At 69.5% G+C, this 57,671-nt stretch carries 24 protein-coding genes, 1 tRNA gene and 1 pseudogene (1 of these 26 running past the window's edge); 10 read left to right on the top strand and 16 right to left on the bottom strand.

The window, feature by feature from the left end:
* A protein-coding gene (locus tag ACFVU7_RS42835; RefSeq protein WP_388051852.1) for a DUF6349 family protein crosses the window boundary here: on the top strand, positions 1–36,177 show its 3' portion. It extends 216 nt beyond the left edge of the window; 36,177 of the gene's 36,393 nt are visible here — the last part of the coding sequence; its start codon lies off the left edge, out of view; the stop codon is at positions 36,175–36,177.
* 138 nt (positions 36,178–36,315) lie between these two features.
* Here ACFVU7_RS42835 and tnpA read toward each other — a convergent pair whose 3' ends face one another.
* Positions 36,316–36,744, bottom strand: a complete 429-nt coding sequence (gene tnpA / locus ACFVU7_RS42830) for an IS200/IS605 family transposase (RefSeq protein WP_388051849.1) — start codon at positions 36,742–36,744, stop codon at positions 36,316–36,318.
* 47 nt (positions 36,745–36,791) lie between these two features.
* Here tnpA and ACFVU7_RS42825 point away from each other — a divergent pair, with 47 nt between their 5' ends.
* Positions 36,792–38,006, top strand: coding sequence for an RNA-guided endonuclease InsQ/TnpB family protein (locus ACFVU7_RS42825; protein ID WP_388051879.1), 1,215 nt, complete (start codon positions 36,792–36,794; stop codon positions 38,004–38,006).
* A gap of 1,027 nt (positions 38,007–39,033) precedes the next feature.
* Here ACFVU7_RS42825 and ACFVU7_RS42820 read toward each other — a convergent pair.
* From ACFVU7_RS42820 to ACFVU7_RS42785, 8 genes are all read right to left on the bottom strand, one after another.
* Positions 39,034–39,624 carry a hypothetical protein gene (locus ACFVU7_RS42820; protein WP_388051846.1) on the bottom strand — a complete coding sequence of 197 codons (591 nt, stop codon included), beginning with the start codon at positions 39,622–39,624 and terminating at the stop codon, positions 39,034–39,036.
* Positions 39,617–41,416 carry a type IV secretory system conjugative DNA transfer family protein gene (locus tag ACFVU7_RS42815; protein ID WP_388051844.1) on the bottom strand — a complete coding sequence of 600 codons (1,800 nt, stop codon included), beginning with the start codon at positions 41,414–41,416 and terminating at the stop codon, positions 39,617–39,619. The genes ACFVU7_RS42820 and ACFVU7_RS42815 overlap by 8 nt, the downstream gene beginning before the upstream one ends.
* Complete coding sequence (locus ACFVU7_RS42810) at positions 41,407–42,657, bottom strand: ATP/GTP-binding protein (protein ID WP_388051841.1); 1,251 nt, start codon at positions 42,655–42,657, stop codon at positions 41,407–41,409. The genes ACFVU7_RS42815 and ACFVU7_RS42810 overlap by 10 nt, the downstream gene beginning before the upstream one ends.
* Positions 42,658–42,786: 129 nt before the next feature.
* Entirely contained in the window at positions 42,787–44,274 is a 1,488-nt protein-coding gene (locus ACFVU7_RS42805) for an SCO6880 family protein (protein WP_388051838.1), read from the bottom strand.
* Between the two features lie 53 nt (positions 44,275–44,327).
* Positions 44,328–45,716 carry a hypothetical protein gene (locus tag ACFVU7_RS42800; protein ID WP_388051835.1) on the bottom strand — a complete coding sequence of 463 codons (1,389 nt, stop codon included), beginning with the start codon at positions 45,714–45,716 and terminating at the stop codon, positions 44,328–44,330.
* Complete coding sequence (locus ACFVU7_RS42795) at positions 45,716–45,991, bottom strand: hypothetical protein (RefSeq protein ID WP_388051832.1); 276 nt, start codon at positions 45,989–45,991, stop codon at positions 45,716–45,718. Before ACFVU7_RS42795 ends, ACFVU7_RS42800 begins: the two co-directional genes overlap by 1 nt.
* A complete protein-coding gene (locus ACFVU7_RS42790; protein ID WP_388051829.1) occupies positions 45,981–46,694 on the bottom strand; it encodes a hypothetical protein in 714 nt (237 codons plus the stop codon). The genes ACFVU7_RS42795 and ACFVU7_RS42790 overlap by 11 nt, the downstream gene beginning before the upstream one ends.
* 89 nt (positions 46,695–46,783) lie before the next feature.
* Complete coding sequence (locus ACFVU7_RS42785) at positions 46,784–47,089, bottom strand: hypothetical protein (protein ID WP_388051826.1); 306 nt, start codon at positions 47,087–47,089, stop codon at positions 46,784–46,786.
* A 376-nt stretch (positions 47,090–47,465) separates the two neighbouring features.
* On the opposite strand from ACFVU7_RS42785, the gene ACFVU7_RS42780 reads away from it, so the two are divergent.
* From ACFVU7_RS42780 to ACFVU7_RS42765, 4 genes and pseudogenes are all read left to right on the top strand, one after another.
* The gene (locus ACFVU7_RS42780; RefSeq protein ID WP_388051824.1) at positions 47,466–48,620 is read left to right on the top strand and encodes a hypothetical protein; all 1,155 of its coding nucleotides are present in this window, start codon (positions 47,466–47,468) and stop codon (positions 48,618–48,620) included.
* The gene (locus ACFVU7_RS42775) at positions 48,617–49,333 is read left to right on the top strand and encodes a hypothetical protein (RefSeq protein ID WP_388051821.1); all 717 of its coding nucleotides are present in this window, start codon (positions 48,617–48,619) and stop codon (positions 49,331–49,333) included. Before ACFVU7_RS42780 ends, ACFVU7_RS42775 begins: the two co-directional genes overlap by 4 nt.
* A 42-nt stretch (positions 49,334–49,375) precedes the next feature.
* The gene (locus ACFVU7_RS42770; RefSeq protein WP_388051818.1) at positions 49,376–49,582 is read left to right on the top strand and encodes a hypothetical protein; all 207 of its coding nucleotides are present in this window, start codon (positions 49,376–49,378) and stop codon (positions 49,580–49,582) included.
* Positions 49,583–49,612: 30 nt separating this feature from the next.
* A pseudogene (locus tag ACFVU7_RS42765) lies at positions 49,613–49,831 on the top strand (hypothetical protein); the annotation flags it as partial.
* 277 nt (positions 49,832–50,108) lie between these two features.
* On the opposite strand, the gene ACFVU7_RS42760 reads toward ACFVU7_RS42765, so the two are convergent.
* The 4 genes from ACFVU7_RS42760 to ACFVU7_RS42745 form a co-directional block, all read right to left on the bottom strand.
* Entirely contained in the window at positions 50,109–50,495 is a 387-nt protein-coding gene (locus tag ACFVU7_RS42760) for a hypothetical protein (RefSeq protein ID WP_388051816.1), read from the bottom strand.
* Positions 50,492–50,731 carry a hypothetical protein gene (locus ACFVU7_RS42755; RefSeq protein WP_388051813.1) on the bottom strand — a complete coding sequence of 80 codons (240 nt, stop codon included), beginning with the start codon at positions 50,729–50,731 and terminating at the stop codon, positions 50,492–50,494. The genes ACFVU7_RS42760 and ACFVU7_RS42755 overlap by 4 nt, the downstream gene beginning before the upstream one ends.
* Before the next feature lie 184 nt (positions 50,732–50,915).
* Positions 50,916–51,290, bottom strand: a complete 375-nt coding sequence (locus ACFVU7_RS42750) for a hypothetical protein (RefSeq protein WP_388051811.1) — start codon at positions 51,288–51,290, stop codon at positions 50,916–50,918.
* 257 nt (positions 51,291–51,547) lie between these two features.
* Positions 51,548–52,084, bottom strand: a complete 537-nt coding sequence (locus tag ACFVU7_RS42745; protein ID WP_388051876.1) for a GNAT family N-acetyltransferase — start codon at positions 52,082–52,084, stop codon at positions 51,548–51,550.
* A gap of 154 nt (positions 52,085–52,238) precedes the next feature.
* On the opposite strand from ACFVU7_RS42745, the gene ACFVU7_RS42740 reads away from it, so the two are divergent.
* Both ACFVU7_RS42740 and ACFVU7_RS42735 read left to right on the top strand, forming a co-directional pair.
* On the top strand, positions 52,239–52,547 hold the full coding sequence (locus tag ACFVU7_RS42740; protein ID WP_388051808.1) for a hypothetical protein: 309 nt from the start codon (positions 52,239–52,241) through the stop codon (positions 52,545–52,547).
* Entirely contained in the window at positions 52,544–52,732 is a 189-nt protein-coding gene (locus tag ACFVU7_RS42735; RefSeq protein WP_388051805.1) for a hypothetical protein, read from the top strand. The genes ACFVU7_RS42740 and ACFVU7_RS42735 overlap by 4 nt, the downstream gene beginning before the upstream one ends.
* Before the next feature lie 267 nt (positions 52,733–52,999).
* Here the strand turns inward: ACFVU7_RS42735 and ACFVU7_RS42730 are convergent, their stop codons facing one another.
* Genes ACFVU7_RS42730 through rfbB form a run of 3 tightly spaced genes read right to left on the bottom strand, consistent with a single transcriptional unit; the run spans position 53,000 to position 56,325 of the window.
* Positions 53,000–54,097 carry a DegT/DnrJ/EryC1/StrS family aminotransferase gene (locus tag ACFVU7_RS42730; RefSeq protein WP_388051802.1) on the bottom strand — a complete coding sequence of 366 codons (1,098 nt, stop codon included), beginning with the start codon at positions 54,095–54,097 and terminating at the stop codon, positions 53,000–53,002.
* Positions 54,098–54,116: 19 nt separating this feature from the next.
* Positions 54,117–55,283 (bottom strand): NAD(P)/FAD-dependent oxidoreductase, encoded by a 1,167-nt coding sequence (locus ACFVU7_RS42725; RefSeq protein WP_388051799.1) that lies wholly within the window; start codon positions 55,281–55,283, stop codon positions 54,117–54,119.
* Positions 55,284–55,326: 43 nt separating this feature from the next.
* Positions 55,327–56,325 carry a dTDP-glucose 4,6-dehydratase gene (rfbB, locus tag ACFVU7_RS42720; protein ID WP_388051797.1) on the bottom strand — a complete coding sequence of 333 codons (999 nt, stop codon included), beginning with the start codon at positions 56,323–56,325 and terminating at the stop codon, positions 55,327–55,329.
* A 340-nt stretch (positions 56,326–56,665) separates the two neighbouring features.
* Here rfbB and ACFVU7_RS42715 point away from each other — a divergent pair, with 340 nt between their 5' ends.
* Entirely contained in the window at positions 56,666–57,442 is a 777-nt protein-coding gene (locus tag ACFVU7_RS42715; RefSeq protein WP_388051794.1) for a GntR family transcriptional regulator, read from the top strand.
* Between the two features lie 114 nt (positions 57,443–57,556).
* Positions 57,557–57,633 (top strand) — tRNA-Met (locus tag ACFVU7_RS42710).
* Positions 57,634–57,671: the final 38 nt, after the last annotated feature.

Below are 57,671 nucleotides of genomic sequence, written 5' to 3'. Positions count from 1 at the left end.
CGGCAGCTGGCACACACCGAGTGGGCCGAGGACCTGTTCGACCGGCTCGCGGAAGCCCAGAAGTTCGAGGGACTTCCACATGCCGCCATGACCGACGGCGGCGGCACGGAACCCCTGCTGCTGGCCGTGGAGCGCAGGCTGACCGCGGCTTCGCTGTCGGCCTCGCCACCCACGCCGGTCTCCGAACGTGAACCGTACGATCCGATGCCTGCCCCCGCCTCGACCAGGCCCCCGGAGGACATTGCCGTCGACCTCGAAGACCTGCGCGCCGGTGACCTGATCGAGCACTTGGACGACCTGCCCGAATACCTGCCCGGCAGCGACAGCACGATCCCCGCGATCGTCGTCTCCGTCACCGGCCACGACCTCATGGTGCAGGACATCGACGGAGACGACGAACCGTACGACATAGACCTGACCCAGGTAGTGTCAGCCACACGTCCCGCCCCGACAGATCCGGTCGATGCGCCGCGCTTCCAGCCTCAAGGGCAGGCCGACCTGGCCCCGTCCGGGCCACTCGCCCGGATCCGCGCGAACATCGCCGCGATCCGCGTACTGCACCAGTTGCGCGAGGACGACCGGCCGGCCACTGAAGCCGAACAGACGGTGCTGGCCCGCTGGAGCTCCTGGGGCGCGGTCCCGGCCATCTTCGACCCCCGCCAGAAGGACTTCGTCGGCCTCCGAGCCGAACTGCGCAGCCTGCTCACCGAGAAGGAGTGGAACGCCGCCGAGGCGACCACCCGCAACGCCCACTTCACCGACGCCGCCCTGGTCCAACCGATTTGGAACGCACTCAAGGCCCTAGGCGTACCGACGGTCCTAGGCGACAGGAAGCTCCGCTTCGCCGAACCCGGCTGCGGCAGTGGCAACTTCATCGCATTCGCACCCGATAGCGTCCACATGACCGGAATCGAGCTCGACCCGGTCACCGCCGACATCGCCGCCGCCCTCTATCCGGACGCCGAGATCCGCCCCGAGTCCTTCGTCGACACCCGCATGCCCGACGGCTACTACGACGGCGCCGTCGGCAACGTCCCCTTCGACGAGATCGCGCTCCACGACCCCAACCACAACCCGCTGCGCCTGGCCACCCACAACCACTTCATCGTCAAATCGCTCGACCTGGTGCGGCCGGGCGGGCTGGTCGCGGTGCTCACCAGCCGCTACACCCTCGACAGCACCGGCAAGACCGCACGCCTGGAAATCTCCAACCGAGCCGACCTGGTGGGAGCGGTCCGCCTGCCAGCCGGCGCCCACCGCAAGGCCGCCGGTACCGAGGCGGTCACCGACCTGTTGATCCTGCGTCGCCGCAACGAGCCACCCGAGGTCCCCCCGGACTGGATCAACGTCACCCACGTCCCCATCGACGCCGACACCGGGGTCCTTGTCAACAGCTACTTCGCCAGGCACCCCGAGATGGTCCTCGGCCAGCATGCCCTGACCAGCGGCCGGTTCTCCGCCCAGGAGGTCACCGTCCGGCCCCGCCCTGGCGCCGACACAGCCAACGCGCTGGCCAAGGCCCTGGCCACGATCACCGCACAGGCCCGCGAGAACGGCCTGACCATGAGTGCGAGCCCCGACGCCCGCCAGCGCGCCGCGGTCGAGGAACAAGCCCAACGGATGCAGCGCGCGCACGAGATGTTCGGCGATGACATCCAACGATTCCAGGGCACCCTGATCGACCAAGGCGACGGAACGTTCCTTCAGCTCATCGGCCACGAGATCACCGAACGCCCCGTCCACAAGAACGCCGCCGAGGAACTGCGCTCCCTGCTGCGCCTGCGCGATACCTACGTCGAACTCCTCAGCTCCGAGTCCACGGGCGACACCGAGCAGGCCGCGACCCTGCGCGCCCAGCTGAACTACCGCTACGACACCCATACCGCGGCCTATGGACCGATCAACAAGCGCGATGCCCGTCGAGACCGTCGTACCGCACAGGGATCCTTCCGCACCGACCCGTACGCCGCCGGCGTATACGCCCTGGAGATCTACGATCCGGACACGGAGACCGCGAGCAAGGACGCGATCTTCACGCGCGCGGTCACCCAGCCCGAGATCGAGCGGACCACGGCCGACACACCCCAGGATGCCCTGGCCATCAGCCTCAACACCTTCGGTGAGGTCCGCCTCGGCGAGATCGCCCGCCTGCTGTCCCTGGACTCCCTCGAACAGGCCCGCGACGCCCTCGGCGACCTCGTCTACAACGAGCCCGGCACCCAGCGCCTGATCCACGCCCCCACCTACCTCAGCGGCAACGTCCGCGAGAAGCTCGACGCCGCGCAGAACGTCCTGCACATGGTCTCCGAGGACCTGCGCGACCACCATCCCCTGCAGGCCAACGTCACAGCCCTGCGCACGGTGCTGCCTCCGGACAGGCAGCCCGGCGACATCGACGACATCCGCATCGGCGCCACCTGGATCGACCCGAGGTTCTACCAGGACTTCCTCCAGCAGCTCCTGCAGACCAAGAGCCTCACCGTCACCCGTGAATCCGGCGCCGACTGGGACGTCGACGCACCCAAGGGCGTACGCGAGTCCAGGGCCGCCACGAAGGTCTACGGCACCGAGAAGCGCGACGCCGTCGAGCTGTTCAAACGGATGCTGCGCCGCTCCTCCCTCGTCGTCCACCCGCCCAAGCCAAAGGAGGACACCAGCCCGGAGGAGATCAGGAACGGCAAGATCTGGGCAGCCAACCAGACCGAGCAGGTCGTGGCGAAGGCCGATGAGCTCGACCGGCTGTTCGGGGACTGGCTGTGGCAGGACCCCGACCGGACCCGCGAGGTCCTCGCCAACTACAACCGGCTCTACAACTCCCATGTGCCGTACCAGGGCGACGGCAGTCACCTGACCTTCCCCGGCATCTCGGACGCGATGCCGCCGCGCCCGCACCAGCGCGCAGGCGTCGCCCGCGCCCTGGTGGAGACCGGCGGGGCCTTCTTCGACTACGAGGTCGGCTTCGGCAAGACCCTCACCATCGCCATGACCCTCATGGAAATGCGCCGCCTCGGCATGGTTCGCAAGCCGTGCATCGTGGTGAAGAACGCGACCGTCAACGGATTTCGCAACGACTTCCTCAAGGCCTACCCCAAGGCCCGGGTCCTGGCGATCGACAGCGCCGACTTCGACAAGGACACCGCCGCCACCTACATCGCCCAGATCGCGAACGGAGACTGGGACGCGGTCATCCTGCCGCAGAGCCTGTTCAAACGGATCCCCCTGTCGGGTCTCGGCCAACAGCAGTACATCGCCGACCAGACCGCCGAGTACCGGGCCCGGATCCACAAGGCGATCACCGGCAGCGACGCGGCCCTGGCCCCCGCGCTCAACCCGGGCGGGGACCCGCTCACCGCCGACGCCCTCGACACGGTGGCCGCCCATGCCACCGAAGGCACCCGCCCCGACGCGCATGTCCGCGACACAGTCAAGAAGCTCCAGGGCGACCTCAAGCGGCACACCCAGCGAGCCCAGCGCGTCCTCACCAAGACCAGCACCACCGGCATCAGCTTCGAGCAGACCGGCCTCGACTTCATCGCCGTCGACGAGGTCCAGGACTACGCGAACGGAGACGTCGGCGCCAACAACAGCGAACTGGCCCTGACCGTCTCCGGGCAGGCCCGCGACCTCAAGGCCAAGCTGCGGGCCCTGGCCCGGGCCCACGGCCCGAAGGTCGGCCTCGGTTCCACCGGCACACCTTTCCCCAACGCCATGTCCCAGGCGTTCGTCATGATCGACCTCTTCCGCCCGGACCTGCTCGCGCAGGCCGAGCTGGGAGCGTTCTCCTCCTTTCAGGCGCAGTACCTGCGCGAGACCATGGCCCCAGAGGTCTCGCCCGAAGGCACGCCCCGCATCAAGGAACGCATCGGGGCGTTCATGAACGCCATGCAGTTCCATCAGCTGTGGAAGCTCGTCGCGGACGTCAAGACGGCGCGGGACGTCAATCTCCCACGGCCGGACAGCACCAACGAGACGATCGTCGTACCCGCCACCGACGCCGACCGCGATTTCATGGAGGAGATCGCCATTCGGGCGGAGGATGTACGCGCCGGCGACGTCGCCCCTTCCGAGGACAACCTCCTCAAGATCTCCAACGACGGCCGGATGGCCGCCATGGACTTGCGCCTGGTCGAGCGCGAACCGGACGGCCCCGGCAAGCTGGATGCCGCGGCCGACCGCATCGCCGCGATCCACCACGGGTACAAGGACCGCCGCTACACCAACCGGCAGGGCGACCCCAGCCCCCTGCCGGGCGCCCTGCAGCTCGTCTTCGCCGACCGCGGCACCGCCTCCGATGACAACCGCAAGCTCGGCAAGTTCATCGCCTACGACTACCTGCGCGACGAGCTCATCCGCCGCGGGGTTCCCGCGGAGCGCATCCGCTACGTCCAGGAGGCCAAGACCGCGGACGAGAAGGAGCAACTGTTCGCGGACGCCCGCAACGGCAAGGTCTCCGTGCTCATCGGCAGCACCGAGACGATGGGCGTCGGCGTCAACGTGCAGGACCGCGCCATCGCCCTCCACCACATCGACTGCCCCTGGCGGCCCAGCGACGTCACCCAGCGCGAGGGGCGCATCGTCCGCCAGTTCAACCAGCACTTCAAGCTCGGCATCCCCGTCCGCATCTTCCGGTGGGTCAAGGAGGGATCCTTCGACTCCTTCATGTGGCAAACCGTCGAACGCAAGGCCCGCTTCACCGATCAGATCCGCACCGGCCGCGAACTCGAGGAACAGGACCAGGCACCCCTCGACGGAGACCTCGGCAAGGACTACCTCGAGTTCGGCGAAATCAAGGCCATCGCCACCGGCAACCCTCTCCTGCTCAAGAAAATGCAGGTCGACGAGGAACTGCGCCAGCTCGAATCCGCCTACAGCAGTTGGAAGCGCACCAACAATCACCTGCGCAACGTCGTCGACACCGCCGACGCCACCGTCAACGCAGCCCAGAAGCGCGCCGAACTCGTCGCACGTGCCGCCGCGGCCCGCACCGACACCAGCGGCACGGCGTTCAGTCTTCAGACGCCCGACGGCACCGTCCACACCAAGCGCACCGACGCAGCCAGAGCGCTGCACATCCAGCTCGCCCTCATCCAGCGCCACTCGCGCGGCGCACGCAACAGCCGATTCGAGCGCATCGCGACCATCGGCGGCCAGGACATCCAGGCACGCATCGACAACGTCCACGACCACATCCAGTTCACGATCGAAGGCCTCAGCCACATCGCCCAAGCCACCTTCGTGATCGACGACGCCAACGCCTTCCTCAGTGAACCCAAGCCGCCGCTTGGCCTGATCGCCCGGCTCGAGAACCACATTGAGAAGCTCGACGGTCTCCACTCGGTCCACGTCGCGGTCGTCGACGAGCTCAAACTCGAGATCGACCGCGCCATCAAACTCGTGGACCAGCCCTTCGGCAAACACGACAAGCTGCTGCGCGCCCGCGCCGACCAGGCGCAGATCGACGCGGAGATTTCCGGCCAAGTGGGCTACGAGGACGACCAGCCCCGCACCCCGGCCCGGGCGCAGCCGGCGGCCGGCACCGACTCGGTCCGGGACAGCGCCCGGGAAGTGCGTGACGCGTACTTCGAGTGGTACCGCGCCAACGGCTACCGCATTCGCGACCTCGAACGCCGCGAACGGCCCGCTGAAGCCACCGACCCTGAGGACGCTGCGTTCCGCCTGCTTCTCCGTGTGGGCGACGAATGGGCGGCCGAGAACAAGCAGCACCGGGAGGAGGCCCGCGCCGGAGGACATCCCGACTTCCGCGCAGCAGCGCATACCCAGGCCCTCGTCGACGCGGTGACGGCTTACCTCGACATCCTCCAGAGCTTTCCCGACGTTCTGGTAAGAGACCCGAACGATCATGCTCGCAAGCTGGTCTACGCGGCACGCAATCACCTTGCCGCGGCACCGACCCCGGTTACCGGAGCTGCCGGGGCGCCCCAGCCTGCCCCGCCCGGCCCCAGGGCGTCCCGCTTCCCCCGCAGCAAGCCGCTCCCGGGTCAGGAGGCTGTCCAGCCGTATGCCGACCGGGCCGAGTACTGGGACGCCGAGCAGGCCATGCTGGACGCCTACCGATCATGGGCCGACCAGTACGGGACCCATCTCGCCGACGGCAGCCCGCAGGAACAGGCACTGGCGGAGGCTGGGCAACGGACCATCGACGAGAGCGCCCGCGCCCGGCGCGCTCGCCTGCTGCACCTTCCCGGCCGGCTCGACGCGCAGCTCATCCGGGACCTGACCGACACGGCCCGCCGCGTCGGCGAGCAGTGGGACCGCGAAGCCCGAGCAACCCGAACCGTCTCCGCCACGTGGGACGTCGTCAAGACCGTGCGCACGCACGCCGATCGCTACCTCGCGACCATCGACAACCCCCAGGCAGAAGCCGTCCGGGCTTGGCAGGACACCCCCGAGCCGATCAGCGCCCCGGCCAATGAAACGCAGGCTGCCCCGGACCTGTCGGGCTACACCCACTACACGGTCACCGGCGGCGACGGCATCCGCGGCGTGCCAGCCGACGGCACGAACCTGCACGAAGCTCTCCAGCAGCTGATCGCCGACGGCGCCACCCTGGCCCAGAGCCCGCACGGGCTTACCCTCACCTGGTCCGACGGCACCCGCTACGACATCGCGCCGGCACCACACGCCCCCGTTCCGGCCACCCTCGGCCGCGCGCCCGCCGCCCCGTCGGCGAACAGCGACCCCGAGGCCTCACAGCTGGCCATGGAGGAAACGGCCGGATCCGCGCTGCCGCAGGTCAGGAACCTCGCCGCCCTCCTCGGCCACTACGGCGACGCCGGCGACGCCGTGGCAGGCCGTGAGCTGGTCCGCGCGACCGCGGACGAACTCCGCACCGCTATCGCCCACGTTTCGACCGACGGCCTTTCGCCCGCAGCCGCCGAGACGCTCGCCGCCACGACCGCGGCGATCGAGGCAGCCGCCACCGGCGACCAGTACGTTCCCGAAGACGTCTTCGCCACCTACGACACTCTCGCCCAGACCGCAGAGCGCCTCGCCGAGAGCGACATCCCGGCGACCACCGCCCCGGCGCAGCAGCTGGCCGAGCGCACCCGCCGCCACCTCGCCCGCCTGCATGCTACCCGCGACCCCTACGACCTGCTCCTCGACGCCGCGAACCTCGACCCCGACTCCTGGGCTGTCCAGGCACGCACCGACCCACTGAAGGAGAGGCCGATCCCCTACGGCGACAGCGGCCACCACTACTACGCCCGCTCCATCGTCTTCGAGACCTACGACCGCTGGCCCGACAGCCACACCCCGGGTGGCAGCCCCGCCATCCAGCGGCTGCGTACCGCGATGTGGGACCTGCGGCAGACCCCCGACACCCTCCTCGGCCGGGCGATCACCGAGTGGCTCGAGGTGGCGGGTCTCGCCCTAGAAGCCGCCGCCGACACCGACCAGGCGACCGGCCGCGAAGTCCTGCGTAGCGTCGCCCGACACGCCTACGAGCATCAGCGCAGCCTCGCCGCTCACCAGATCGCCGCAGCGAATGCTGAACCCTTCGGTCCGGACCAGCCCTTCGAGCAGGGGACACGCGACCTGACGGCCGCACTGGAAGCGTGGACGGACACTGCGACCGCCAAGCGCCTCGCCTCCGGCAGCGATGATCCGGCCGTCGGCGGGCCCACCGCCGCCAAGGCCCACGAAGGCCTGCGCGAAGCCGCCCACCGGGCGCTCTGGGCGACCGCGGCCGACGGCACACTCGACGACCTGGTACGCCAGAGCGCGAACCTGGCCCACGCCACCTACGCCATGGCTCTGAGCCTGCCGGAGGCCGCCTACCGGGACCGCGACGACCGCAAGGTCCTCACGCACCTGATCCGTGCCGCCCACGGCTACGCGTCCAGCGCCCGCATCTCCAGGCAAGACCCCGCCGCGGCAAGGGAGATCCTGGTAGCCCTCACCGCCCGCGACGGTGCCTCTGCTCCGGCTCCCGCCGCCACCGCTGGCACAGCGCCGCAGACGGCCGACACCCCGAAACCGGCTGCAACCGTCATAGAAATCGAGCACCACTACCTCACGAGCACGGTTCGAGGCGTCAGCGACAACGAGGCCGACACCGCGGTCCGCACCGCACTGGAGCGCCAGGGCTTCAAGCCCACAACCACACCCGGCACCTGGGCACTGCCCTCCCGCACGAACTTCAACAACCGGGACAACCGGGTCCGCAACATCACCTTCGCGCTTCAGAACCTCCAGCGCCCCGTCCGCACCATCACCGACCCGCCCGAGCTGCCCCGGGACAGCGACATCACCATCCCCGACGGGCAGCCCTACACCGCCAAACAGGAAGCCGCCGACGACTTCGACGGCATGTTCGGCGGCTTGTGGCGACTGAAGGAGACACCCGCCGGCAGGAAGCTGCTCACCAGCGGCCTGGGGGCCAGGCCCGACGGCGAAGCCGTATGGAAGGCCGTCGAAGACCTGCGGCAAGGGCCGGTCGGCAGCAACATGGACCCCTTCGTCCACCCCGCAGAGGATGTCGTCGAGCGCTGCCGACGCCTCGCCACTGCGGCAATCCAGCTGTCCCGCAACCTCGAACGCGAGCACTACCGGGCGCCCGTCGCGCTGCCCCACCTGCGCACCTTGACGCAGTACGCCACGCTCCTGGCCTCCCGGATCAGCGCGACCGCCGCGCATCAGGGCGTCTGGGATCGTGCCTTCACGCACCGCGCACCGGACGCAGATCAGGAACAAGCAGCCACCGAACCGGCCGAGGCGGACGCGGCGGCAGAGTCCGCCCGTTCCACCAGTCTTGCCGCCATCACAACGGACCCACTCGTGGCCGGGGCCTACACCGGCGAAGGCCTGGCGCAAGCCGCAGCCCGACTGGCGGAACTTCACCAGCATCTCGGCGACACCCTCCCCAGCCAGACCCGCGCACGACTCGAGCGCGACGGCGCCCTTGCCGAGTTCCAGACCAGCTGGGAACACGCGAGCCAGGAAGCGAACGCCGACGGTCGGGACCTTCCCGCCATCACTGACGCCTACCAACGCGCACTCGGGGCCACTACCCGGCTCGCCCAGCAGCTCGCGACAGCGTCGGCGGACGGAGCAGGGAGCGCGCTCGCCCAGCAGCTCCTGAGCGAAACCGAGAGCCACATGGTCAGGCTCGCACTCACTCTCCGCCAGGCGCAGGACGACCAGCAGCTCCGCGAGGACCGCCGCGACCGCGACCGCCTCGCCGCCCGGCACGATGACGCCACGGCCGAGCCCACAGACCGCCCGGTGCCGACTCCCGCCGACGGCAGCGAAGGACAGAGCACGGCGACGACCGCAGCGGCCCGCGGATCCCGGCAACGCGGAGTCGCCGACCTCACACGCACAAGCATGGTCACAGCCCTGCGAGCTGCCGAGGTCAAGGTCGAGACCGTTCACCGCCCGGACGACAACACCATCGCCTACCTAGTCGACGGTGAAGAGATGTCCCTGGCACAGGCCGGCGCCGTCTTCCTGAACACCGCCGAACCCGTCCCCGGCCGGCCCGGCTTCGTCACGGCGCCCTACACCGGCGACCGCCACTCTGTGCGGGACGTCCTCACCCTGCCCGACTACACCCCGGTCGCACGATTGGTGCACAGCTCCCTTCTCCGGCCGGGCTGGCAGGTCGAGATCGATGGCGAGCAGATCGGCGAGGTCCACGCCGACATCGACCAAGCTGCGCAGGAGGCCGTCGGTTGTGTGGAGCAGCAGCGCACGGCTGACCCAGCCGGCTCCGACCTGCAAGGGGCCGCATTCCTGCCGGACCGGTGGTACACCTACACCAGCGCCAACGGCACCGTGAACGACGAGCGGGGCCGCGTACTCAGCGAGCTCACCGCCACAATCCCCGACATCCAGGTCACGCGGACTCCAGAGGGAAACGTGCTCACCTCGGGGCCTGCCGGCGAAGTGATGAGCACTCTCCTGCCCGATGCCCTACCGCCAGCCCTCGCCGGCCTTGAGGACGAGGCCAAAGCGCTGCTCCGGGACGCACTTCAGCACTTCAGGACAGCGGTCGGCGATCTCGACCTTCCCGGCCGACTGGACGCCTGGCTCACCGAACGCGCCGGTACCGGCCCTCTTGCCGCCGCCCTGACCTCGCCGGAGGACCTGCAGGCGTTCCGCCTGGCGATGCGCCACTACTTCCACGACGCCATCGCAACGATCACCGCCTCCACCGCACAGTCCGGACCGGCGCAGTCGGTCACCACAGTAGCCCCGGCCGACCCCCCGACCCGGGCGACTACTCCCGCAGCATCCGGATCGAGTTCCGAGGCCGATGCCGGTACCACCACACCACCTGCCGGGGCAGACGACCGGTCGCCGCAACCTGGTCAGGACCAGCCGCTTGACGATCCGGCACCAGGCAGAGCCGGGGAACTCATCGCCACTGCTCGCGCCAACGGCTGGGCCGCTGAGGGCCGCTGGAACCGCAAGCGGTACTCCGACAGCTACGACGTCGCCCTGGAGGCACACACAGCCGCAGGATGGCGTCGCTACAGCCTCACCTGGGAGCTACGGAAGGGCTACTACACCTACAACTCCGAACGCTCCATCGCCTTCCATCTCAGCGGGAAGTCGGCCAAGGGGGGCTTCCGCCCCAAGCTCGGAACGGTGGAACTTGACGTCCGCAGACCCGCTGTTCCCCCACCTACCGACCAGATCCCACCGGATGCCCCGGACAGCCAGCAGCCCGCTATCGTGCCCGTTGAGGTTGCGCCGGAGATCCGGCCCACCACGCCGTTGGACGATGCCGTCCCGGCACCAGCCGAGGCCTCGGCCGCCGCATCCGTGGCCGGCGTCCCCGGAACACCTTCGGAGGCCCGTGACGCCGTACCGGCGTCGTCGGACCAGCAACCGTCCAACCCGGCTGGCGCGGCTCCCGCAGTGCCGGAGGGCGTCACCGCAGTTCCCGGCAACCCTGGGTACTGGTGGCGCCAGGACCCTGAACAGGCCTCCGACCCCTATGCCGACTACCAGTCCGTCCGCCGCCCTTCGATCACCATCGGGCTCGGAGAGCGCGTCATCGGCACCGCGACCGCGCCCGACAGCAGCGGAACCCTGTGGATGGGATCGGTCACAGGCTCCCGCAACACTGTGCGCGGCGAGCGCACCCCTGCCGCGACCGCCGCCAAGATCGCCCAGCGCCACCGGACCATGTCCGCCGACATCGACTTCGACCGGCCCCGCCCCGCCGAGGCGGTCTGGATCGACCACACCGGCCCCACCGCCGAACTCCACGGTGTACCCAAGCAGGGCGACGACGAAGCCCAGGCCGCCCGCGAGGAAACCCAGTTCACCTGGGCGAACAGCCGCCAAGCCCATGTCCAAACCAGCAACACCTCCCGCTCCACCAGCCTGTACAAGACCGGCCTGTTCGTGACGGCAATGCTGGCGCGCGGCCGCACCATCGCCGTCCGCCAGAACCCCGACACCCCGCCCGGCCCGGCCGACACAACCCTCCCCGAACTGTGGCCCGACCAGCGTCAGGACCTTCACGGCACCGACATGGCGCAGCGCAAGACCCGCTGGTCACCCATCGACCTGTTAGTCGGCGACGAGATCCTCGCGGGCTCGACCCCCTGGTGGCGCCGGGTCACCGCCGTCAACGGCGACGACATCCGCACCTTCGGCAACGAACCGGACGCCTACGAGAACCTGTGGGCGGTGCGCCGCGGTGAGCAGATCCTCACCATCGCCGACGCGCCCAGCATCGACCAGGGCACTGCCCGACCACTCACGGGCGCCATTGCCGACCTGACGGATGAGCAGATCCACGACGAGCTCGCGCGGCTCGACCTGCCGCTGGCAGAGCCCGGCCACGCCGAGTACGTGGCCGCTCGCCGGGCCGCGCTTGCCGCCAGTGTGGAACGCCGCCACGCCGTCCGGCGGGAGAAGGAACGCCAGCGGAGCGAGCGCTCCAGCTACCAGCGCACACCGGCCGGCCGCAAGAACCTCGTACTGGACGAGGACGCAGCGCCGCTTGGCGCCACGGCCAAGGACGGCAAGGTCTTCCTGTCCCTCGACCGCGACGGCCACCCCCGCAGCGAGCACAAGACGCGCCAGGGAGCACGGAACGCGGCCTACGAACGCGCCGACCTCGCGGCCGACCGGGCACCGGCCGGTTGGCGGCCCACCGCGTTCGACGACCTCGAGTCCGGCACGGTCCTGCGCCTCCCACTGCGCCCGCCGTCCCAAGAAGCCGACCGTGCGATCCGCTGGTCCCAGCCGCTGACCCTGGTCTCGGTCACCCGCAGCGATACAGGCGAGATCACCGTCGAGGGAAGGCGCGGCGACACTGCGGTCACTGAGACGGTCCCGGGGATTCTGCGCCGTCACGGGGCTATGCGGCCGGCGGAAGGCGAGAACGCTTACACAACTGACCAGCTGGCGCGCCGTGCTGCCCGCGCCTACCTCCGCGGACAGCAGGGCCCGCGTGCCAGCCACATCATTTCCACCCGCATGACCACGTTGGTGACCACTGCGGCCACCGCCGTTCAGGCGGCACTGGAGCGGCCGCTCGGCAGCGGGCAACTGGCCGAGCGCCTCGACGCGGTGGCTGTCGCGGCGACCGCTGTAGCTGCTGCCGGGGAATCCACCGGTGACAACGACCTGCATGCCGCGTACACCGACCTGGCCACGGGCGCCGCCAGCTGGGCCGGTCGTGTCCGCGACCCCCGCACCATGCCCGTCCTCCACACGGGCGCGGCCGCGCCGCAGACCCCCGGCGAGGCCGTTGCGGCACCCCTCGAATCCGCACCGCCCACACCGACCAGTACCGCTCCCGCCCCGTCCGGAGGCCGATTCGCTTCCACCGGTCAGCTCATCACCCACTTCAAGGCCGCTCCCATGCAGTGGCTTGCGCGCGCGCCGCACGCGCTGGAGGATCTGCGGCGCCTCGCCGACCTCGACACGTTCTCCCTTACCCCAAACGGCCAGTTCGCCCTGTTTCAGGAGCCGGACGGGACATGGGCGCTGCTGGCGGCCGGCAGCGGCGTCGAGGTGGGCCGCGTGGATGAGTACGCCTACCTGAGCGGATCGGGCCTCGATCGGGCCATCGACGTTATGCGCGGACTCCCGACCCGGGAGGATGCCCTCGCCCTGTCCGAGCGCCTGGCCGCCCTGCGGGACCACCTCGGCGAGCCCGTGGGCTGGGACGACCCCGCGCTGCCCGGCTCCCTCGGTGCCTACCGGCACGAACTGGACCGCCTCGTCCTGGGCCAGCGCGCCAGCCTCGACCTGGCGGCTGGCCGCGAGGCCACGTCCACCGCGAGCCTGGTCTGGGGCCTCATCCGGTTCGACGCCGTCGAGGCCGGCGGGCCCGATGGCCGACCGCAGCTCAAGGACGGGGAGGCTTACCCCGACACCCTCCAGCCTGGTGATCGCGTCTGGTTCGATGCCGATGACGCCCACCTGCCGCATGAGGTGCTCGCCGTCCGCGACCGCGGCCCGGCCGGACTCATCACCCTGACCATCGCCCCCTTGGCCATCAGCGGCAAGGACGGCACCTTCGCCCCGGACAACCACGAGGCCAGCGACTGGGACCTGCCAGCCAACCTGCCGCTGGCCCGGGTCACCGATCAGGAACTCCAAGTCGAAGCCGCACATCAGTACAACCTGCCGACAGTCCGGGCAGGGGAGCCCGCGGCCGAGCAGAACATCGACGAGACACCCACCGGGGTAGGTACCACCGCGACGACGGATGAGGACCAACGCGGCGTAGCACTGAGCGCGTCGCCCGAATCGCTGCGGGATCTGATCGATGGCTTCGGCGATCGGGTCGTGATCGGCCACATCGGGCCGGCGCGCACCGAGCGGCACGATGCCCCACCTGCGGACCAAGGCCTCCTGACCCCGGTCGAAGGGCTGCCCGGCTTCAGCATCCGCCCCCTCTCCAGCAGCGGGGGTGACCAGCATGAGCTGGTCACCCCCGACGGCGAGACCGTGGCAACGCTCCGGCGCACACTCACCAGCAACAGCTGGCAGGCCACCGTCGGGCAGGACGTCACCGACACCACCGCGACCCTCCAAGGCGCCGCCAGCGGCGCAGCGCGCCTGTGGGCGTTCAACAACGACATCCACCTCGGACCCGACCTTGACCAGCCTTACACCACCTCCGAGGACTTGGTGGAGGGCCGCCAGCGCCTCGGCACTCAGCGTCAGGCCCTTGTCGATGCCGGCAGCCGGGCCTTCGGGCTCGACTACGCCCGTCAGCCTGAACTCTTGGCCCTCGAAGCCGCCTTCGCTGCTTGGGACGGAGCCGTCGGCCACACGGTCGGGGGCATGCGTGCCGAGGCAGACACGCTGAGTGCCTTCCTGGGCCCGGCCGCCGCGCTGCGTGACCGGATCACGGGTGAGGCCCGGGAGATGCTCGCCTTCCCGACCGCCCGCATTCTGCAGGAGGCCAGGGCGCACCAGGCACGACTGCGGGCCACCGCGGACTTCCTGGAACGCAGGGAGCAGGAGTGGGCCGCAGCCGATGCCGCACGGTTCACCGAACCCGGCTACGTCGACTTCGTGAGGTCTCAGGTCACCTTCGGTGCCCGTGATGCGGACGGGTGGATACCCGTCAGGCAGGGCGTCCTCGCCTTCGGTGCCGTGCGGCGCGCTCGGGAGGGGGAGTGGCTGGGCCTGCTCTCCGACGGCACTCTCCTGGCAGGGCCCTCCTTCCGGCGGCGGTCCGGTGCGGCGGCGGCCGTGTATGCCATGGCGATCGAGCCGACCGCCATCCGCCCCGGCCCGGTCGAGGGCGGGCAGCCGCAGGGCGCAGTACAAGGCACCCACCGTCCGGAACCGGCGACGGCCGAAGCCGGCGACGAAACGGTGCCCCAGACGACAGGATCAGCTGCTGACCGCGCCCCCGAGCCCGACCCGGATGCCTGGATCAACCGCATCCAGATCGTCACGGCGGGACGCGCAACTTACATCACGGGCACCGGGCAGTCCGGCTACTTCGAAGCGGAAGCCGACCTCCGGAAGCTGTTGAAGAAGAACAGGAACTTCGGCTTCATCGAGAGCGAGAGCCGATGGAGGTTCAAGGGGCGCCGAAACGACCTCCCCCGCGTCCTGAACGAGATCCGCGCCCACCTCGCGGACATGGACGAACGCGAAGTAGCTGCCTCCGCTGCCGCTGACAGGCACGAAGCCACCGAGGCAGCCAAGGAATACCCGCCCACCCCTCAGCAGCAGAAGATCATCGACGCGTGCCTCGCCGGTCAGGACGTCGCCGTCCAGGCCCTGGCCGGCACCGGCAAGACGTCGACGCTCCTGATGGTCACCCGCCGCCTGCCCGACAAGCGCATCGCCTACATTGCCTTCAACCGGTCGATCGCCGACGAGGCGCAGCGCAAGATGCCGCGCAACGTCACCGCCGACACCAGCCACGCCTTCGCCCGATCCGGCCTGAAGGGCACGCCGATCGAGCGCAAGGTCGCCATCGCGCGCAGCCACCCGGGAGCTCGCCGGGACAAGGACGTCGCCGAGGCTCTGGGCATCAGGCGGCCGCTCGTGTTCGACGGGGGAGAGGTGGACCCCGAGGATGCCGCGAAGATCGCCATGCAGGCGGTCCGCCGGTACCGCGAGAGCGCGGACGACGCACTCGGCCCGCAACACCTCGGCCAATGGGGCCGCACGCTCGCTATGCCCGGCCTACTGGACGCCGCCCGCCGGGCCTGGGCGGACATCACCGACCCCGACAGTGACAAGATCGTCTTCAAGAGCGACGACTACATCAAGATCTGGGCGCTGACCAGGCCCCGGCTGCCCTACGACATGATCCTTTTCGACGAGGCACAGGACATCAACCCCGTCCTGAAGCGGGTCATCCAGGAGCAGCCGACGCAGACCATCGTCGTCGGTGACAGCCAGCAGTCGATCTACAGCTTCCGCGGGGCGATCGACGCCCTCAAGGACTGGCCCGCCGACATTGTGCTCCCCCTCACCCAGAGCTGGCGCTTCGGCCCCGAGGTCGCCACCGTCGGCAACGGCTACCTGACGCTCCTTCAATCCGACCTGGAACTGCAGGGCAATCCGGCCCTGGACACGACGATCGGCCTGGTGGACGAGCCGGACGCCATTCTGACAAGGACCAACATCGGTGCGATCGGGGCCGTCTTCGAAGGGCTGGACGCCGGCAAGCGAGTCGCCATGGTCGGCGGCGGCAGCGACATCAACCTGATTGCCAAGGCGGCGAAGGACCTCCAGGCTGGCCGCCGAACCAAGCACGCGGAACTGAGCGGGTTCGAGGACTGGGACGAGGTCCGCGAGTACGCCGAGTCCAACGACGATGCCAAGGCCCTGCAGACCTTCGTACGCCTCCTCGACCGCTACAGCCCCGATGACATCATCGCCATGGTCCGACAGTTGGTCCCCGAGGACGCCAAGGACCCCGAGCAGCGCCCCCAGCTGACCGTCTCCACTGCCCACAAGGCCAAGGGTCGAGAATGGGACAACGTTCGCATCGGACCCGACTTCCCCCAGCCCAAGGAGGACACCGAGACCGGCGAGCTCATCCTGCCGGGCGGCGAGGACCTGCGCTTGGCGTACGTCACCGTCACCCGCGCCAAGCAGCGTCTCGAGCTCGGCTCACTCGACTACGTCCTGCGCGTGGCCGGCGCGGTAAGCCACCAGCCTGCCGACGGCACAAGCATCACCGCAGTACAGGAAGCCACCGAGCAGCCCCACCAGGGCGCCATCAGCCCCGTACCGACGCACCCGCAGGCCGGCCCGACGGCCCAGTCCCTTGCCGCAGCAGTCCCGGCGCCCCACCCAGCTCCGGCACGCCAGCTCGTCGCCGGGCCGCAGACCACGATCACCCTCTCCGCCCCAGCGGCCGATTGGCTCTCCGTCACCCTCACGCCGGAAAGCGCCGGACCGGCCACCCGGCCGGTCACCGGGATCCAAGCCGACGACCTGCCCGGGACAGCACTGCCAGCGACGGTGGTGGTGCCTGCCCTGGTCCGGACCGAGCACCGGACCGGGCACCTGGTGGAGCGCGACGAGGTGACCACCTGGCTCGACGCGGTCCTCGCCGACAGCCCGCTCGCGCCCGTATGGGGCAGTGAGTCCCTGCGCGCAGCGCTCGCGACCGCGGTCGGAGATGCGGTGAACGACACCCTCGCGCCGTCCGCCGACGACCTGGTGGCGTGGGTCGTCGACCATGTCGCGCAGGACACCGGCCTCCGGCAGCACGTCGAAGCGGGTCATCCGGAGGAGTTCGCCCAGGGGCTTGCCGAGGCAGTCGACGAAGCCCTCATGGACGGCGCGACTGAACATTACCTCTGGGGCTACCTCCGTGACGGTGTGCGCGAGGAGGTCCTCGCCCGCGCCACTCCCCAGGCGTACGAAAAGCTCCGCACAGTTGCTCTGCAACCCGCCGACATGGTGCCCGGCGCCGCCGAACCGTCCACCAGCAGCCCCGCCGCAGCCCCGCACACAGCCGCCGAAGTCTCGCTGACGCCCGAGGCCACGACGCCGCAGCCAGGAACACAGCTTCCCTCTTCTCCCAACGCCGAGTCGGACAGCACCCTGCGTGGCACGCCGGCGCCGACGGACGCCGTAGGCATCCTGACGACGCGGCGCCTCGACGACTCACCACCGGCGTCCGGGCACGTTGCCCCGCCCCGCGGTGTGGTGTCCTCGCACTGGAACCCCACCGAACGGGGTCAGGTTCCGAACGTCGCGGCCCAGCGTGTGCTCGCCGCGGGTGGAGACCGTACCCGCACCGCTGAGTACCTGAGGATGCTGCAGATCACCGAGCGGCTCGAGCCCCTCGCCCAGTTCGACGCCAACCGACAGCACGCGCGAGAGGAGTACCTTGGCCAGGTCAAGTCCCCGTGGGTGTGGGCCCGGCAGGCCACGGCCCTACGCAGTGACGTCGAACGGGTCGGCCAGCTCGCCCTGGTCGACTACCTCACGCGGATCAACCACGCAGGCTTCGACCCACAAGCGCTGAAGGACGTCTTCTTCGGCAACCCGCAGGGACCGGAGGCACGCCAGGCAGGCGTCGCGGGCGAGACCCGTCACCACGCCAGGCTGCGCCAGGTGTTCGCCGAGCGCCTGACGACCGCGCGGGCCGAGGCCCAGAAGGAGGGCGCCGACCCGGACGCAGTCGTGGACTTCCTGCGCCGCACGGCCGGCATGGACCCCGATCAGGACGGCGGTGACCCGTACTCGCTGGTGCCTGTACTGGACGCGGCACGCGAGGAGGCTTACCTGGCCTACGCGCGGGCGCATCTGAGCGAGGACGCACCGGCGTTCGCGGACCACCTTTGCCGTGAGGAGGAGCTGAGCGCCCGCATCCATGCCGCACCGCCGATCCCGCTTCCCGACAAGGCGCGATGGGTCGCCGGCGACGATGTGGAACCCGGCACGGTCATCCGCAGACACCGCGACGGCCAGTGGGACGATCCGCAGCTGGTCGGGGCCAACCACAGTCACAGTGTCGACCTCATACAGGTACGGCGGGAGGGCGAGTCGTACAGAGGTGGTTGGGGCCGACACTCGCACGTCGCGGTCATCGACGCCGGCCCGGACGTCACGGCCGCCAAGCGCAAGATCCGTACGCACAAGCATCTTCGTGAGAAGCTCGAGCGCAACCGGGCCGCGTGGCACGAGCACCGCCAGGACCGACCGGCCGCCGACGTCTCGCCTGTCACCTACGGGGAGGGGCTTCTCAGCGAGAAGCACCGCCGGATCGCCACCCGCGCCGTCCTGGCGCTCGCTGCCCAGCACCCCGGGCCGGGGCTGGCCGGGACCGGTGAGGCTTGGGCGCCGATGCGGTGCACCCCCGCCGATCTCGTGAAGGGCAACTGGCTCCTCAGCGGCGGCGACGACGCCCGGGTGTATCAGGTCGACGCGAGCGGCCTCAGCCGGAATCTGCGCCAGGTCATCGACCCGACGGTCGGGCCGGACATCTACCTGAGCCCGGCCCAGGAGATCACCGCACTGGTGCCGGCGCAGGATCTTGTCCTTCCCGGCGAGGACCTCCCCGGGACCGAAGACCCGGTCGAACGTAGTGCCCGACGGTTGGCTGCCGCGTCGAGCACCGAGGGACTGCTGCTCAATGATCACGGGCACCGGCTGGTCGACCTGGACCGGGACGGCGGCACGGGGCGCGTCATCGACGCGAACGGCCACACCCAGGGCTGGATCCGCGCTCGCAGCCACCGTGGCGTGCGCCAGTGGTGGGCACAGGACGGACGCGGTGGATGTCCTGCGGCCGACAGGTGGAGCGACCCGGTCGGCGCCGCTGTCTGGACCGCATGGCACACCACCAGGCCGCTGGTCGAGACGACAACGGGCCACGCCACCCCCGCACTGACTGTCGAGCAGCTGCAGCAGGTCGCTCCGCTGGTCGTCGCCTGGCGCACCAGCGAAGACCCCCGTCTCGCCGAGGCCGCCACCGCGTGGTCGCGCAACGCCGCCGCAGGCCGCCCGCTGTCCCACGGAGGACTGCCGGTCACCAGCGCACACCTGCACACGCTCGCGGACGCCACACACGAGGCGGCGGACGCGGCCGAGCCGGGCACCGGCCCGATCGAACTGTTGACGCAGGTGTTCCAGGCCCTGCGTGCCGAAGCGCAGTTCCTCGACGCGGTCTTCGCGACCCTGCCGCCCCTTCAGGAACCCGATCCGCTGACAGAGGTTCCCGCCGCAGCGAACCTCCACGGTGCCGGCAGCACCGACGGTCGGCCGAAGGAGGCCCTCGCACACCAGCTGGTGATCGGCGACCTCGTGCGCGCGCCCTACCTCACGGCCGGCGAGACGGAATGGGCTCAAGGGCGGCTCACTGGGTACTCGACAGCGACGGTCCACTCGCACGAGGGAACCGTCACCGGGCATCGCCTCTGGATCAAGGACCCCGACGGTCTGGACATTCCGTTTGTGCCCTTCGGCACCCGGGTGCAGGTGCTCACCGAGGGGCAGCTCGCCCAGGGCGTCGGCGCTCCCGCCCGATGGGAGGCGTCCCTCCTGCAAGAGAGTCCCACCGACCCGACCCCGACGGGTTGGCAGGCCGTCGAGGTGCCGAAGCGCCTGTTCGCCGGTGACATGGTCCGCATCCGCCGGGGCGAGGGCGAGGACACCCGGTACGAGAACGTCACTGTCCAGGACGGCCCCGACTACAACGACTGGTACGACACCGTGGGACCGCACCTGCGCTTCTCGATCACACGGGTCGTGGCGGTGCCGGAAGCGGACACCTGGACGCCGCCGCCTACTGAACAGGTCCTGCCCGGACTCGAACTAGCCCCCACGAACCCGCTCGACAGGACGACAACCACCGCGCCTGCGGTCGGGACAGCCCGGTTGGCGGCAGCCCAGGCGCCACCGCTCGGCGAGGTGCTGCCCAGTTCCGAAGTCGAGGACGGCAACGGGGCCGAAGGAGTATCCCTCCAGCCCGAGCTCGACGGAACCCGCTCAATCCAGCACGGGGGTCCCGTGCCAGCCCCGCCGACGGAGAAGGACTTCAAGACCGGCACCGCGCCCTACCGTGCCTGGGCCGCAGGTGACCCGGCCTACTTCCGCACCACGGACGGGTCGCTGGCCCGCGGGGAGTTCCAGGAGGTCCGGTGGCCGTACTACGTCCTGACCGACAGCGACGGCACTCCGCGCCAGGTCGGCGTACGCGATACCTGGTACCGCGACGACGAACCTGTTGTTCCGCCTGTCTGGGCAGAGGCCATGCCGGAAGGCTACGGACTGGCCCGGGCCTCCGATCTCGCCATCGGCGACGTGGTACTCACCATCGAACAGCGCAAGGAATCAACCGAGTTCGGTGTGCCCCGCATCGTCACCGGAATCCACCTGGGTCCTGACGGACTGTACGACATCGTCCTCTCCCACCTCGGGGCCAACACCAACGGCCGCTCTCTCAGCCTCGTCCCCCGCGAGATCGTCCCGCTGGCCCAGGACACCGGCATCGTCGCCCGGGCCGCGGCCCGCATGAAGCGGCCCGACATGCGGGAGCACCTGGCTATCGGAAAGCGCGGCGCGGCCCGCAACGCCGACATGGTCGCGAAGGCAGCAGCAGACGCTGCTGCCGGACGGCTCCCGGGATTCATCACCCCATTCCCGGCCCAGGACGGCTGGGCACCCGGCGACACCGTCGAGATCTATACCCGGGACGGTGTCCACGTCCCGTACGGCCACGTCACCATGGCCGAGCACGCACGGGCCTGGTGGGTCCGCGACCCCGAAGGACACGATCACCTCGTGACCGAAGGGCGGATCCGCGCCACCATCGCCCAGGCGCCGATGCCCAGGCCGGACTGGGCATCGGATCTGCCTGCCACCAGCCGGATCCTGCGCGCCGACGAACTGCTGCCAGGCCAGATCGCCCGGGAGATCCGCCCCCAGTACTTCGGGAACAAGCTGTTCGGCCGACCCTTCCTTGTAGCAGGCACCGGACCCGAACGGCTCGGCTCGACGAATCTGCGCATCTACACCTGGCTCCCCGACGAAGACCAGGCGTACTCAACCGCCGGCCGGCACCTGGAGGGCGTTCACCCCCTCACCGAATACGTCGTTGACGCGGGTCCTGACGAGCAGGACCTAGCCGCACGCCTGCTTGCCGATGTCCGGGTACAGGCACACCAGCAGGCGGCGGCGGAGCGCGCGGAGCTGATCCGGGTCAGCGCCATCGGCGCGATCGCCCCGACAGAGCATGACGCCAGCGATGACCCCACCCCCGAGGGATGGCAGGCGGTCACCGGCGGCCACCTCAGCCTCCAAGGCGGTGAGACGGTCCGTGTTCGAGGCCGCGGCAGCAGCCATCTCTCCACGAGGATCGGCCCGCTCACCGGCCGCGAGCACTACGAGAGCATGGACCCCGGCTTCCCCTTCGTCTTCCCCGCCTCGGAGATCGTCGCGATGCCGGCCGGCATGCCCGTCCCGTACCGCCCGGACACCACGTCGGCGAAGCGGCAGCAGCGCCAGACCAAGGCCCAGCCGCCCGGACAGGAACAGCTCGACTTCGACAGCCCAGCACAGACGGCGACACCGGCACCCGAACAAGCCGATCCGCAGCCGCCCACCCCTACCGCACCTCCAGGCCCGGCCGCAATCACTGCCGACAGGGTCGAGGCCTCCCAGAGCGCGCCAACCGCGGACACACGTGACGCTGCCCCACTCCCGCCCTTGGTCCGCATACAGCGCCACCACGACAGCGCGGCCGCGATCTCTGTCGACGGCCTGCGATTCTCCGCGCGCTTCGAACGGGATGACAACGGAGCCAGGCAGTGGAAGCTGTACTTCGGGGACACACTGCCCCTCGCGACGGCAAAGGACGCCGAGGGCCTGGCACCGGCGGCAGTGCGCCGAGCCGCGGAACTGTTCGAACTCCCGACCGACACCACGCTGTGGCCCAAGGCGCCTACCACCGACGATGAACAGCAGGAGGGCCTTCCCAACGCCCAGTTACAGTTCACCACCGGGGGCCGGACCTTCGTCATCAGCGACGACGAGATCCTGCACATGGCAGACACCGACGATCACCACCTGGAGGCGGACAGCAGGGAAGAACTGCTGCACGTCCTGCGCCGCTACAGCGCTGCTCAGGGCCGTAGCATCGACAGGCCCCCGTCTGCGGACGAACCCGAAAGCACTGGGCCCCGCCCCGACTGGGTGTACGTCTCCGTCGACCCGAGTACCGGCGGCACCGAGTACAAGATCCGGCAATCGGACGGAGGGTGGCTCGTCCCGTCCTCAAGCGACCGGGCCCGCCGGGCGACGCCAAAGGCAGTACCGGACATCGCCACGGTGCGCACCGACCGAGCCGAGGCTCTCGTCCTGCGCAACGGGTACCGCATGGTGGGAACCTGGGAGATCGTCAACGCGACGACCAAGCGCGCCCTGCTTGAGCTTGCGCCCCGCAGGGAACCGACGCAGTCGCCCCAGCCTGTCGTCGAGCAGGGCGTGGAGCAGAGCACCTCGGCTCCTGCCCGAGCTGCCGTGCAGGTCGAGGCACAGCTCTGGATCGAGCACAACGGATCTGTCACACGCCTGCACGGCGTCGATGCCAAAGACAAGGAGTTCGACCAGGTCCGCAAGGATGTCGGCGGGTTCCGGCGTGCTACCGCCGAACGCGGAGTGCACGACTGGGAACTGCCGACAACCTGGAAGCAGCGTGTCAAGCGCGATACCCGTGTGAACTGGCTGGTCGAGCGCTTGGCCGACCTTGGGCGCGAGATCCCCGTCTACCTCGATGCCGCGGACCGTGCGGCCGCCCTCGAGCCCGGCGGCCGCCACGACGAACCGCTCGAGCAGCTTGCCTCCGACGAACGCCGTCGACTTGAGTCCCACACCGCGGACGAGCTTTCGCGCCGCTGGTCGCCCGTCGACTTTCAGCCCGGCGACGAGATCCTCGTCGCCCAGGGCTGGTGGCAGACCGTCCGCACCGTTCAGATGACCTCCCTCGACACCGGCGACTCCACGCCGGTCCGGCCGGGATGGGTGATCGCCCGACGCAGGGCCGGCCAGATCACCACTGCCGCCTCGCCGGCCCCCACAGGACACGCCCGCCCGGGCTCGCTTGACCCGGCCAAGATGACATCCGCCGAGGTCACCGCCGAACTCGCCAACCTCGACCTTCCTGTCGCAGACCCGACACACGAACCCCTGATCGAACGCCGACGCACTCTGCTCGCCAAGCGCGCCGAGCACCACCGCGGCCGAAACGTCAGCCGCGAGCAGGAACGTGCCCAACTGCGCGGGTGGATGGCCCACCCGGAGCAGGCACCTCCGCAGCTGGTGCGGGTCACCGAGGAGGACGGCACTCTGATCGGCTGCGTTGTGCCTGCTGGCAACGGGTTCCAGGCCGTGGACGTCGAGGGCGGCTCCGCGATGGACATGATCTTCGGGGCAGTACCGGACGCAGTCGCGGGATGCCACGAGCTGCGCAGGCGCCACGAGGACCGGACACCGGCCGGCTGGAGCCACGCGGGCTGGTCACAGGTCGCTCCCGGTGAGACCGCCCGGCTGCCCCACCCGGAGATCACCCGACGAGGCGAACTCGCTGTCACCCCAGACCGCTGGGGCGAGCCGTTCGTCCTGCGCTCGGTCGAACGAGCCGACGACGGCTCTCTGACCCTCAGCGGAGAACGGCACGGACAGACCTTCACCGAGAAGATCCCCCCTGACACAGCCAACCTGGGCACCGCCCGGCCCGCCGAAACCGCGTCCCCGGCCGCAGGCGGCCGCAACTGGCTCGACATGCAAGAGCGAGAATTCGGGCTCCCCGAACCGGCCGCCCAAGCACCCGCGGACCCATTGGCTGCAGACCCCTACGGAACCCCGCCCATCACCACTGCCGACACCGCCCAGGACACGCTGCGCGCCGCCGGCGACCCGGAGCCCCCACAAGACCAGACACCGCCAGAAGCGAGCCCCCAGTATCCCACGCTCGCACCCCCGGGCCCAGACACGCCTGATCAGGCGGCCATCACCGAGGACACCCAGGCCGGACAGCTCAGCCTCGCCCTGACGACCGAGGGCGACCAACCGATCCCGCCGGCCGGAATGACCCTCGCCGACCACGGCGACAACTCCTGGACCGTCACCCGACGCGACAAGAAGTCCTTCACCGTGGTCCGAGACATCATCACAGAGGGGGAGCCACTACACCTGACGGGTCCGGGCGGTTCAGTCGTTGCCACTTCCACCAGCTGGCCGGCGATCTTCGACGCCATCGCGCAGAATCGCGCCGCCTCCCGGACCGAGGAGACGACAGCGCGCCCCCAGGAGGAGCCCGACCGGACGAAACTGCCCGTGCAGCCGCACACAACGACCTCCGACGACGCAGGAACCGTCCAGGCCGGACTGGAACCCGGCGAATCCGTCATACCGTACGAGCGCCCGCAGAACCCGGATGAACTCCGCTATCACCCCCCAGCCGACGAGGACTGGGTCTTCACCAGCAAGGAAGGTTACAAGTACCGTCTGACGAAGGAGAGTTACAAGACTGCCACCTGGCGTGTCACCTGGATGCCCTGGTCGCAGTCGTCTTCGAACGGTGGCTACCAGTGGCTCGGACACAACCCGACGAGGGCTGTGGCACTGGCTTGGATTCGGCGCGACAGCCAGTCGCAGGCGCTGGCTGCCGGCCGGTGGGAACGCTGGGGCCACCTGAACAAGCAGGTGCCGTTCTCACTCACGCTGGAAACCGAGGAGATGGAGCCCGGCGTCGTGCGCGTGGCACGCTTCGGACGCCAAGCCATCGCCGCCGACTATCCGTGGGGCTGGGAGATCTCCCAGCGTGGCCGCTTGGGGGAGAACCCCAACCGGCGCTACGGCGACGGGGCCCGCCTGGAGCTCGCTGCCCATCAGCTGACCTACCAGGGCCTGCTCGACGTGCCCGACGACCGCCTCCGGGTCGTCAGTACCTACCGAGAGACGGACGAACCCTGCGCGGAAGGCGGACCCCAGCACCTTGGATCCTGCGCGTCCAAGGCCAAAGACCGCCGCTTCCTGGTGGAGATCCTCGATGACAACGGATCGCCTCTGGGCACCGTGGTCATCTGCCACCAGCACCTCGCGCACCGCCTTACTGGCGACGGTTGGTCCAGCCGCGAGACAGCCACCGTGGCCCACGCACTCTCCGGGGCCGGCACCTGGGTCGACTGGGAGGACAAGCTCAACGACCTCGTGTGGACCCTCGTCGGACCGGCCGTTGACGCGGGACAACCAGTTCCGGATGTCAAGACCGCGTTGTATGACGCCGCCCTTGCCGACGGCGACACCCGGGCCGCCCGGGCTGCCAAACGGGCATCCCGCCAGCGCGGGGAGGGCAAGGCCCAGCAGGACCAGGCTGCGGACGCCGTGACAGCCGAGCGGCAGGCCGACCGGGCCGGCCTGATCGAGCGGGCGGAGGCCGACGAGAAGCAGCGGCGGGATCGACTCCGCTCCGCTCCCGAGGACGAAACGGAGGCAGAAGCGACCGAGGAGGAACAACCCGGTGCCGTGAGCGGCACCGAAGCCCCCGACGCAGCCCCGGACAGCACCGCACCCAGCCCCTTCGAGTTCGGAGAGGAAGTCCACGGCCACCAGGGTCTCGTCGGCCGGTTCATCGGCGTCGACGACGAGGGCAGCGCTCTCGTCCGTTCCCACGAAGGCATCCACGTACCCCGGCCGGTGCGCGAGCTGTGGCGGCCCGGCGAGGACCCCGTACCCCAGCGCTCCCGAGAGGCCTGGCCTGCAGCCCTGGCCCAGGCCGCCACCACCGAAGGCATCGACCTCGCCGAGGAAGGCGCACGCCTTTCGCATCTCGACGAAGCCGCCGGCCATGGACTCGTCACCGACACGGACGGGAACATCATCGGCTGGATCCGGGCCCGCACCGACCTGAAGGGGCGACGCGAATGGTGGGGCCAGGACGCCAGAGGCGGCGCCCCCCACCTCATGCAGTGGCACGACGCGATGCCCGACACCGCGGGCATTCCGCAGCTCCGGGCTGCCAAGGGCGCCGCCTACGACCACACGACCGGCCTGCGCCGCGACAAGCGTCCCACTCTCCCCGGTGAAGCCCGCGAGGAGCTGACCCTCACGGCCGCCCGGGTACGCGAAATCGACCTGTTGCAACTCCCTGACGACCTCGAGAACGGGCCTGAACCGCTCAACTTCAGGCCCGGAGTGTGGCTTCGGTACGTCTTCAGCTCTGCCCAGATGCGCGCCTACGCCGAGGCCGCTCGCACCGCCGCCGCCGAGACCGGCGACAGCACCCCAGCGGAACGTCGCCGGAAGCAGGTCCTCGAGCGCCTCGCCGAGTGGCTTCCCCTCAAGGCCCACGAGGCGGAGACCCGCCTCGTCACCCTGCCGCGCCCCGGCGAGCCTGACCCATGGGCTACTCCCTATCAGAACACCCGACCGACCCAGGCACCGACCGACGCCGGCGAACCCGCACCGCAAGCCACAGAGACATCCGAATCGGCTCCCACGGCTGACCCCACCAGCAGCGAACCCACCACCTCCACCCAGCCCTCAGAAGGGGACCCGGTGAGCGAAGCACCCCCGATCCCCGACACTGAAGGCGCCCACTACATCGGCCAGCCCGGCCAGGTACTCACCCCCATCCTGGCCGAGGTCGTCGAATCCGACATCGTCAACGGCGCCAAGGGCCCTGCACTCCTCGTCCGGCTGCGCACCTCCGCCGGCCAGTCCCTGGTCCTGTGGAACCCGGAAGGCAGCCTTGTCGCGGCAGGAGACCAGGTCCTCGTCAGCGGCACGGTGGGCAAGCACTCGGTCTTCGCGGGCGAGCCGCGGACCGAACTGCGACGTGCCCGCCTCGAGCTGGCCGCCGACGCGCAGGAGCGGGCAACAGCCCGCCAGGCCGCCCCCGCCGGATGGACCGTGATCACGCATGACCAGATTCCTCCGCAGCTGGCGGTCGGGGACCAGGCGCGCGTCATCGACCTGGACGGCCCGTTCGCCAGACCCGACACACCGAACACGGTCGGCAGGTACTCGCCGCGTATGACCCGGCCCGCTGTCACCAGCTACAGCACGGTGACCGTCGACTCGGTCACTGAACACCCGGCAGGCGACCGCTACACAGGTCACACCCGACACGCTCGCAAGATCGAATTCTCGGCCGCGGACATCGCCGCCGTCATGCCCAAGGCCCCTGGGGCTCCCGCTCCCGCGCTGCTCCTGCCAGCCGCGCGGACGGTGGCAACCCAAGCCGAGGCGGAGCCTCAGAGGACGGTTCAGCCGGACACCGCAGACCTGTCGCCCTCCGAGCGCAGTCACCTGCGCGCTGTACTCTCCGACCTGTCCTTCAACCGCCGTGTGGCGCTATGGGTCGCACAACCCCTCCAAACGGGCGACGACGTCCTGATCGCCGACAACGACTGGCTTACCGTCGCCGACGCCAACCCCAACACCCTCCGCACCACCAACGGCGAATTCCACAACATCGCCTCCGTATATGCCATGCGACGCGACGCCGTGATCACCACCGCCGCCACCGTCCCGCCCCTGGCAGAGGTGACCGCAGCACCAGAGAGCCCAACGGAGCCGAGCCTCGACGAAGACGGCCCGTTCACGGACCCGGCCACCCTCCTCCGTGCGCATCAGCAGCTGAGGCAGGCACTGGTTCTCCTCAAGGCCCTCATCGGCAAGAACGAGATCACGGCGGAGGAGGCGTCGAAGAGCATCCTGGCTGCCGCCCGTTCCGACTCCGGATCGGGCCCCTCTACCGCCCTGACGGCGGAGAATCTCATCCCGCCGCCAGACATGGTCACGGCTGCTCGCGTCCTGGCCGGCCACCCGGACGACGCGAAACGACATGCCGCGCAGAGGGCCTCACGCCACAAGGACCACAACGTCCGGATCGAGGCGAGGACAGACGCCGGGCACCCGATCAGGTCGGTTCGCAGGGCCGCCCGCGCCCTTCACACCCTTGCCGAACACTTCGTCGGGCGCCTGGAAGCGACGCCCGAAGCCGAGCTCAGCACGTTGGCCCTCGGCGCGGGGGCGTGGGCGACCGGACCCGATGTGGAGGTCCCCGACGGGTGGGCGTTCTCCGCAGCTCCCGGGTCGCTCGCCGAGGGCCAGGACGTGCGTGTGCAGAACAGCGACGGCAGCTACTCCATCGCACGCCTCCGTGAGACCGGCACGGGCCCTTGGCAGGCCACCGACCTTGCTACCGGGCAGCCGCGAATCGTCGGTGCCGCCTCCGTCGTTGCGCTGCCGGCCGACCAGACGCCCGATGACCCCGGCGCGTCCGGTGATGAAGCCGACCCCACCAGCATCCTGAGGAGAGCAGCCTCCGGGGAATGGGGGCGTACGATCGCTGCCCTCGCACTTGGCACCCCCGAGCGGAACACGGACCCTCGCCGCGCGGCACAGGCACTCCACCAGCTCGCCACCTCTCTTCGCTCGTGGGGCGCCGCGGTGCCGACGTCGATCGGAGCGCTCACTGCCCCTGACACACAGGCCGATGGCGGCGACCAGCCGTTCTTCGACGACGCCGACCATCTGAGGGAGCACTACCGCCAACAAACGATTCCCCGCGCACACGATCAGCGAGCAGCCCGGATGCGCCACGAGGAACGCATCCGTCTGTCCGCTGACGAGCACTTCTCCCTCTCCGAGGGTGGACGACTCGTCATCATGCGAGCCGGCGAAAAGCCGATCAGCGGGCGCCGCCCGAACCGTGGCAACGACGCGGGCTGGGAGATTCGGCTGCCGTGGTTCCTGACCAGGATCAACAACCTCGGCAAGATCAGCACTCGCACTCATGCCCAGATGGTCGCCAACGCACTGGAGTCCATCACCAACGCCGACGGCAGTCCGTTCTCCTGGGACGCCCCCGAGGTGGACGAGCTCATCAGGGACTTCCGCGACCGCGAAGGCCGTGACTTGGCCGAGGCCATCGCCCACACACTCGCCGCCACCCCCGGCCTGGACGACGACGGCACGTTCGCCCGCACCGCGGCCCGCCTGCGTGCCCACCGGGAGCCCGCCTCCCCATTCCCACAGCCCCCCTCCCCGCAGACGCAGTTCCAGACCACCACGCCGACCGCGCCACCTCCCCGACCCTCGATGTCAGCTACCCCCATCACGACAGACATAGGTACACCCCAGGAAGCACCCGACCCCGACAGCGTGGCCCCCCGAACGCACCCGGCCGGCGATCAGACCGCCACAACCGCAGACCAGGTCCTGAACCCCGCCCTAGCCAGCCTGGCGCCGACCAAGCACCCCGAAGACACCCTCCCGACGCCGGAACCCCGTACAGAAGGCCTACCCGCCCCAGCCACCGGGCCGCCTGTACCCCCGGCGCCAGCCGCTCCTCCCGCAGATCAGCAGGCCGCCTGGCGAACTGCCCTTGGGCACCCCACCACCGTTCCTGACGGCGCCGCCCCGGACAGCCACTGGCCGAGCGTCGAGTCCCGCGGGAACGATCACCGCGGCGCCTGCCTGTGCTGCTCGCATCGAGGTCCCGCGCGCAGCGACCAGGCGAGCGCCGTCGCGGACGCGCTCGACCACACGCACCCTGGCTGGCGTGCGACCCCCGTCTTCGCGTCGCCGTTTTGGATGGACGCCGTCAGCCTGCCGCGCCGCTCCCGGGACGCCGAGGCGTGGGCGCGGGCCTCCCAAGCGGTGCTTCCAGACGGCTGGGTCGACACCGCCGGTCCTGTTCGCGTGCACGGCGCGGAGCCGGCTGTCAGGCCACCGAGCAGCGGCAGCGGCCGGTACGAGGTCATCACGACTGAGCCGGTCCACGTTCTGATCGCCCGAGACAAGACAGGCCAAGGCATACTCACCTTCCGGCCCATGCCGGGCACCACCCGGCCCACCGACGCAGTGGCCGCACGTTCACTGCTGACCGCCGCGGCCGAGCAGGCGGACGACCAGCGACGCGAAGCCCTGCGCATGGCGCACCAGGCCAAGACACTCGACCCGGTAGCGGACGGCCTGTTTGTTACCTTCCGCGCGGACAACGGGTGGAACCTGATGCCTGCTGGCGGCGCGCTCACCCCCCTGCCCCCGGCCCTGCGGCGCTTCATCAGCAAGGCTGAGGCGATCGCATTCGCCGGCCGGGCGGCGATCCTCCTGCACACGCCACCGCTGGCCGGCGCCACCCCGCCTCTCGACTTCGCGGACCCGCAGTTCGAGGAAGCCCTCGCCCGCCACCTCGTCGGCATTGGCGCTCACCCCTCCACCCTGGCACACCTGCTGCTGGCCACCCGCGCCGGCCTTGAACGGGACCACCAGCGCTACGGGTCCCACTTCGTCCGTGAATGGGCCCCGTTCGAGCACAACCCCAACCGGGCAGCCCCCCAGGACGGACACGCCTGGGCCGACGAGCTCGAGCAGGGCGACTGGATCTCCATCACCATCCCCGGCCACCCCACACGCCAAGTAGCCCAGATCGTCGCCGCCACCACAGACGCCCTGGGTGCCGTCCACCTCGACCTCGACATCGGCGGCACCCTGACCAGCCACACGGTGGCCCGCAACACCTCCATCGCCGGCGCCATCACCCCCCAGCCCGACGATCCCGATGCCCGGGCGACGACGGCCGAGCCGGAGAAGGTCGCAGGAGCCGCCGAGGCCCCTGAGGTTCCTGTCGACGTTGAGGAACCCACCGCCGATGCCGTCGACGTCGCCGCCAAGCCGACAGGGACTGGACCGTCCCCCGACCCCCAGGACCCAGCCACCATCGTTCGCACCGCGTTGCTTGCGAGGCTCGACGAGTACCAGGACGTTCTGGACTCGGAGCCGGGAATGGCCCGCTTGGCACGGGACGCCGCCCCCGGGCCGGTCATCGACGAACAGGTCCTGTATCTCGCTGTCGTTCCCACCCCCGAAGGAGCGAAAGCCGCCGCGGCGCTCGGCCACGAGCCTGACCCGAACGCGGCAGCGTGGACTGCGACCGAACTTCGGGCCGCCGACCCGAACGACCTCCTTGCCGCTCTCAGCGCCCCTGCCGTCGTCGAGCCACACACCAAGCCGGACGAAGCCCCTGCTCCGCAGACCCCGACACCGGCCGACACACCCACCAGCGAACGACTCCACCAACTCCTGGCCGCCGCCCAGCACCTGCTCGTCAACAGCCTCAGCACGGGCGCACGATCCGAGCCCGCCCGCCGCTACCTCGCCGAACGGGGCGTGGCCGCGGACAGCCCCATCGCCGCGAACTGGGGCATCGGCTACGCCCCCGGCGGTTCGGGCACCTACCTGACCGATGCCCTGCGAGCCCAGGGCTTCACCGACGCCGAACTCCTCGCGGCCGGCGTCAGCTCGGACGGCGATCGAGGCCTGTTCGATGCTCTGCGCAACCGCGTGACCTTCCCCATACTGAGCCGCGACGGCCACGTGACCGCATTCACCGGGCGCGCCCTGCGCGAATCCGCCACCAGCCCCAAGTGGATGAACACCCGAAACACCGCCCTGTACACCAAGGCCGAGGCCCTGCTCGGCCTCGGCCACCACCGCCAGGCCCTGGACGACCAAGGCCCGTTCGTCATCGCGGAAGGCGCCTTCGACCTCGTGGCCGTGGGCGAGGCCCTGCACCGCGACGACCGCCCCGCACCAATCCCCGCCGGACCATGCGGAACCGCCCTCACCGAACAGCACGTATGGGCACTCGCAGCCCTGGACCCGCGACGCGACATCGTCCTCGTGTTCGACCCGGACGAAGCCGGTGACAAGGCACTGCGAGCAGCCTGGGACCTGCTCCGCAACTGGCAGGGCCGCGTCTTCGCGATCCGACTGCCCGCAAGCAACGACCCTCGCGTCAAGAACGACCCCGGTCGGATCTTCGAAACGCAGGGCCCTGACGCGCTCCACTCCCTCATGCTCGCTCACCTGCAGCCGGCGTTCGACGCCGTCCTGGACGCCGAACTCGCCCCACTGATCGGTGACCCGAACCAGGCGTGGAAGGCGACCGAGACGGCCGTCGAGCTGATCATCAAATCCGGAGACCCGCAGCAGATCTCGCGCCAACTGCCCCGACTGGCCGTCCTGGGCCTGGACACGGAGACGCTGGCGGAGGAGATCGAACGCGAGCTGTCCCACCTCGCCGACCAGGCTCTGGCAGATGCCTCCATGCGTGAACTGCGCGCAGCCCGGGCGGAAACGGCAACCACGACGCAACCGGGCCACACCCAGAGGCCGAGCATGACCGCACCAGAAGCCGCTGCTCCGCCCCACCCCGAGGACACCTCCACCATCCCGCACGCAATCGAACAATCAGAGCCCGCGCCAGCACCCGAACTCGCGCCGGAACCGGTCCCGCCCACCCCCGCGCCGGTCGGCTCGCCCGCATGGCTCACCTACTGGGCCGGCCAGCTACCGGAGCAACTGCCCACCAGCGTTGCCCCGATTGAACGCGTGCAGTTCCTCAACCTCGTCCGGGACCTGGCGTTCCGCCTTGTCGACGGGCCGGACCACTTGCGCGGGCTCGAGGAGCGGGTCATCGAGGCCACGGAGATGTTCGCGCGTGGCGATGGAGACCAAGCGCTGCGGCACCTCATCACCGCGGCAGGCGAGCACCCCAATTACGAGGAGATCGGCCGCGTCCGGCAGATCCTCACTCAGGCCGACTCCCCAAAGCAACCTACACAGTCACCCAACCCGTCAGAACCCGGCCCGAAGGAGGAACCAAGCGTGACAACCCCCGCCCCCCAAGGCCGGGCTGGCCAGCCCGACGACCCCTACCGGCACCCCATGGGCAAGCCCGTCGGATCCGCCGAAGGACCGAGCTTCGCCATCGCCCGCGGCCTCATCACCGCAGAGCTCAAGCGCACCGACCTTACCGTCGAACAGCGACTGGAACTCCAGGAACGCTGGATCCTCAACGCCCGCGGCGAGGACGACGAGAACCGCGCCACCTACGGCGATCCCATCGACGGAGCCTTCCCCGACACACAGCACCGCGTGTGGATCGACCGAGACTTCACCGCTCGTGAACCGTCCCGGCTCGTTGCCGGCGCCCCCGCCGGCCAGGACCCCGTGGGCGCACGACTGGCCCTGATTCGACACCTCACGACGCGAGCCGCGCAGGAGGCAAACGACCGCCCCGACGTCGCGGCAGCATTCCGAGACACAGCCCGGCAACTACGCCTGGAGGTCACCGGCCGCCCGTCCGACCGACCAGGCGCCCCCGTCCTCAGCGACCCCCCGCCCGAGCTGATCACCAAGGCGACTCGAATCATCAGCCTCGGCGCCACCGCCTCACCGCTCCCGCTCTGGTACCACCTGGGGATCGACTACGCGGCCGCCGAGAAGCTCCTCGACGCCATGGAAACGGCCGAAGCCGTCGGTCCGGTGACTCCAGGTGTCACACCGCGAGCCGTCAGGCAGCGCCCGACGCCAGGCGGAGCCTCGGCCGGCACCGCCCCACAACCACAGGCCCAGGCCACCATGCAGGCACAAGCGAACCCAGCGACGAACACCGCCGCCGGACTCAGCTCGCCCGACAACCAGGCAACCCCGATAGACCAACTCACCGACACCGCGGCCACCGCGATCACCGAAACGGCAGGCGACACTCCAAGCGCCACAGAACGGGTCGAGAAACTGCGCCGGGAGATTGCTGCGCTGCGCGCCCACGTCGAGCAGATGTTCACCCCGGAAGACGCCGCCGCCACCCAGACCACCACCACCCCGGAGAGCCCCGCCACCCTGGCCGAGGCCATCGGCGCCGTCGAACGTGACGCGGCCTGGTACCTGAACATGCCTCAGTGGCTGAAGATCCAGAGCATCCAGGCCGCCGCCATGAATGCCTGGTCGACGATCAACGAGCACCTTCAGCACACGCCCGGGGAAGCCCGACTCGAACGTCTGGCCCGGGCCGTCACCGCTCTCGGCGCCCAAGGCATCGCCGCCGCCGCATTCAGCCTCGGCAGCGAGCTCGCGGCCCGCGGCCAGAGCGGATCTCCGGCCTGGACCGCCCTGCGAAACCTCTTCCGCGCCGCCGACGGACTGCGGGCCAGGGTCCTGGGACATCAACCCTCGCCGGAAGCCGCTCAGGAACAGGCCGGCATCGAAGCAGATCTGCAGGCTTTCGCCAAGGAGATGCGCACCGAACGAGAGCAGCAGCCATCCAACACACCGCCCCAGGCCCACACCTCGCCTGAACCACCACCGGCCGAGCCCGCCGCCAAACCGGCCGACAACCACCGACCCACCTGGCTGCGCAGCGCCAGCCAAGGAATCGGCACCTGGCTGACAGACATGGATCGGCACCTCGGCCGGGCCGGAAACCGAGCCTGGGACGGGATCATGTCCCTCTGGAACCGCATGTCCGACGCCCTCCAGGCAGCCCTCGACAGCGGCGACAGATTCGCGACCGACCTGCGCTCCCTCGGACTCCTCAGAACCCTCTGGATGCGCGCCGTCGAGAAGGCCAGCGACCTCCTCGCCAACTTCACCGACCACCGTGCCAGCAGCAACAAGCCTCCCACCCGCATCGACGAACTCGCCCGCAGAGCCCGACACCACCTCGAGGAGCACCGCGAGCACCTACGCGGGACCCTGCCGTCCGACCGATTCCGACCCGAGGGCTACTACGACGACACCTCCTTCCTAAGCCGCTCCCGCGCCTCCCAGACGCTGCGCACCGAGCGCCGTGCAATCCTTCACGGCCTCCAACAACCGAACCTCGCCCCCCAACGGCGGCTCGCCCTTCAAGAACAATGGATCGTGAACGCCCACCACGAGGACGCTCTCGGCCAGAACCACGCGCGAGCCAGCGGGGTACCCGACGCGGCCCAGCAGAGCCAGCTGCCCTTGCCCGAACACGCCGCTCTGCGGGAACCCTCCGAGCTGGTCGCAGGATCCCGACCCACTCCCGACCCCATCACCGCCCGCGCAGACCTCGCACGACACCTAGACGTGCGAGCCGACCAACTCGGACGAAGCCACCCCGAGCAGGCTCAACTGTTCAGAAAGGTTGCACAAGGACTGCGCCTGGAGATCACAGGCCGGCCTCAGGCCCTCCTCGACGGGAATCCCCTCCCGGCGGAGACCATCCGTGCCGCCGCCCGCATCATCGCCGAAGGCGGCCCCGCCTCTCCCCTTCTACTTCGAGACCGGCTCGACCTCAGCTACAGCGATGCCGAACGCGCCCTACAGACCCTCGACAGCCTCGGCATTGTCGGTCCGATCCCCGCCATCGGACAGCAAGGCGCATCCCTACGGCCCACCCTCATCAGGCCAGACCAAGTCGCGAGCCTCGACCAGCGGATCGCCGGGGCCACGACCAATCCGACCCAGCCGCGCACTCAGCAGCCGCCTGCCCGCCCGACACCGCTGGCCGACCTGAAATCCGCCGAAGTTCACTCCACCCTGCGCGCCTTTGCCCAGGAGCAACTTCGCCGCGTAGGACCGAACACCCCTGAGGGCAGGATCACAAAAAACCTTCTGGACTCACTGGAATCCAAGACAACCAGACCCACCACCACCCGCAACACCCAGAACAAGGCAGCAGCACCAGCCGTCCTGGCCTCGCTGCAGGCAGCCGCAGCAAACACCCCGGCCGCGCATCGCGACGCCGAGATCATGAGGCAGCTCGCCAAGAACGCACTGCAAGGAGTTGTCCCCGCAAGCGTCGCAGTCGGGCGTGGTCCCGCCAGTCCAGCGAACAAGCGACAGGTCAAGACCGGGGTACGACCCGTACAGCAGCAACAGCGGCCGCAGTCGCCAGCGGCCGGACGCCGAGGACCGGCGTGACAGGATTGTCGGAGAACTGGAGGGGCGGTCCATCCCCTGATCTTCGCGGGGAATCCCGGCATTTAGGCCAGGCGGGAATGCGATCCTTGGCCCGGAGCCGCGAAGCGGCGGAGTTCGCTGCGGCTCCGGGGGTGACGGTCAGTTGGGCCGCTTCTGGCTCTCGATGTAGTCCTTGACGATGCTGAGCGGTGCGCCGCCGCAGGATCCCGCGAAGTACGAGGGTGCCCAGAACACGGACCCCATGCCGATCCGGTTGATCCGGCCGGTGTACTCGGCGCGCAGGTACCTCGAACTGACGCCCTTGAGGCTGTTGACCAGCTTCGACAGGGCGACCTTCGGCGGGTAGTGCACCAGCAGGTGGACGTGATCGCCTTCGCCATTGAACTCGCGTAGCTCCGAGCCGAAGCTGTCGCACACATCCCGCATGATGGTTTCGCAGCGGGTCAGCATGGCGTCATCGAGGATTCCGCGCCGATACTTGGTGACAAACACCAAATGCGCGTGCAGATTGTGGACGACGTGGTTTCCCCTACGTATATCGGGGTCTGGTTCCCAGCGTGGTGACATGGGCCAAGTGTAGTATGGCCGTGTTGACCTTGAAGGGGGTGGGCCGGATGATCCGTGCGTACAAGTTCCTCATGCGGCCCACCGTGGGCCAGACGATCGCGCTCGGCGAGATGCTGCGCGATCACTGCTCGCTCTACAACGGGGCCTTGCAGGAGCGGCGTGACGCCTACCGACACGTCTCGAAGACGTCGATCAAGTACGGGATGCAGTCGGCGCAGCTCAAGGAGATCCGGGCGTTCGATCCGGAGCGTCAGGGCCGGTGGTCGTTCTCCTCGCAGCAGGCGACGCTTCGCCGTCTCGACAAGGCGTTCGCGGCGTTCTTCCGCCGGGTCAAGTCCGGTGAGACACCCGGCTACCCGCGCTTCCGGGGCGTGAACTGGTTCGACACGGTGGACTTCCCCAAGGACGGCGACGGATGCCGCTGGGATGCCACCCCGCACGACCCGGTCACCCGCGTCCGTTTCCAGGGCGTCGGACACGTCAAGGTCAACCAGCACCGCCCGGTGGCCGGCAAGGTCAAGACCGTGTCCGTCAAGCGCGAGGGCCGTAAGTGGTTCGTCGTACTGACCGCCGAGCAGGACCGGCCGGAGCCGCTGCCCGCGACCGGCAGCGTCGTCGGCATCGACCTGGGCATAGCCAACTTCCTCGCCGACTCAAACGGCGAGTTCATCCCCAACCCGCGTCACGGCCGCACCGCCGCCGCGAAGCTCGAAGCCGCACAGCAGGCCCTCTCGCGGTTCCCGCGCATGCGCCGCGACAAGCGCACCGGCAACCACCGGCGGGCGGTCGAGAAGGTTGCCACCCTGCACGGCAAGGTGCGCCGCCAGCGCCTCGACCACGCCCACAAGACCGCCCTCACCCTGGTCCGGGAGCACGACTTCATCGCGCACGAAGACCTCAAGATCCGCAACATGGTCAAGGCCCCCGCACCCAAGCCCGACCCCGACCGGCCGGACGGCTTCCTGCCCAACGGCGCGGCGGCCAAGGCCGGGCTGAACAAGTCGATCAACGATGCCGGTTGGGGGGTGTTCCTCACGATCCTCACCAGCAAGGCTGAAAGCGCCGGTAGGGAAGTGATCGCCGTGGACGCCCGCAACACCTCCCGCCAGTGCCCCGAATGCGGGCACACCGCGAAGGAGAACCGGCCCACCCAGGAGAAGTTCAGCTGTCAGTCGTGCGGCCACACGGCGCACGCTGACATGGTGGGAGCCACCAATGTTCTACGGGCCGGGCTGGTCCGTCGCGAGGCCAACCCGGCTTAGCGAGAAGCCCCGGCGTTTACGCCGGGGAGGAGTCACGGTGCGCCAGCTGAGTACTCGGGAGCTCAGCGAGAAGCGAGCCCGGTTGGTGGCCGCCCTGATCAAGTGCCAGGCGGACCTGCTCCGGACGGGCGCTCAGTCGGAGGGGACCAGCGGACCGGCTGAGCTGCAGCGACAGCAGGAGGAGGTGGATGCCGCGGCCACACAACTGCGTGTGATCACGGCCGAACTCAAGCACCGCACACTGCTGCGGCAATTGGTGGGCCGAGGCCTCGGAATGCGTCGGCGCCGCTTGCCGAGCGCCAACAAACTCAGACGTGGCACCGCAGACGCACGCCGCTCGGCTGTCGGGAGTGATGTTGATTTCGTCGCACCAGTAGCAGTTCCACCGCAGCGGCAGCTCGTAGTGGACGGTGAGGAAGCCCTTTTGTTCGCTGTAGACGGCAGCCAATGCCCGCGCCGCCTCCGAGGTGCCGACTTCTCGGACACTCTGTCTCCGCTGGCGTGACGCAGGCGGCGTGCGGGCCGCCTTATCTTCCAGAAGGCGGCCCGCAGCTCTTCCACCGTTCAGCGGAGTGGAAGCGGTATCAGCATGGCATGCCCCGGCCGGTCCGGCTGTACATGTGTGCGGCGTGTCCTCACCGCGATCGGGATCATCACCGGCAGTCGGGCAGCGCAAAGCGGGCCGCTCCCGGCTGGTCGCGGCCCGCTCTTTGCCCACAGCTCACTCATCCGCAGAGCTACGTGTGCGCGCTTCGAGGATGGCACCGTCCCGCAGTCCCGGCCCGCTTCCGGTACGGCGTGTCGCCCGTAGCGCGTGATCGTCGTCCCCCGTACACCCCGGCAGAGAGGCCCCCTATGTCCGAAGACGTCCGCGCGATCCACCAGCGGGGTTCTCGCTACTACGTCCACCCCGACGCGGGCGACCTCGCCCCCTCAGTGGCATCCATCCTGAACTGGAGGCCAAACCATTCCTCCAGGACTGGTCGGCCGTGCATCTGCCGGAGCTCGATCATTCAGGGCTACGCGGTCACTCGCTAACCGACGGAGGCTCTACCATTTCAGTTGGTTCATCCTCACTCGGCGGCCCGGCTGCCCGTACTTCTTCGCAGTAGGCGGGATCGGTACCGAAGGGGACGCGGGACTTCGGCTCGTGGAAGCCGTTGACACATCCGCCGAGCCAGTTCCGGTTGATCCGCTCGATTGCGCGGGCCAGAGCATCCTGCCACAGGTAGGGGGAGGCCCCGACGTCCTCCTCCGAGACGTATGCGGAGGAGTGCGACGACCACAGGGCAGTGAGTTCCTCGACGACCGATGCGTGTCGCCACCAGCACTGCCGAGGAAGTTGTTCGGTCGTCAACTCGTAGGCATCCGCAAGCCAGACCACCCACGCGACGAACTCCGGCCACAACGCCGCCGCCTGTTCCTTGCTCAGTGACCGCCACAGCACCGGCGCACCGGCGGCACGGTCGGTTGGTCTATCGCTGGCGCCGCCCTCATCGGCCCCGGCACCGCCAGAGGGCTGCCGTCCCTCAAGGGTGTTCAGACGGACCGCGATCGACGCCAGCTCCGCGTTCATTGACGCGAGTTCCTCGAACAGCGGGTCAAAGGCGTCAGGCATCAGGGGCTACCTCCGGGTTGACCATCGCGAGCGCCTCCCTGGTGGCTGCCGCGATCTCGGTGCCCCGCGGACCCTCGTAGGCGCGAACGAACCGCACCCGCGTTGCCGGAGTACGCCGGTGGACCAGCAGTCCCATCCGCTCCTCCAGCATGCGGATGTCGCTGGGCTCGAGCGCGGCCCGTCGTCGCACTGAGAGCGAAGACGAGACCCGGTCCCCGTCGTCCGAGACGGATTCGGTGTCCTCGTCGAACTCGCCGACAAGGGCCGAGTAGGCTTTGAGTTCCTGCTCGTCGGAGACACCACCGAGGATGATCTTTGCGGTGGCGGCACCGAACAGCTTCCGCACCCCGGTCTGGCCCCAGCGCTCCTCCGCCTGCGCCAAGTTCTGGAGAACGGCGGCGACGAAGATGTTCTGAGAGCCGCTGACGGACATGAAGCTCGGGATCTGGGGGAGCGGGGCCACGTTAGCGAGTTCGTCCAGGAAGCACCCCAGCGGCGGGTCCAGTCGCCCGTTGGGCATCCGGGCAGCGACCTTCTTTGCTGTGTCGAGAATCGCCTGAACGAACGTCGCCAGGATCGGTGCTAGAGCGCTGCCTTCCTCTTCGTCGCCGATCAGGAACAGTGTCCCGCCGCCGCGCAGCCACGCTTCGATGTCGAAGTTGCTCTCCTGCGGGGCGAAGATCCCCGCGACCCGCTCGTCGTACAACGCGATGAAGCTCTGCTCCGCGGTGCGCCACGACGCGCTGCGCTCCTCCGGTGCGGCCGAGTGCTGCGCTGCCAGGGCTCGGGAGAGCTCGACCTTGCCGTGCCGGGCGAGGATGTCGACTGCCTCCCGCTCGGCCGGGGAGGTCGCCCACTTCAAGATGTCCAGGGCGTTGCGACCCTCGAGGGCTGCGGCATGCAGCCAGCAGGTGATGAGCATCTTCGCGTTCAGGGTGAAGTAGCCGCCGTTCTTGGTCCCCTCCTCTGACTTCGTGGAGGAGGTGAGGGTCTCCGCGCGGCGCCGGGCGGTCTGGAAGTCTTCGCAGCCATCGATCAGCGGCCACTGGAGCTGGTAGGGCCAGCCGGATAACCCCGTGGCATCCAGGGCCATCACCTTGCCGTGGCGCTCACGCAGCTTTGCCGTGGCGAACAGGACGTCGGTTTTGCTGGACGTCGCGAGTACCGTGCCTGCGAAGTCCAGGATCGCGGGCAGGATCAACTGCTGGGTCTTGCCCTCACGTGGCGGGGCGACGATCAGCAGGCTCTCCTCGATCGTCAGCCACAATGGCAGCCGTGCCGGGTCGGCGGTGCCGCAGAACACCGCGACCTCCCGCACGTCGACCGAGCCGGCCGGGGCCTTGGCCAGGCTCGGACGCAGCGACGGCAGGCGAGCGAGGGCCTTGGCCTCGCCCATGGCGTTCTCAAGCTGCTTTCGGGTGGCCAGGCCGTCGGCGCCATCGGACAGGCGGCGTTGCCAGCGCAGCCACAATGCCTTGGTGAGGTAGAAGGCCCCAGCGCACTCACTGGCGAACAGACCCCAGAATGGGATCGGCCCGCCTACGCCCGACCCGCGAGGGAAGGCGGCAGCCGGGTCCGTGAAGTGGATGAACACGTCGGCGGAGGCCGCACCAGCCTGGGTCCAGGTTATGCCAGCCGACCGGTGGTGGGCCGGGAGGCTGGATAGAACCCCCGCGAGCCAGATGAGGGCGGACAGGACGACGAGTGCCAGGATGAGGCTGATCCACCAGGCGTCCCGGCCCAGGCGGAGCCGGGCGGCGGAGATCGGCGAAGCCACCTTGTTCAGGCCCACGAGGCGTTCCCCTTGTGCAGGGCGATGAGCGGCGCCTCCGAGCCGGTGGCACGGCTGGCAACCCCCTCGCTCATCCGACTGTTGGTATTCGTCAGCCGAATCTCGGCTGACGACCGGATGTGCTGCACCAGAGATATTCGGCCACCAACCTGCCAGACGGCTCTCCCGGGGGCGCACACGTTGGCGCCGTCGGCGATGGCTTCCCGGGCCCACGCGGGAAGTTGCAGGTAGTCGGCTGTCGCGTCGGCGTCCGACTTGTCGAGGTGGTAGAGCACCCGAGTGGCCGTCAGCTTGAGGATCGCCATCGCTTCGGGTGACTCGTCGACGTCCATGTCGCTCAGGTGGTGAACGACTGCCGTGAACGACAGGCCCAGGCGGCGGCCGTAGCGGAGGAACTCCTCGAAGAGCCGGGCCACCGGGCGGTGGCTGAGGATGTGCCAGGCCTCCTCGACGATCAGCGTGCGCTTGACACGGTCGCCCGGACGGATCCAGCCGAACCGCAGCCACGGTCCGATCACCGACATCAGCAGTGGCATCGCCATGCCCTCGCGCGGAAGCCTGCTCAGGTCGAACACGATCAGGCGCGCGTCGAGGTCAATGCCGTCCGTCGTCGGCCCGTCGAACAGGCCGGCCAGGTCACGGGACGGGGAACACAACTCGTCCATGGCCAGCGACGCCGGGCGCCCCCACCGTCCGAGTTCCGCGGCGGTGACGGTCTTCTTCCCGAGGTCGGCCGGCTCCGGCGCGGTGAGCGCATTCAAAACATCTGAGAGGATCGGCACCCGGTCCGCGGCCGCCGCCGTGGTGACGGCGACCTGATGGGCGACTGAGAGTGCGAAGCGGGTCTCCGCGGTCATATCCCCTTCGATGATCTCGATCATCGAGCAGAGGATCTTGAATTGGTGTTCCGACGGGATCCGGGGATCGAGCGGATTGATCCGTACCGCCCCATCCTCGCCGGAGCCGCCGTAGATGAGGCGAATCGGCTTGATACCCAGTGCCCGGGCGATCGAGTCCCACTCGCCGACCCCGTCCTCGCCCTGCGCATCCAGGACGGCGAACGCCCGGTCCTGGAAGCGCAGCTGCCGTAGCACGTAGCACTTCTCCAGGGCGCTCTTGCCGTAGCCGCTCTTGCCGAGGATGAGGATGTGGCCGCTGGGCAGTCGCTCACGCGCCGAGGGGTCGTACAGCACGAACGGGTCGTAGATGAAAGCCTTCCCGGAGTACATCTCCCGGCCCACGATCACTCCTCGCGGGTCTCCGGTCGGCGCGCCCACTGCCGGATACAGCCCGCAGGCCTGAGCTGTGGTCGTTCTCAGGGCCCGGCGGCAGGTCTGCCGCTGGGGCCGCAGCATCTCCAACATCGCGGCTCAGCCCTTCAGCAGGCCGCCGGCCAGCGGCAGCGTATTCGCGTGGGCACGGAAGTGTTCGTGGTCGCACCACTCCAGGCTGAGATTGGCGCGGGTGGCCTGAGCGCGCAGTAGGTCCCGGTGCTGACGCAGTTTCTCCGCGTTGGGCGCGGTGACGGTCACCCAGGCAGCGAGCCGGACACCGGCGGCACCGTTGGCGATGTCGTACATCGTGGCGGTGGCTGCGCGCCGGTCCTTGGCCTCGCGCGGGTCGTTGACCTTGCCGGCCTTGCTGTCCGCCTGGCCGATCTCGTTGGTGACGTCCGCCATCGCCTCGCGCAGCGCCTCGTCGCTGGTGACCAGGTCCATCGTCACGGAGACGGTGAAGATGACATCCTGGACGTACAGCAGCAGCGGCGCCAGGAAGTTCACGCCAACCGGCAGCACCGGTAGCTGCTTCCACCAGGCGGTCACGCTGTGCCAGGGCTCGGCCCCCTCCCAGCTACGGGACAGCATCGCCGCCGGATCCCGCGCGTCGACCTCCGCCGGCCAGGCCGTCGCCCGGTCCATGCCCCGGGTGTCGTTGATCCAGTGGCTCGGGTCGTAGCTGTGGTGCAGCCAGCTCGCTAGAGCTGGCTCGTCCAGGTTCCGCACCCAGCGCAGTTGCGCTAGACCCAAACGCCGGATGAACTCCTCGAGCTCCTTGCCGAGCACGATCCCGAACCCCTCGTGCAGGGTGCGATACCGGCGGGCCTCTGCGACCAGCTCAGCGTCGTAGGGGATGCCCATCACGAGCAGCAGCCGTCGGTCCTCGGCGGAGATCGCCACCGTGCGCAGCAGTTGATCATAGGAGTCGTGCAACCACTGTGGGGCGCCAGGGTCACGCCGGGCCTCGGCATCACGAGCATGGGCGTTCGGATCGGTCGGCACTACCCGGCTCACCCATTGCAGCCGGCGCACCCGCCCGCCGGAGTCGGCGGTCGACTTCAGCAGGAACTCCCAGGCGCCGACCAGCAACTCCTTGTCCTCCGCGTCCAGGCCGCCGAAGTTCTTCTGCCCCTCTACCTCGATCGCGGCAGTGAACATCGCCTCGTCGGTCTGAAGGAGGATCGCCAGATCCCCGTACGCGGTCCGCGCGCTGATCCACTCCATGTCCGGGATGCCCGGCGGCGGCGCTACTTTCTCCGGCCTTCCGTCCCCGCGCCGGCCCACCGTCGGAGCGATCGACCGGTACAGCAGGCGCCCATCGCGCAGCAGCCGCCGGTGCGTACGACGGATTTCCCACCACTTCAGGAAGGTCCGGCCCTGCCAGGGTGCCAGCACGGCCCACCCGCAGAACCCCACAGTCGCGGCGCATCCGAGCAGTTTGAACGGAATGCCGGGCGCCACCCACAGCAGCAGCAATCCGCCCATCACGCCCGCGGCGAGTACCCACTGTTCGTCCATCTCAAGGCGGCGGCCCAGCAGGCCACGCGGCCGCGGGCGGGGGAAAAGGAAGGTGCGGGGCATCGTGGCTCCTAAGGGCTGGCACGTGGGGTGCTGTGGCTGTCCCAGGGCTTGTGTCATTCGCCTTCGTCAGGGGGCTCTTCCACGGGACTGCCGTCGGAGAAGGACTCGGCGGGCGCAGCGGCGGTCGACCACGCCTCCGTGCCGGACGGGTCGGCCTCGGCCGGCCTCGCGGGAGTCGCCACTCCGCGGTAGCCGCCAGGCCCGGACGCAGACCCACCCGATGCCGGTGAGTCATCCACGGACACCGACGACCCACTGACTGGGCCCCCACCAGAGGCCGTCGTACCTTCAGTCGCGCCTGGCTGCGAATCCGCGCTGTTCGCCATATTGTCCGGGCCCGACTGTGCTTGCTCCCCGGAATCCAGCGCCTGGTCGTCCATACCCTGGGACCGGCCAGGTGCCCCGGCGGTGCCGCTCGCGGTACTCGTGCCGCTGCTCTGCTTGTCGCCTTGTTCCGTGGCGGCAGTGGCGCCGTCCACCCCGCGCGTCGCGGTGGCCTCGACCTCCGGCTGGCCCCGTTCCTGGGCGACCTTCGCGAGCCCGACGCCCGGGACCGCTGCGCCGCCAGCGGCCGCAGCGTCGTTACCGCCGCCGTCCTCATCTTCCGTGTCGTCTCTGTCGGAGCCGCCGCTGAGCTTCGACTTGATGTCGCCGAAGCTGGACTTGGCGGACTGGGTCACGTTGGAGAGACCGCCCTCCATTTGCTTGCGTGAGCTGAAGACATCCTGGAGCTGGTCGCCGAGGATCGGAATGAACTTGGCGACCTGGACCGGGAGGTAGAGGGCCAGGAAGAACAGTGCGACCGCGGTCAGGCAGGTCCCGAAAGCTTCGCCGGTGCTGGTGCGCTCGCTGCTCTCTCCGGCGAGCAGCCCGGAGGCGAGGGCCAGGGTTGTGAAGGTCACGTACTTCGAGGCGATGATCCCGACGACGATCCCGAACCAGCGCCTGGTGTGGCCCCAGAGGTCTTTGTCGACCAGGCCGGCGAAGACCGTGGGGCCGAAGACGAGGCCGGTGTAGATCAGGGCGTTGCGGACGATGATCTCGAGCCAGACGCCAAGGATCGCCAGCAGAAGGAAGGAGCCGACGGCCAGAACGATGAGCGGGCCTCCGGGGATCACCAACAGTACTAGGAGCACGCTTCCGAGTACCGGGCCGACCTTCAGCAGGTCCTGTGTCACGGGCGCCAGCATCGCCTCCGCGATGCCGTCGAAGATCTGGGTTATGTAGGCGATGCCCAGCGGGGCGAAGGCGGAGGTTATGACGGACAGAAGGAGGTACCCGACAGATTCCCCCAGGGCCTGCAGCGGGTTGAGCCCCTGGATGGCCCGCTTCGCCACCGCCACGAGCCACAGTACGACGGTCAGCACGACTGAAGCGCCGAAAGCCATGGTGTAGGTCCGGACGAACCCGGTGTTGCCCCAGTCGATCTGTGTGATACCCATCAGTGATTCAGGTCCTGGGTCATGGAATTCAGCGAGCTCGATACGGACTTCGTCAGGACGCGCGCGACGTAGCCCAGCGGATCCTTGGCGAAGTCCACCGTGTCGGTGACGGTGTCGACGCCGCGGCACAGATTGTCCATGAACGGCAGCTTGCAGGCCTGGTCGGTGAAATCGTTGGCGCGCGCTGGAGGCGCTGATACGAGTGCGAGAACGACCAACCATGCTGTCGCGAGTGACAGAGCGGCGCGGCGGGCACCGGATCGGTCAGCCGACATAGGGAGGAGCATCGAAGTCCCTGTTCGTCGAGGAGAACACGTCCACCGGGGTCGGCTTCTGGCCTGTGGTCTGCAAGGGAGTCGGCCCGTTGGCGGCGGTGATCGAGGACACCTTCCAGTCGCCGTTCTGCCAGATCAGGACCAGGGTGTAGGTCGACCAGGAGGCCGAGACCGGAAGTGGTGCGTTCGCACTCGCGACCCCCACCACCCCGCACATCCACACGCTGACCGTGGCGACCTGCGGCGAGTAGCTGGCCACCCGGGAGCCCAGCGGCGAGGCCCGCGCGATCAGCTGCCCTGAGCCCTCGACCGTCAGGCCGAACGCGGAGGCCAGTTTCGCTGCCGCGTCGTTGTCCTCCTTGAGCTGGGAGGGTGCGGCCTCGGACGTCATGATCGCCTTCAGGATCCGTTCCCGGACCTGGCCGTCGGTCAGGTAGGCGACGCTTGAGCGAGCCAGTTCGTAGTTGACGGCCGCGGCGACGGCGCCCTCTCGGGAGTTCGTGTAGCCGATCGGCACGCCGTCGACTAGGCGCAGCCCGGCGGGCCGCCCGCCCGTGCCGGAACCCGACAGGCTCTGCCCGCCCGCGCCGGCCCCCGCCGCGGCAGGCGCCGACCCGGAGGCAGCGTTCGTGCCACCCTTTCCGCCGGGAAGCAGCGCGATCCCGACGATCAGGACGACCACGAGAGCGCCCAGCGTGATCACCGGACCCCGCCATACCCTTGCGGGCGCCTGCTCGGGGCGCTCCGCAGCGATGACTCGCGTACCGCTTTCGGAATGCCGCCTGCGACGCATTAGATGCCCATCCCGTACACAATGGTGAAAAGCGTTCCGATCGAGGCCACGATGAATGCCGCGATCAGGCTGCCCGCCAGTTCCTTCTGTCCCTGTTTGACCTGGACCGTGTCATGCTGCGAATTCCCGACACGCAGGTGAACGATGCCAATGAGCGCACGTCCCAGCAGGACGAGGATCACCGCGGCCATGATGGCCTGGATGACCGTTCGCGCCGTCGTTCCGACCTGGGCGAACGGACCCCAGTCCGGAGCCAGCCCCTTTACCAGGCCATCGACCGTTCCCGTGGGCGGGGATTCGGCCAAAACCTCTGTATGAACTGTGCGAAGCACAGACCCAACCTTTCCCTAGAGATCGGGCGCAGATAAAGCACCCCTTGCCCTTGTCAGGTAAATGGCAAGAGGATTGCGAATCCGTGCCGTAGCGGCTAACCTCCGAGTTCGGGAAGGATTGGCGGAAGTCGACCCCGAGGACCCGGCCATTTCCTCCCGCCCTTTGAATAGCAGCAGGCCAGCTGTCGCCCCTATTACACGCGCCGAGGGGCTGTGACGGCAGCGCATTCACATCACATAGGGCACAGGAATCCGCAGGACGGGAAACTACCGGACGAAATCCCAGCCAACGGGATTCGCATGTACCTGCTGTCACCCCGGACGCGCCCTCAACCGAAGGGACGGAGCGGTGAGGAAGATCGCAATGGGCCTCCTCGCACTGCTGCTCATCACGGCGGGCAGCCTGTCACTGATCCTCGTGGCGGCTGCCAGCGACGCCGAGGCGGCGGCCAACACCATGACATGCACCAGCGCCATCGACCCGGTCGGCAACGGCCAGCAAGGCCCTGGGAGCGCCCCCGCCGCAACAGGCTGGAGCGATGCCTTGGACCAGAAAAGCCAGGCAATCGTCGTACCGATGAGCCCGCAAGGCCCCCAGCAGACCCCACAATGGTCCGACCAGCAAAGACGCAACGCGGCGACCATCACCAACGTCGCACGGACCAGGAACCTCAGCCCACGGGCGGCCGTTATCGCCGTCGCCACCGCCGCGCAGGAATCAACCCTTGAGAACCTCACCCACGGCGACCGCGACAGCCTCGGCCTCTTCCAGCAGAGGCCGAGTCAGGGGTGGAGCACCGCAGCTCAGATCACCGACCCTGTCTACGCCTCCAACGGCTTCTACGACACACTCGTCAAGACCCGCGACTGGCAGACACGACCCCTGACAGACGTCGCCGCAGACGTCCAACGCCCCGACGAGCGCTACCGCTCGGCCTACGCCAAGTGGGAGCAGAGCGCCGCAGGACTCGTCAGCACCACCTGGGGAAGCGCAGCCGTCACCTCCGTGTACAAGGGCTGCGACACCACGACCCCCACCACCCCTGACCCCACAGGCAACTTCACGGCCCACAACCCCCGTACCGCCGCCCAGGCCGCCGCAGCAGCCCGAGCCGCCTCCACGAGCGGACGTTCCGACTTCTACCGCCTCTGCGACAACTTCGTGGCCCAAGCCTACGGCTGGGGATCATCCGGCTCCGAGACCGCCAACGTCCACTGGCAGCGTCTCGTCGCCACCGGCGACGCCCACCCGGGCGACAACGCGCCCCCCATAGGAGCACTCCTCTTCTACGACTCGGGCTCCGCTGCCGGCCACGTCGCGCTGTACCTGGGCAACGACATGGTCGCCAGCAACGACATCGCCGGCGACGGCATCATCGGCATCCGCCCCCGCACCGACTTCACCAACGGCACCTGGCACTTGCGCTACCGCGGCTGGGCTGCGCCGGCCTTCCCCAGCGCCGGAGGCACCAGCACCCTGCCAGTCCCTGGAGGAACGACGTGACCGACATCCAGGTTCGCATCAGCCCGGACGGCGCAGCACTCATCGACGGCGAGCCCACAGACGTGCCTCCCGGCGTTGACCCAGCACGCGTCGTCCTGGAACTGCTCGCCCTCGACGCTGCAGGCTCGGGAACACCGATTGCAGCCGCCATCCTCGACACCCGCACCGAGCAGCGCCTCAGACTGCAGATCAACCCGGACGGGAGCACCCGCCCACTGGCCCTGGGCGAGCCACTCGCCCCACCGGCCGCCACCCCGACCCCGGTAGACGAAGGCAGCCCCGCCTCCGAACACGGCCTGGCCTTGCAAGCGGTGTACGAGGCAGGTCGAGTCCACGACTTCGCCCGCGCCATCGCGCAGGCAGATCGCCTGCTCGCCAACCTGTCAGCCTCTCAGGGTGAGTACCACCGCGCCACGCTCACCACCGCCGGCGTGCGCGCCGACCTCGCCTGGATGTCGGGAGACTACGGCTACGCCGCGGAGCTGTGGACCTTCATAGCCCGGGCCTGGGCGCAGGCCGAAGGCCCTGCAAGTCTGTCCGCACGCTCCAGTGCCCGCCAAGCCGCCGCCTCCTGGAAGGACACCCCCGACGCGCAGGCCCTCGCCAGCGCGCAGCCGCTCCTGGAGATGCTCACCGCCATCGCCCCAAGTCCCGCTACCAATGCCACCGTTCTGGCGGTTCGTCATCGCATAAGCCTCCTCGCAGCGGCGTGATTCGCGCTACCGTGGGCTCCTCAGACTGAAAGGGAAGCCGCCATGTTCGAGCTGGTGCTGCGCGCGCGCAGGTATATCCGATACTTCCCACACATGCTCGTCATCATAGGGGGCCTTACGGCCGGGCCGATGGTGAAGACACACGATCTGGCGGCCAGCTTTCCGAGGCTCCTCGCGCCGATCGCCGTAGTCGCCGTGGGCGTGATCCTCGCCTTTGTGTTTCCGCCGCATGGCCGGCGTCGGCGATGAGCTGACAGCCTGGGTAGATTCCCGCCGGGAAACGGCCTAGGCCTGGACCACTTCGAGGGCCGCACCTGGCGAGGCTGGCACCACCACGTCGCCCTCGTCACCGCCGCCCACGCCTTCCTGGTGTCGATGTGCCCGGCCTTGACGAGTTGTTCGTGGAGCCAGCCGGGGGCGCGGCGGTACATGGCGGCCAGGTGTCGATGTCGACGCGGGTGTGGTGGTGTTGGGCGATGGCGGGCAGGGTGGCGGTGACCAGGTGTCTGATCATGGTCTGGTGGTCGGTCTCGGTGGCGGCCCGCATGGTGGTTCTCAGGGGTGGGTGGAGGGTCTGCGGGCGTTGTGTCCGAAGTTCCTGATCACTGGCGCGGTGGGGTCCTGGTACGGGTCGGGGGTCCGAAGCCTTTCGCCCCGGTGGTCGGTGTCGGCGTGGGGCCGGTCGACCTGGGCGGTTCGGCGGTGGCGCAGGGCGGCCGTGTGGCCGTGGTCGGGGGGCTGCGGGTCGTCGGCGTGCCAGTGTGGGGTGGCCGTGTCACACGCCCCGGACGTCGGAGTGGGCCGTGTGGCCGGTCAGGCGCAGGGTGATGCGGGTGCGGACGAGGTCGCGGGGGGTCTCGTAGCGGTGGTGTTCGGTCGGGGACAGGCGTCCGCCGCGCAGCGTGCCCATGTAGGGGTATATGCGGGGCATGGACTTGGCCGCGACGGCCGTCTCTTCCATGTCCGCGGTGATCAGGTAGGGCTCCCCGGAACTCGGTAGGGGCAGGGGGGTGACGTCGGCCCACTCGCGGATCGGCAGGTGGACGTAGGCCCGGGAGAAGCCGGGGTTCGCCTCGGCGACCCGTTGCACGATGTGTTCGGCACAGGCGGGGGAGTCCTCGGCCAGCAGGGCCGTGCCGCGCGAGATGAGGAGCGCGGTCACCGGGTCCGTCTGCGCAGGGCTTGGTCGGCCCGCTTGGCTTCGGCGTAGTCGTGTAGGGGCATGCCCCGGTCGTCGAGCCGGGTGTGCGGCCGGCTCTCCGGGACGCCGAGCTCACGGCGGAGCTTGTCGAGGGATTCACTGGCCTGGTAGCGGTGGACGGTCTGCGCGCGCTGTTGGGGGGCGGGTTCGGGGATGTCGGGGCCGGGGCGGAGTGCGGGCGGGGTCTTCATCGGCATCGGAGGGTCCTCGTCGTTGTCGGGTGGGCAACGGGCGGGGGCTGTCACCCCTGCGGGGGATGGTGGGGGTTGTGGGCGCTGCGGGAGCATCGGGGCGGGAGCCCCTTGCCGTGCAGGGAAGGGGTGTTGAGGGGCGGGTGCCCGCACCGTGGCCCGGCCGCGGGCACCCGCTTTGTTCCTGCGTTCAGCCGTCGGCGATGGTGACGGCGAGGTCGGCCTGCGGGTGGTGGGTGACGCGGACGGTGGCCCATTCCCGGTCCGGGGCGGTGCCGGGGTCCGGCTCGTAGTCCCAGTGGCCGATGTCCTGGGCGACGCGGCGGGCGTGGGTCAGCAGCGCCTGGCCGAAGTCCACGGCCGCCTGGTCGCCGGGGTGGCGGTGGCGGGAGGCGCTGGCGATCAGATGGGAGGCCACGCGCTCGAAGGTGTCGTGGGCGGCGTCGCCGCTGACGTCGCCGAGGCCGGGCAGGGGGCCCAACGGCCCCTGGCCCCGGAACTCGTACTCGGTGTACCACTGCTTGCCGTGGGGCTGGAAGCTGTCGGGGCCGGAACTGTTGCTCACGGTGTCCTCGTGGGTGGGGAGGTGGGATGCCCGCCCCGCGCCGGAGTCGGCCATGGCAGCGTCCGGGGCGGGCGTGGTGGGCCGGTCCCCCGGCCGTCTGTCAGAACATCGGGGGACCGGCGCGCGCGACCCGGGGTTCAGAATCCCCGGGGCGCGCCCCGGCACGGTGCGGCGACCGTGGGCCGCGTGCCGGGCGTGGTGCCCCTGCCCTGGCAGGTGGGTCTCGTGCCACCTGCCGGGCGGGGAGTCCGTGGGTTCTAGCCGGGGTGCCGGAGGCCGGGAACTGGGTGACCGACCAGCGCGGCGGTGAGGAGAGCATGCTCGACGGGCGGTGCGCAGGGCCTGCCCGTTTGTGTGGGGACGCATATGGCGTAGGTGAGGAAGCCATTGCGTTCGCTGGTCGGTGCGAACCCTGCCTTGAGGAGGATGCGGCCGGAGGCGGGGTTGTTCGGGCGGTGCTTGGCTCGGACCTCCGGCAGGTGGAGGTGGCCGAAGGCCAGCGCGAGGATCCGGCGGACCGCTTCGGTGGCGTAGCCATGGCCCCAGGCGTCCGTGCGCAGGATGTAGCTGACGGCGGCGACGGGGCGGTCGTGGTGGAGCTTGACGATTCCGAGGAGGTCACCGTCGACGTCGATGCCCAGCACGTACAGCGTGCGCGGCGACTGTGCCGCAGCCGCGATGATGTCGCGCAGGCAGTAGCGGGCTTCGTCGGCGTCCATGGGGGCCCGGCCCAGGTACCTGACCGACTGCGCGCTGTAGATCCGCAGCAGGGCCTCCGCGTCGCCGGGGACCAGCTCCCGGGTTGAGCCGCAGCCTGGCGGCGAGGTAGGGCCTGCTGCGGTTGGCGGCCGGGGGCTCGGAGCTGAAGTCGGTGGTGAGCATCGCCGCGAGCTCGCCGGAGCGGCTGTTGGTGTCCAGGACCAGGCCGATCACCAGGAGGATGCGGGCGTGGTCGTCGTCCAGGAGCGGTTCCTGGTTGGCCTTGTCGAGGTAGCGGCGCAGGCCTCGGGCTTCGGCGCTCGTCGTGCCGCGCTTGGCTGCCGGGGCTGCTGTCCGGTGCCGGAGGTTGAAGGGTCGGCCAGCCACCGTGGAGAGGGCGTTGAGGCAGCCGACGCGGACCCGGTTGGTGGCGGCCGCCGTGGCGTCTTCATCGCTTGGAGCGGTGCGGTAGAGGCCGTCCTCGGCTGCTGCGAGGAAGGCGTCAGGACGAGCAGGGTGAGCGGGCCGGAGGCTGGCACGGTGGGGTGGGTGGTGTGAAGGACGGCTTGCTCCAGCTCGCCCATCACGGCGTTGTACTGGCGGGCCCGCTCGGCGGTGAAGTCGGCGCGCTGGAGAAGAGCGGCGTGGGCTCGGCGAAGGTCGGCGAGGGTGGCGGGGTGCGGGGCCTGTGCGACGACGGGTCTGCCCTTCAGGTGGGTCTGATCGGAACGTCACGATATTAACGGGCCCGGTATCTGTGCCTTGAACTGGCGAAATCCGCAGATCAGGCATCCTGGGTCGGGGGTTGGCCTCGATTGCTCCACGCGTGGTGCCTGGCTGGGCCGCACCGTTGGCGCTGTTCAGCTGAGCGCGACGCGGGCGGCGGTCTCCCACTCGTACATCTGCCGATCGCGGCCGAGGATGTTGAGCTCGGCCGCGATGACGCGGGTGGTGGCCGGGCGGTGTTCTGTTGTCAGCTACTGGCCGTTCCAATCCTCCCCGGAGGCCTGTCAGGCCTGGTTGTGTGGGGGGTTCCAGGTGTTGACGGCGTTGATGATGTGCTCCTGTTGGTCGGGGGTGAGGCCGGGCCACAGTGGCAGGCACAGGTGGGTGGCGGCGAAGTGGTCGGCGAGCGGGTAGGTGCCGGTGAAGCCGAGGGCGCTTTGGTGGTGAAGGGGGTGTTCGTAGACGCCGCGTGCGGGGGTGATGCCGTTGGTGGTGAGGTGGTCGTGGAGGTGGTTGCGCAGGATGGGGCTGGGGAGTTGGACGATCGCCTTGTGTCCGCTGTAGCGGTGTCCGGATCGGAAGGGGACGGTCACCTGGGGGTGGCGGATGCGTTGGGCGTAGGTGCGCAGGAGGTTGTGGCCGTGCTGCATGGGGGTGGGGGTGGTGAGCTGGGCGAGGCCGAGGGCGGCGGAGAGTTCGGGCAGGCGCCAGGCGCTGCCGAAGACGGTGTTGAGGCCGTCGGGGTTCTTGCCTTGGTCGCGGTACTGGCGGGCGCGTTGGGCGAGATGGAGGTCGTTGCTGGTGATGAGGCCGCCTTCGCCGGTGCTGAGGATCTTGGTGGCGAAGGTGGAGAAGGCGGCGGCGTTGCCGAGGGAGCCGGCGGGGCGGTCATCGGTGCTGGAGCCGTGGGCGTGGGCGGCGTCCTCGATGATCAGGAGGTCGTGGGTGGTGGCGTGGTGGGTGATGTTGTCGAGGTCGGGGGTGATGTGGCCGCCGATGTGGACGAGGATCACGGCGCGGGTGCGGGGTGTGTGGGCGGCGTTGATCGCGTCGAGGGTGGCGGTGAGGCCGGCGTCGTAGAGGATCGGGTGGGCGCCTGCGCGGATGACGGCTTCGGCGGTGGCGTAGTTGGTGTTCGCGGGGACCAGGACGTCGGTGCCGCTGAGGTCGAGGGCGCGCAGGATGATCTCGATGGCGCTCGTGCCGGAGGAGACTGCGACGGCGTGCTCGGTGCGGGTGAGGTCGGCGAAGGCCTCTTCCAGTTGCTGGGTGTAGGGGCCGAGGGTGAGGCGGCCGCTGTTGAGGATCTGGATGGCGGCGGTGAGGAAGGTGTCCTTCTGGGTGGTGGTGAGCTCGGTGCGGAACGGGGGGATCACGGTCACTGGGGGCTCCTTGCCGGGGTCAGGCGGACAGGGCCGGGGCCCACGGTTCGACGGCGACGAGGCCGGCGGGCACGTCGACCGCGGGGCGGGGGTGGATGAGCAGGGGTACGGGGTGGCCGAGGATCTGGGCGGAGCAGTCGGCGCTGGCACGTCCGGCGAGGGTCATCTTTCCGGGGAAGACGGTGTGCAGGCCGGTGATGCCCTCGCTGCGGGCGTGGTCGATGATGTGCCAGCCCGGGTTGAAGCGGCCGGCGAGGGCGTCTTCGGTGGCGACGTAGTCGGTTTTGCCGACCGTGTAGGCGGTGGCGGAGGGCAGGTCGACGGTGCCGGGTTCAAGGAGGCGGCCGAGCTGGTGCAGGAGTAGTTGGGTGCGTTCCAGGGTGACGGGGTAGCGGCGGCAGCCGGTGACCGGGGGCTGGATGCCGCCGTAGAGGGAGGCGAGAACGGCGCCGTGGGCGGGCATGGCGACGGGGCCGGACTGGTTGGTGAAGATGATGCCGCAGGGGAGGTCGCCGGGCAGGTGCATCATCATGTCGAGGCGTGAGCGCAGGTCGGCAGCGTGGATGGAGTTGAGGCTGGCGAGGAGTCGGGCGGTTCCGAGGCCCGCGGCGAGGACGATGTGGTCGGCGGGCAGGGTTTCGCCGGTGCCGGTGATGACGGCGGTGGTGCGGTTGTTCGGGGCGTGGATGGCGTGAGCGGCGGTGCCGAGGACGAAGCGCACTCCCGCGGCCAGGCACTGGGCGGTGGCGGCGATGAGCAGGCGCCGGGAGGAGATGGAGCGTTCGGCGACGGCGATCAGGTGCTGGCCGGCTACGGCGTCGGGGCGCACGTGGGGAAGGTCGGTGGCCTGGACGGTGTGGTGGGGCAGGTGGTGGGCGTCGAGGGCGGTGCGGAAAGCGTGTTCGTCGGCGTTGTCGAGGACGTAGACGGCGTCGGCGGCGGTGACCTGGGCGTCGGGGGCGAGGAGGGCGACGAATTCGTGGGCGCGGCGGCATTCGGCGACGACGTGTGGGGACTGGCGGGCGTACATGGCTCCGGAGTGGAGCATGCCGTGGTTGGCGCAGGTGGCTCCGGATCCGATGCGTTCGGCGTCCAGGACGGTGACCTGGTGGCCGGCGTGGGCCAAGCGCAGGGCGGTGAGGAGGCCGGTGATGCCGGCGCCCACGATGAGGGTCTTGGTGGACACGGGGTCGGTTCCCTTCCCGGGTGCCGACCCCGTGTCGCGGGGGTCAGCGCCCGATCTCGGCGTACTTGGATTCGGTGCTGGTCTTCTGGGCCTGCCACCAGGGTTGGTTGTCCTGGTACCAGGTGATGGTGTCCGTGAGGCCCTGGCGGAAGTCGGCGTAGATGGGGGCCCAGCCGAGGGCGCGGAGCTTGGAGCTGTCGTTGGCGTAGCGCAGGTCGTGGCCGGGGCGGTCGGCGACGTGGTCGTAGGCGTCGGCGGGGTGGCCGAGGAGTTCGAGGATGAGCTGGACGATCTGCTGGTTGCTGCGCTCGTCGCCGGAGCCGATCAGGTACGTCTCGCCGGGGGTGCCGTGGTCGAGGATCGCGTGGACGGCGGCGTTGTGGTCGTCCACGTGAGTCCACTCGCGTACGTTGGTTCCGTCGCCGTACAGGCGGGCGTGCTCTCCGGTGAGGAGGTTGGTGATCTGCCGGGGGATGAACTTCTCGGGGTGCTGGTAGGGGCCGTAGTTGTTGGCGCAGTTGGAGATGGTGGCCTTCACGCCGTAGGAGCGGGCCCAGGCGCGTACCAGCATGTCGGAGCCGGACTTGGTGGCGGAGTAGGGGCTGGACGGGTTGTGCGGGCTGTCCTCGGTGAACAGGGCGGTGCTGTCGACGGGCAGGTCTCCGAAGACCTCGTCGGTCGAGATGTGGTGCAGGTGTTTGCCGTGCCGACGTACGGCTTCCAGGAGGCTGAAAGTGCCGTGGACGTTGGTGCGGACGAACGGCTCGGGGTCGTGCAGGGAGTTGTCGACGTGCGACTCGGCGGCGAAGTGCGCGACCACGTCGGTTTCGGCGATGAGTCGGTCGACGAGGTCGCGGTCGCAGATGTCGCCGACGACCAGCTCGACGCCGTCGAGGCCGGCCAGGTTGTCCTTGTTGCCCGCGTAGGTGAGGGCGTCTAGGACTCGGATCCGGTACTCGGGGCGGTGCGCGGTTGTGTAGCGGACGAAGTTCGCGCCGATGAAGCCGGCGCCCCCGGTGACGAGGAGGTTTTTCTGGCTCATAGCGCCGCATCCTACGATGCGTGCACAGGTGCCGACGAATCGTCATATCAGAGATTCTTCAAGGGAGTTGGTCTTGTTTTGCCGGTCATTCGGTGCGGCGGCGAGCCTGGAGTGGACCTCGCGGCAGCGCGGTGACCGCGTGTCCGGCGGGGCTTGGCCCCTTGTCGGTTCGGTCGGCGGACGGGCGCCCGACACCGAGGAGACCACAAAACGAATCCTCGAAATCACAGAGCGTTAGTCCTAGTCCTAATATCCGGCCCGGCGCGGCGCCAGTCAATAGGGCTAGGACTAATCTTGGGGGCGGACTATGCCAGCGACACCACCGACCGAGGACAGCCCCATGGACACCCCCGACCCCACCGCCAAGCAACGCCTCGCCGCACTCCTGCGCACCGGCATCACCGACGGCACGTACCCGCCCGGAACGACGCTGCCGAAGATCCTCGACCTCGCCGCCCAGCACGGCATCGCCAAGCAAACCGTCCGCGAGGCCATCACCCTGCTGGAAGAAGAGGGCCTCGTCGAAGTCGTCCGCCGGCGCGGCACCGTCGTACGCGCCGTACCCGAACACCGACGCATCACCCGCGCCCGCCAGGTGTTCCGCGATGAACGCGGGTACTACTTCGACCCCGCAGCCCAACCCTGGATCGCCCTGCGCACACCCACCGTCAGCTGGGGACCCGCCCCCCGCGACATCGCCGCCATCCTCGGCGTCGCCCCTGCGGCCCCCGTCCTGATCCGCGACCGCCTCATGGGCACCCCCGACACCCGCGAACCCGAACAGCTGGCGACCAGCTACCTCCCCGAGCACATCGCCCGCGGCACCCGGCTCGCCGAAAAGGACACCGGCCCCGGCGGCATCTACGACATCCTCGAACGCGACCTCGGCCACGACCCCCTCACCTGGCACGAGAGCATCGGCTCCCGCATGCCCACCCCCACCGAGGCCACCGACCTCCGACTGACCAAGGGAACGCCGCTGCTGCGCATCATCCGCCGGACCACCAGCCCCGACGGCACGCTGGTCGAGGCGCTCGACACCCGGATGTCCGCCGAGAAGTACGAGATCGGCTATCCCGTCACCCGCCACCCCAGCGCCGAACGCCCCACCCCCTGAACGTGCCGTCTGCCGCAGCCCCCGAGGACTGGCGTCGTGCGGTGCGCGCCCACCGTGCCGTGCTCCAGATCGTCCGCGAGCCCGCCGCGCGCAGATCCCCGTCGGGCCTACCGACGCGGGGTGGAGCAGCTCCGTAGCTCGCTGGGCTCATAACCCAGAGGTCGCAGGTTCAAATCCTGTCCCCGCTACCACGTACGTCGCAGGGGCGGACACACGATGTGTGTCCGCC

Origin of the sequence: Kitasatospora sp. NPDC058046 (assembly GCF_042885595.1) — a bacterium.
Classification (GTDB): Bacteria; Actinomycetota; Actinomycetes; order Streptomycetales; family Streptomycetaceae; genus Kitasatospora.
The sequence above is the reverse complement of the archived record's forward strand: the minus strand, read 5'-3'. Positions and strand labels throughout refer to the sequence as shown.

What these genes read in the sequence shown, in the direction of transcription:
- rfbB (WP_388051797.1), bottom strand. Translation starts at nt 56,325, where the DNA reads ATGAGCCAGAAAAACCTCCTCGTCACCGGGGGCGCCGGCTTCATCGGC.
- ACFVU7_RS42800 (WP_388051835.1), bottom strand. Translation starts at nt 45,716, where the DNA reads ATGGGTATCACACAGATCGACTGGGGCAACACCGGGTTCGTCCGGACC.
- ACFVU7_RS42770 (WP_388051818.1), top strand. Translation starts at nt 49,376, where the DNA reads ATGTTCGAGCTGGTGCTGCGCGCGCGCAGGTATATCCGATACTTCCCA.
- ACFVU7_RS42805 (WP_388051838.1), bottom strand. Translation starts at nt 44,274, where the DNA reads ATGCCCCGCACCTTCCTTTTCCCCCGCCCGCGGCCGCGTGGCCTGCTG.
- tnpA (WP_388051849.1), bottom strand. Translation starts at nt 36,744, where the DNA reads ATGTCACCACGCTGGGAACCAGACCCCGATATACGTAGGGGAAACCAC.
- ACFVU7_RS42755 (WP_388051813.1), bottom strand. Translation starts at nt 50,731, where the DNA reads ATGCCGATGAAGACCCCGCCCGCACTCCGCCCCGGCCCCGACATCCCC.
- ACFVU7_RS42825 (WP_388051879.1), top strand. Translation starts at nt 36,792, where the DNA reads ATGATCCGTGCGTACAAGTTCCTCATGCGGCCCACCGTGGGCCAGACG.
- ACFVU7_RS42820 (WP_388051846.1), bottom strand. Translation starts at nt 39,624, where the DNA reads ATGCCTGACGCCTTTGACCCGCTGTTCGAGGAACTCGCGTCAATGAAC.
- ACFVU7_RS42715 (WP_388051794.1), top strand. Translation starts at nt 56,666, where the DNA reads ATGGACACCCCCGACCCCACCGCCAAGCAACGCCTCGCCGCACTCCTG.
- ACFVU7_RS42795 (WP_388051832.1), bottom strand. Translation starts at nt 45,991, where the DNA reads ATGTCGGCTGACCGATCCGGTGCCCGCCGCGCCGCTCTGTCACTCGCG.